Here is a 57,671-nt window from a genome sequence, read left to right as displayed (position 1 = left end):
TACATGATGTAGATGTGATTAAGGTTTTTGGTGGTTCAGCGTCGATTGCTCGGCAAATATACCGTGGGGCGCCTGCTGATATTTATATTTCCGCTAATGCTAAATGGGTCGATTACCTACTCGAACAAGGCGTCGCGTCATCTGATGACACTCACGTGATTGCGAAAAACCAATTGGTCGTTGTGGCAAACACTGATCAACAAAAGTCATCGCCACTTATGGTCTCTAGTTTTGAATCATGGCAAAAATCACTGGGTTCTGGTCGACTTGCTATTGGAATTCCGGAATCTGTTCCTGTCGGTGCTTACGCACAACAAGCATTGACTTCACAGGGAGTTTGGCAAAAACTAAAAACTAAAACGGCCCCTTTAAGTAATGTGAGACAAGTGCTGGCAATGGTCGAAAGGGGGGAAACACCGCTTGGTATTGTGTATAAAACCGATGCACTGTTGAGCTCAGACGTGAACGTCGTTGCTCGATTTGGTGACGACACCCATGATCCTATTGTCTATCCTTTGGTTAACGTTACCAAAACGAAGCAGGCTGAATCCTTTGTAGAATTTATCTTGTCTCGTAGTGGTCAAACTATCTTACAGTCTTATGGCTTTGATAGTGCAAATGATGATCGTGAATAAATGATAGTAGCGAATAAATGATGTTGACCGATTACGAAATACAAGCATTATGGTTGAGTCTAAAAGTAGCCGGGGTGGCTATTATTTGGTTGATACCATTAGGTATTGCTTTTGCTTGGCTGTTAAGTAAGAAAACGTTTTTTGGTAAAAGCTTTCTTGATAGTTTGATACATTTACCCTTAGTACTCCCACCCGTTGTTGTCGGATATTTGTTATTGGTATCAATGGGCCGTCAGGGTTTTATTGGTCAATTTCTCTATCAATGGACAGGCATCAGTTTCAGTTTTAGTTGGAAAGGAGCGGTATTGGCTTGTATTGTGGTCGCACTGCCCTTAATGGTCCGCTCAATACGGTTGTCGTTAGATAACATTGATTACAAGCTTGAACAAGCTGCTCGTACTCTTGGTGCGTCATCATTTCGTGTTTTCTATACCATTACTTTGCCGTTAATTATCCCTGGGGTGATAAGCGGAACCATGCTGGCATTTGCGCGTAGCCTTGGTGAATTTGGTGCAACGATAAGTTTTGTATCAAACATCCCAGGCGAAACTCAAACGCTTCCTCTCGCCATGTACAACTTTTTAGAAACACCAGGAGCCGAAATGGCAGCAATGAGGCTTTGTATCATTTCTGTCGTGATCTCTTTAGCCTCACTTTGGTTCTCTGACGGACTGAATCGGTGGACAAGTAAGCGCTTGGGGGTGTTAAGGTGAGTGCGATTAATATATCCGTTCAAAAGCGACTACCTGAACAAACTTTTGACTTTAGAACCACATTGCCGCCTAAGGGTATCTCGGCTGTTTTTGGTCGCTCAGGTGCGGGTAAAACAACGCTAATTAACTTACTGTGTGGTTTAACTAAGCCTGATACTGGCCGTATTCTCGTCAAGAATCGTGTTTTGTATTGCTCTGAAAGTGGTATTGATATCCCTGTAGAACAGCGAAAAATAGGGTATGTATTCCAAGACGCACGCTTGTTTCCTCACATGAGAGTGCAACGTAACTTATGTTACGGTGTCACTTATTTTGATCAAAACCATTTTGACGAAGTTGTGTCATTATTGTCTATCGAAGTGTTATTACAGCGGTATCCTTCGGAATTATCCGGTGGAGAAAAGCAGCGAGTGGCCATCGGAAGAGCACTGCTGAGTAAACCCGATTTGCTATTGATGGATGAACCTCTTGCGTCGCTAGATTTACCACGTAAACGTGAGTTAATGCCTTATCTCGAACGTTTGTCGACGAAAATCGATATTCCTATCATTTATGTGACACATAGCTTAAATGAGATCTTACGACTCGCTCAGCATCTCATCATTATTGATTCAGGGACCATTGTTGAGTCAGACACCATAGAGAAGGTATGGCGTTCGTCAGCGATGCAGGCTTGGCAGTCTTTTTCGGACAAAAGTGTATTGTTCAAAGGTCAAATATTGGAGCAGAACAGAAATTACGCTCTAACAAAAATTGCACTCAATGAACAATGTTACTTATGGGTTCAGCATACTGAAGGCGCAATCGGAGAACCTGTTCGTTTAAGAGTAAGAGCGAATGATGTCTCTATTGCATTGGATCGCCCATCAAAAACGTCCATAAGAAATATTCTGGCTTGCCAAATTCAGTCAATAAACCAAGGTTCTCACGGCTCCTCAACGCAAAGTGTCGAGGTCTTGCTGAGCTTAGGCAACGGTGCAGAATTGATCGCTGTTGTGACGCAGTGGGCGAAAGAAGAATTAAGCTTAAGTGTCGGGCAACGTGTGTATGCACAAATCAAAGGGGTGAGCGTCGCTCAGCGAGACGTCGCTCTAGAGCCACACTACTAAGTTAATGTTGTTGTATCTAGGTCTAGTGATTAACACAAACTGACAGAGATCTCTGCTTAAGTGATTAGCTGGGACACATTGGATAAAAAATCAGGTGAGCGGGTGTAAAAAAGGCGCTATGTCAGCGCCTTCATTATTTTAAACGTTATTTTTCAAAAACTTCTTTGAACTCACGTTTTAAGATTGGGTCACGACGTGCCTTCTTAATTTGTTTAACCATATCTTTAATACAGTTATGAAGAACCTTATCGATTAGATTTGCTCGGTAATCTTCTTTTTCTTCATCGCTCATATCTTTTGGAAGATCCATCGATGCAAACTCTTCCATCGTATTCACGCCTGCAAAACCTTGGCTTACAGAGATAAGGGCGTGAAATTGCTCGAAGTTATCAAGAATATTTTGAGCGCTTCCTGGTAGTGAGTCCCACGCTTCGCGCACTGCTTCTTCTGTGACTTCATGAATAGAGACAATCATGTTGTGCAGTGCTTCTGGTACGTCATCAAATTCGATGACTTTACGCAATTCAGGTGAGATGGTGGTTAGATCAACGGTTGTTACTTCGGTGTTTTCTGTGTCAGACATACGGCTATCTCTCTGAATAATGTTCGCCTATCCTAAAAAAGGTAGGATAAAAGTCAATGATAAACTGACTTTTAATAAAAATCCTAAATTTAATGCAGACTTTGTTCAGAAGTTGTCTATTTGATTTCAATTTATGGGCTTAGATGAATATTGTTCTATTATATGTTATACGTCTAAGATAAGTATAAAGTTTATTTTTTGCAGGGAAGACTATGATTCCGATGGATTCTTCAATGAGAATATTACTCGTTGATGACGCGCAGCTTGAAAGGATGCAACTTCAGATTCGTCTTAAGCAGTTGGGGCACGAAGTCGAAACGGCAGCGAGTGGCCAAGAAGCTCTCGATCGCTATCCGAACTTTGAGCCTGAATTAGTGCTTCTCGATATTTCTATGCCCGATATGGATGGATTTGAGGTTGCGGCCAAAATTCGTGAGCGTTACCTTGAGGATTGGATTCCCATCATCTTTTTGAGTAGTCATGATGAACCGGAAATGATCGCGAAAGCGATTCAAGCGGGGGGGGATGATTACTTGGTCAAACCAGTGAACAAAATTGTCCTCCAGTCCAAATTGATTGCGATGCAAAGAATCGCTCACATGCGTCGAGAGCTAAAGCAAGCTAGTGCCCAATTAAAAGAAGCCAACAAGGCGCTTCAACATCAAGCGAATGAAGATGGGTTAACGAAATTATTTAATCGTCGCTATATGGATGATACGCTTTCGGATCTCATTCAATGGCATGGACGGCACCAAATGCCATTTGCATTAATTTTGTTAGATGTCGATCACTTCAAAGCATACAACGATAATTATGGTCATACTCAAGGTGATCAATGCCTTATCGATTTAGCACAATTTTTGGACGTTATGTTCATACGAAGCGGAGAATATGTCGGGCGATATGGCGGTGAAGAGTTCGTCATATTTATTAGTAAATGTGACATTGCTGAGGCGGAAAAACATGCCGCGCGTGTTAACACCGGCGTATTTGATCTCAACCTTAAGCATGAACATTCTATAACAGCGGATAGAGTGACCCTGTCACTTGGTGTGATCAGTGTGATACCATCAGGAGGCGAGCCTATCAATGAATTGTACGAAAGCGCCGATAAATTGCTTTATCAGGCAAAGCGTAAAGGTCGAAATCAATATGTTTTACCTGAGGAGCGAGACTTACACGTTTCTATCCCATAAACTCTTGAGATAACTTGAACATTAACCTTGATCGACATTGTAAAGCGGTATCTATAATATAAGTACCAAGCATTGTGATACAACCACTCTATGAGGTTTTGAGTGCGCTATTTATTCCCAGTGATTTCGCTTTTGGCTGCCTCTTCTCCGGTTCATGCAGACCCTCGATATGCGAGTATTTTTGAAGACAGTTTTGCGGCTGCCATCATACTGACGGACAGCGACGCATTGACGTTGGGCTTTAAAGACTTCGATCCTAATGATTGGCTTAATTTAGATAACGATAATATTGGATCTCAGGACGCGCTCGATCTTAGAAAAAGTATTGGGGTTTCGTCTTTACCTTTCACTTTTGATATTGGTAATAATAATCTCATTGAACAAAGAGCGGTACTCCGGTTTTCTGCTCTTCGTGCTGAGGGTGATGTTGTCGATATCCCCAACGAAGCACCTGATGTTCATAAAGAAACAATTCTTGGTGTGTTCAGTGGCTATGAACAAGAAATACCGTTTGCAAAGCATTGGAGTTTTGAAACGGGTATCGGTGTCCATTTACAATACTATTTTAGTGATTACGACTTCAACTCGACGATCTCTCAGGAAAAACTAAAACCACTTATTGATGGTCAATTAGTGAATACCAGTGCGTGGGCAGCAACAGTCCAACCCAAAGTTGGTTTTGTCTATACCGCGCCACGGGAGTGGGGGCATGTTAAATACAATTCAACGTTCAATTACTTTTCAGGTGTTGGATGGGGACAAGCAAACGATGGTGATGTGGGTTCTCCGGAAGGTTGGTATTGGTCTAACGAAGCTAAGTTTTTTTACGATGTAGCGGATTGGGGGCGTTCAATTCAAACGCTCTACTCGAGTATTAGGCGCGTCGATGTAGGTGGCGACACTGTCGGTCCAGTTGGAGCGGACCATTATTACGAAGGTACTGTTGGGTGGTTGATGACACCACCATTTCACATTCAATTCGTTGATAATATCGGCATCGGTTTAAGTTTAAACTATGGTAGTGCGCTAAAAGGTGGAAGCTTGGTGCTGTTCTTTAACCAGGATTAAATGAAGCCACCTTTAGTGGTCAAATGACAAACCAGTGACATCTAGGGCTAAGACATTACATGAACTCTGTTTCGCCCTAATTCTTTGGCTTTATAGAGTGCGTTATCTGCTTTTTTCAAAGCCTCACCAGGTTTTTTCGTGTTTTTACTATCAGACGCGCCGATACTAACGGTGATATTCACTTTTGACGCATCGCTTCCTTTGCCTCTTTGTTGGGCTCCGGTCTTATGGTTTTTAGGGCGCTGCTTATTATCCCTAATCACCATTTGATAATGTTCAATGTCGTGACGAAGTTCTTCTAAAAAGGGCTTACTTTCCTTGACGGTTTTGCCTTTAAACAAAATAGTGAACTCTTCTCCACCGTAGCGATACACTTTCGCGTTCCCACCGGTTGCGGTCATTTTAGAAGCGACAAGCTTAAGTACATCGTCACCAGTATCATGGCCGTATGTATCGTTAAACTTTTTGAAGTGGTCAACGTCGAGCATCGCGATAGTAAATTTTCGCCCTAAATGTTTCATATCCATCTCTAAGGCGCGGCGGCCAGGAATATTCGTCAACCGATCATTGAATGCCATTTGATGACTGGCGGAAATCACATAGATAATGACTAAAATACCGGCAAGTGAAAATAGAGTGCTCGAAACAAATGGTAAGTGGAAAAATATAAATGTCGTACTAGTCAATAAAATGCAGGTGTAGACAACGGCATCAATTGGACGATTGTAGTTGAGAACGGAAATACCGGTCGTACCGGTAATAGCGATGCAATATAAAATTAACACGATAGGTAATCTTGAGATCTGCGGAAAGGCAAATAACAAGTTCTCTGCAAAGCCGTTAAACCCGCCTGTATAAAAGTGCGTTAATATTAACCAGGTCCACATTAAAAAACTAAGCACAATCGCGGTAAAAAGGTACATACCCTTGTTAAAAATACCGGTATCAGGAAACAAAAAAGTTAAGCAGCATGATACGGGCAATAAAAACGCGACCAACGACAACTCTAATAATGTTGTACCTGTCGAGATAGGGGTTTGTAATCGTATTTGAATAATAGCGTAGGCGACGAGCATGGCCATTGACACCATGGCGATACGCGATTGTTTGAAGCTGTGGCTCAAAGCAAATGCAGTCGCAAACAGGATATAAGGGAGGTTGGTAGAAAAACCAAAATTAGCTTGAGCAGCTTCGATAATATGGTTCATTCCAAATAGAACGCAAATAATTAATACGACAGGAATGAACAGTCGGAACAAGTTGGAACTAGCAACGGATGTCGACATTAATACTACGGCTCGAAACATATTAATTTACAGGAATATGACTTCTAGCATACGGTAATTTGATGATTTGCCAAGTGTTTTGTTACTGATAAATCCAAAAGTATGATGTTTGGCGTCGAATTGTCGAGCAGATAAAAGAGAGCGGCAATAGGGTTTTTGACGATAACAAAGCGATGAGACGAAAGCGATCCGATTTCTATAGGGAATAGGTTGACCCGCATGCTCATAATCGACAACATAGAGTCATCGCTTGTGAACTCAAAGGAACGTAGGAATGGGATTTTTTTCAAAGTTGTTTGGTGGTAAAAAAGACGTGGCAGTTAAAGAGGTTGAGCCCGTAGAGTATAAAGGATTCTTAATATATCAAGAAGCAATCTCTGAGGGAGGACAATATCGCATTGCCGGAAAAATCACCAAACTAATAGGTGAGGAAACTAAGGAACACCGCTTTATACGCTCGGATGTTTTAGGTAATGAATCTGACGCCAATGAACTGATGTTAAAGAAAGCTCAAATGTTCATTGATCAGATGGGTGACAATATTTTTTAGTGTATTTTGTAAAATACACTAAACACTCACAAAATCGTCGTGGTTTGGTTCTGGAAAGACCAGTGATAGTTTCTCGTATAAATTGATGCTGGTCATCCGATTTTAATGAAAATTGTCATAACATGACTTGTCTACCTGAATTCTTGCTGTAAATACTTAAAATGCAACAGGTATGACCTCTAGATACACTTCATAAATGTGGTTTTTTTACTGAAAAAGTTTGTTTTATTTCGATTACATTCCGTTATATGTAATGAATAATTGTCTTTTTCTTACAAAAGGCTTGATGTTATAAAGTTGGTTAGTTAAAAAAGAAGAATCATTCTGCCAATAGTTAAGGAATAGCTATGCAAATTGGTGTGCCAAAAGAAATTCTCGCGGGTGAAACGCGAGTCGCCGCAACGCCGAAGTCGGTTGAGCAGCTACTAAAATTGGGATTTGAAGTCTCAGTTGAAACTCAAGCAGGTTCCCTCGCAAGTTTCGATGACACTGCGTATATCGACGCAGGCGCTAAGATCGTAACGACAGAAGAAGTTTGGAATTCAGAGCTTATTTTTAAGGTCAATGCCCCAACCGATGAAGAGATTACTCTTTTAAATGATGGTGCGAGCTTAATCAGTTTTGTATGGCCAGCTCAAAACCCAGAGTTAATGGAAAAGCTATCGAGCAAGAACATTAACGTGATGGCGATGGATGCCGTTCCTCGTATCTCGCGTGCGCAAGCACTCGACGCACTAAGTTCAATGGCTAACATTGCGGGCTATCGCTCAGTGGTTGAAGCTGCGCACGAATTTGGTCGTTTCTTTACCGGTCAGATTACGGCAGCAGGCAAGGTACCGCCCGCTAAGGTTTTAGTTGCAGGTGCTGGCGTTGCTGGTCTTGCTGCAATCGGTGCTGCCGGAAGCCTTGGGGCTATTGTGCGTTCTTTTGATGTTCGCCCTGAAGTCAAAGAGCAAGTTGAGTCGATGGGGGCTGAATTTCTTGAAGTCGATTTCAAAGAAAACTCTGGCTCAGGTGATGGTTACGCTAAAGAAATGTCTGACGAGTTCAACATTAAAGCCGCTGAGCTTTATGCTGAACAAGCAAAAGACGTTGATATCATCATTACTACCGCATTAATCCCGGGGCGCCCAGCGCCGACATTGATCACCAAAGAAATGGTCGATTCAATGAAAGCCGGTAGCGTGATAGTTGACCTTGCCGCCGCGAATGGCGGTAACTGTGAATACAGTGTTGCTGACCAAGTTATCACGACACCTAATGGTGTGAAAGTGATTGGTTACACAGACATGGTGGGGCGTCTTCCGACTCAATCATCGCAGCTTTATGCAACCAACATTGTCAACTTAATCAAGCTATTGAGCAAAGAGAAAGATGGCAATATCAATATTGACTTCGATGACGTAGTGCTGCGTGGCGTCACTGTGGTTAAGGAAGGTGAAGTTACTTGGCCTGCGCCTCCGATTCAAGTTTCAGCGCAACCAGCAGCAGCAAAAGCGGCGCCGGTAAAACCCGCTGAGAAAATTGAAGAGCCGACATCACCGGTTAAAAAGTTGGTAGGTTTAGCGGCTGGTTTAGGCGCGTTTGCCTGGATTGCTTCCGTCGCACCTGCTGCATTTTTGTCACATTTTACGGTGTTTGTATTGGCATGTGTGGTTGGTTACTACGTGGTTTGGAATGTGTCACACGCACTGCATACGCCACTTATGTCCGTCACTAATGCGATCTCAGGCATTATCGTTGTTGGCGCTCTACTTCAAATTGGTCAGGGTAATAGTGCAGTGACCGTACTGTCATTTATTGCAGTATTGATTGCAAGCATCAACATATTTGGTGGTTTTACCGTCACCAAACGTATGCTTGAAATGTTCCGTAAAGACAAATAGGAGGCGACATGTCTGCAGGATTAGTACAAGCCGCTTATATTGTCGCGGCGTTATTTTTTATCATGAGTTTAGCTGGCCTGTCTAAGCAGGAGTCTGCTCGTTCAGGTAACTATTACGGCATTACTGGTATGGCAATCGCTCTTATCGCGACGATTTTCAGCCCAGACGCTCAAGGCTTTGTTTGGGTTATCATCGCGATGGTGATTGGTGGTTCAATCGGTGTTTTCTACGCTAAAAAGGTAGAAATGACAGAAATGCCTGAGCTGGTTGCAATTCTTCATAGCTTCGTAGGCCTTGCGGCGGTTTTAGTTGGTTACAACAGCTATTTAGCACCACCGGAAGCCATTTCAGCTATCCCGTCTGAAATTCACGCTGAGCATGTCATCCATTTAGTTGAAGTATTTTTAGGTGTGTTCATTGGTGCGGTCACGTTTACTGGCTCAATTGTTGCGTTCTGTAAGCTACGTGGTGTGATTTCTTCTTCACCATTGAGTATTCCGCATAAGCATAAATGGAATCTTGCGGCGATCGTGGTTTCAACACTACTCATGATTTACTTTGTGAAAGCAGATGGCAGCATGTTTGCGTTGATCTTGATGACGTTCATCGCATTTGCGTTTGGTTACCACCTTGTGGCATCCATTGGCGGTGCTGATATGCCAGTCGTTGTTTCAATGCTTAACTCATATTCAGGTTGGGCGGCAGCGGCAGCTGGCTTCATGCTTGCGAACGATCTCTTGATTGTTACTGGTGCATTAGTCGGCTCATCTGGTGCAATTCTGTCTTATATTATGTGTAAGGCAATGAATCGCTCGTTTATTAGTGTTATTGCCGGTGGCTTTGGTCAAACAGTGGTTATTTCTGAAGATCAGGAATACGGTGAACACCGTGAAACGACCGCGGAAGATGTGGCTGAAATGCTGAAAGACAGCAAGTCCGTTATTATTACTCCAGGGTACGGTATGGCGGTCGCGCAAGCACAATATCCGGTTCATGAAATCACAGAGAAACTTCGCGCTCAAGGTATCAATGTTCGCTTTGGTATCCACCCAGTCGCGGGGCGTTTACCTGGGCACATGAACGTGTTGCTTGCTGAGGCCAAAGTGCCATACGACATCGTACTCGAAATGGACGAACTCAATGACGACTTCGCTGAAACTGATACTGTTTTGGTTATAGGCGCTAATGATACGGTTAACCCAGCCGCGTTAGAAGATCCAAATAGTCCAATTGCGGGAATGCCAGTACTAGAAGTTTGGCATGCTAAGAATGTGATTGTATTTAAGCGTTCAATGAATACCGGTTATGCTGGGGTTCAAAATCCACTCTTCTTTAAAGAAAACACATCAATGTTATTTGGTGATGCTAAAGAAAGTGTCGATGCTATTTCGAAAGCACTCTAATTAGTCAATTAGATTCAGAAGCCAGCGCTAAGCTGGCTTTTTTTTGCGCTATTTACCGGAAAAGACAGTATTTACAGAATATTTACGTGCACTTGGCTTGCTTCTTACCGATAATATGTACAACTCTGTTGCAATCTCAATACTTAGAGACACGATCAGCCCTTGAATAAACTAAGTCATACATTATTTCTAGCAATCACTTTGTCGCTAAGCGGTTTTGCAAGCGCTGAATCCTTGCCTGAGCGCATCGATAAATTCGTCACCTTTTTCAATTATGAACAAGCTAGTGCGTCTTACGATATTCGAGTGATCCAAGCAGACTACCCAACACAATTGTTAACGCCGTTGTCAATGCTCCCTCAAACGAGTAAGTATCCATTAAAGTCAATACAACAACTTTATCGCTTAGCCGATCAATGTAGTGGAAAGCTACCGTTGAGCCCCTTGATTACGGAACCGTTAGTCTTTACCCGAGCAATGTGTGGTGGCAGAAAACTATCGACTAAATGGTTTGCTCGAAGTGGTTTAATCCATCCAGGAGGAGGGACTTACGCGGCGAGATACCTAACGAAATATCCTGAAAAGAAAGAAGAGTTAAAGAAGTTCATGCACATCAATGAGCGTGAGCTGTCGCCGCCTAAATCGTTGCTTGGCCGTTTGCAAGTGATGGATGAGCAAACGGTTATTTCGTTGATTCGCGGATCATCAATGTTTGTGGAAAATGACGAGCTTTGGTTACGCAGGGGAGATGTCTATTATCTATTCGAACCCAGTGTGTGGAAAGCGAACATTAAAGAAGCCGGGTTGAATTATAAGCTAGCATCACAAACGACGACGTGTTTTGTTCAACGAGGTAACCTATGTTGGGAGGTTGAAGACCATTCTGATGTATTAAGAATTAGTATGATCGTTTTGATCATTGCTAATATACTGTTAGTACTTGGCTGGGCAATCTATCGTTGGAATACGAAACGTGAAGAAATGCGAAGCCGCATGTTGGTGCTTCAAATACTCACTCACGAATTAAGAACGCCGATTGCCAGTTTATCACTTACGGTTGAAGGCTTTCGTCGAGAGTTTGAACGCTTGCCAGAAACTGTCTATGATGAGTTTAGGCGCTTATGCGAAGATACACGACGCCTTAGACAATTAGCAGAAGCGAGCAAAGATTATTTGCAGTCTGATAATAAACCACTTGCAACAGAGTGGTTACCGTCGGTAAAAGATTGGTTAAGTTTCAAAGCTGAAGAAGAGTTTGAAGTTGACGTCAATCTGACTATTAATGAAGACATCGCTGCTAAGATCAATATATATTGGTTAGGTACATGTATTGATAACCTACTTCGCAATGCCATTAAATATGGTGTGGCACCAGTAACGTTAAATGTAATTACTTCCTCAAATTCGTTACGAATTGAAGTAATCGATAATGGTCCTTTGTCGGCAAGCGATTGGCGCGAACTGAGAAAACCATTTGTAAGTAAGGCTGGGCTTGGACTTGGGCTTACGATTGTAGAATCTATGGTTGGACGCATGGGTGGGAAAATGTCCCTCGCCGGACCGCCAACAACATTTATATTGGAGATACCCTGTGAAACAGACACTGCTACTTGTTGAAGATGACAAGAATCTAGCTGACGGCCTTTTAGTAAGCTTAGAGTTAGCCGGGTATAACTGCTTGCATGCAGAACTTATCTCCCAAGTTGAACAATATTGGGCAGAAGCCGATTTAGTGATACTTGATCGTCAATTGCCTGATGGTGACTCGGTGCAACACTTGCCAGGTTGGAAGCAAATAAAAGACGTTCCCGTTATTCTAGTTACCGCGCTGGTAACCGTTAAAGATAAGGTGACGGGCCTTGATGCCGGTGCTAATGATTATCTGACAAAGCCATTTGCTGAAGCGGAGCTGTTTGCTCGCGTTCGTGCTCAGCTTCGTGCGCCAGAATCTGATATTGAAGAGACAAATAAAGTCGTTACAGAGAGTCTGATTATAGACAAACTAACACGCGAGGTTGATTACAAAGGCGAGCTAATTACCTTAACTCGTACAGAGTTTGACTTATTACAGTTTTTAGCAAGTAACCTCGGACGTGTCTTCACTCGAGATGAACTACTTGACCATGTTTGGGGATACAATCATTTTCCTACAACACGAACTGTGGATACACACGTATTGCAATTACGCCAAAAACTTCCAGGACTGGAAATAGAAACACTGCGTGGTGTTGGCTATAAAATGAAAGGCTAATGTCAAAACAATCACTGCTCCTTATTGCTTCATTACTCACGGCATCAACCCAGGTTGGTGCCGAGTGGTTTGAATCTAATACCCCGATATCTCAGGCTCACCGACACTTATTAACGAATGATCAAGAGTCGATGTTTCAGTCATTAGTTGAAATCTGGCAACAACAGCCGTCGAAAACGATCAAAAGTCATATCAATCGACTTTTCTTGCAATCCTTAGAAGTGGACTGCGGGAAAGGCTATGTATCCCAACCGTTGCCGGAATGGTTAAAGTCCGTCGTGGTCAAGCAACAGTCGATACAAAGCCCAGGCCGTGACACTTTTCAAGCCGACGTCGAAATAGAGTCAGATACCGAAATCGCCAATATCACTTTAAAAAAGTGGGTTGACCGTAATGTGTCGAGTGACAGCGAGTTTTACAATCAAAATATTGGTGACCCTGTCACTAAATCGAAGCATTTTGGAAAACGCTACAACCTCGCGTCGCCAATAGAAGTGGGTTTGTACCGGCTTGAAATAAAGAGAGCCGATGGTGAAGTATGGAGCCAGTGGTTAATCTTTACCGATCAAGCTCTGAAACAAACGGTGCGGTGGTCTGCAAAAGATGAATGGAAAATAGAAAAAAAGGCATTGCTTAACCCTTACTGCCCATTACCTAAGCTCGAAGTAGGGCTTTACGACTATATTGATGGCAAATACACGCAAGTATGGGCCAAAGAATACGAATCGGATTATCCATCCACGCTTGAAGCAAAAAATGTCGTACCCGATCGATATGTCCTCGCCATATCTATGACCCAGAGCCGTTGGCAGGGCCCCATCTTGTTTGAACGCTCACAAATTATTAGTAAGACGTTTGATGTGTCGGCTGATGATTAACCTCATAAAGTGACACATAATTACTAAAGTTAATTCAATTGTTGCCGTTAATGTACCCATAAAGGATTAACGGCACTTTTCAAATGAACACCAGAATTAAAACGCTTACCGCACTCACTATATTGTCTTCTTCTAGCGTCGTCGCATCATCACTAGCGATTGATGCTCGAGGTGATGCAATGGGTGGTGTTGGTGTTGTATCAGCATCCTATTTAACCGCACCCTTCTATAACCCCGCCTTAGTGGCGATTTATCGAAGAAATGATGATGCGGGTATGCTCGTCCCTAGTTTAGGCGTGAGTTATAACGATGAAGATCAAATGCTCGACAAAATTGACGACGTGATTAACTCACCGTCAGCCGCATCTCTTGATGCGCTTAATGGGACCCAGGCGAAAGTCGATTTTGGTGGTGCGGTTGCATTTGGCATCCCAAATAGATACTTAGCTGCCAATATTTTTGGTAAAGCGTATGTAGAAAATGTCGCGACACCAGATATTGATCAAACAGGGTCGAGTGATGCTGACAGAGCAAACAAATCGGCAGTGAAAACGGCTTCTGTAGCAATAACAGAGGTTGGAATATCACTTGCTAAATACCAGACACTCTTCGGTCAGCATTTTTCATTCGGCGTTTCGCCGAAACTTCAGCGTGTATACACCTATACTTCCGTTAGTTCGCTGAATGATTTTCAACTCAACAATATTCGTGAAAATTCACAAGGTGAGACTTCTCTAAACTTAGATGCCGGTGCTCTATGGTTCAATGGGCCATTTAGAGCTGGTATATCGGCAAAGAACATGTTGTCGAAAAATATTAAAACGCAAAGTGGCACTGTTAATGTCGGAGGACGAGATATTGATTATGGTTACGAATATCAATTATCGCCTTTATATACGGTCGGCGCTGGCTTTGTGGCTGATTACTTTCAATTCTCTGTCGACTATGACTTAAATGAAGAAAAGAAGTTCACCCAGTTCGATGACAATGTCCAAATGTTGCGCGCGGGAATTGAGATTGACCTCGTCAGACAAATTCAACTGAGGGGAGGGTACATGAAAAATATGGCTCGCGATTCAGAGGGTACCCTGACTGCAGGTATAGGCTTGAGTCCGTTAAACATACTTGAAATCGATATAGCTGCAAGTTACACATCGCCACAAGCTATGGGGGCTTCTATTAACTTTCTGACGACTTACTAGCGTCGATAGCGCTTGCCTCTAGAAAATTATCGTTTATAGTCCTCCTTTACGAATGATACCCTCATCGTCGGGAGGACTTTATGTTTGACGATTTACCAACACTGTCCCATCAAGAGCAACAAGCTGCCGTAGAGCGCATTCAAGAGTTAATGCAGCAAGGCATGAGCACTGGACAGGCAATTAAAATCATTGCCGATCAAATTAGAAAAGACAAAGCTGAGTCATCAGAAAACAAATCTTAAACTTTGTCTAATTCTCGAATCACGTAACGCCCTCATTAGAGGGCTTTTTTTTTGCCTTAGATAAGCGTTACGTCATACTTTCCCCCCAACGTACGGCGCAGTGTTTTATGCTGCCAGTGCAAGAGTGAATGTTTGAATGTGTAATTAAATTACACATTCAAAATCAACAAGAAATGGCGTAGCATAATATGCTGCGCCATTTCTTGACGGGGTCACAGCAGTAGTAAGTCTTTACTTGCTTGATGAAACAATCGCAAAAATTGGCCATGTAATAAGCCGTAAAAGTTATTAGAATCTCAATAAAATGGGTAGCTGAAGTGGGATAGAAAAACCGCGATTACTTTTCAACATTACTACGGTGATTAGCGCTGAAGACTAGAAGCAAGCTGAGAACATCGTGTGTGACCGTGTAACTTAATTTGCATCTAAAGCACTATAACTTAGATTATTGACCTGGTTAACGCGCTTCTTTCAATAGAATTCATCATAAAGTGTCACCTAAACTTACTCGCTGTGGTGCCGTTCAATTAACGTAACAGCGCCGTTGTCTGTTTCCGGTCTGCGTTTAGTTTTTTTCATTCGGGTGATGGGTTCGACGTGCTAGTTCATTACGTATCTCGCATTAACCGCCTGATGCCTGAAATTTTGCTGCGTCCGCTTTCCAAGACCAAGCCAAATCCTTAAGCTAAATGAAGCAAGATAATGATCGCTGGTTCTTCTTTAAGGTGTGAATGATGGCGAGCGTAGCGACTTATTCAAATAAAGCATGTCTTCCTATGGTAATAATCTCATTTTTTAAACCGCGTAACTTTCATCAAGCCTTTACTCTCTGTGATTACTACGCAAGATATAGTGTCACGTTTGGAGGGTGACAAACGTTTAGTAGTGACGGCATGAAACTTATATGATTCCCAGACTTATGTTGGCCAATCGCAGAGTGACGACAATATGCATAAAACCCTAACCGTTTTGGATAGCGTATTTTTGAAGTCGACCCTAAACCAGTTTGGTTAAAGTTAGATAAGGTTGGCGCTTACGAGTAACTTCTCAATTGCTGCGTAACAAACGAGCTAAAAACGAGATCACGAGCTGGAGACGAAGGCTCGAAAGGGCTCGGTTTGTCATAAGGCGTAACGCTAAAAATGTATTGACCGATAAAGCAGTGCTATACGCGTGCACAAGGTGTTATCGGTCTTACCAAGTACGGGTTCATCACAAAATAGGAGTGGACTGTATAAATAAACAGTGATGATGATGAGATAAGAGTGAATATAAAACCAGATGCACATTAAATGGGTGTAAACAAAACGATTCGAAAACATATCAGGTCTTAGCTTTGCTAATCTTGAGCGTATCAACCAACTCAACAATGACCGTAAAGTATCGAAGGGGTGTTGAATGGCACGTAAGAACCCAATAAAAGAGTATGTTCACCGTCATATGACCGATTGTAATCTCATAGTATTGTGTGACACCCGTATTTTATTTGAGGGACATCCAGCAAAGCATAAACGGTATGCGGGCAGGATCTGTGACTATAGACCACAAGTATGGACACGATACCATTCAATAAAGTTATCGAACCGAATATACTCACAAACTAACGCACTATAACTTATGTATTTATTACAATAATTCTTATCCATTCATTTACACGCTAACAAAACAACGGACACCATTAAATGATTAGTCTCTTAAACACTAAAAGCCTAGTAGACAAACACCGATTACCAGGCTGGTTATGATGATTCCAATTCCTTGGACTGAATTAACGGCTAGTCGGTGTAATCAGAACCGCGCCAACGCATGCCATTAGATAAACATCCCAAGCTTTTACTATACGAAGCTTTTTTTGAATTGGTCGCTACTGTGCCGTAAATCAATGCCGACCGGAAGTCCGTTAACGTGAAAAAACTCATCGTCTTGACGACCAGAATATAAGTCACGTGAGTAGAGCATTTTGAATGACTCATAAAACATGAAGTGCCAGAGAGGCGAAATTATTTGTTCGTCTAATTCGCGGCTGTTGCTGTTAGAGGTGTAATAAGCCGAACGCTGTAATGATGAAAGCAAGCTGTTCGGATTGTATGAAGAGTTAAAACGGATGTTATTATGTCTCAGCAGAATAAATTAATAACTGAGACAGTTTTAAGAGTGAATGCCTAAATGTTAAATTTGGATACCATACTACGCATTATGTATATTATGTTAAATAAGCTACTCGTATAACGTTGTAAATCCCTTGTTTCCGCTCCCTTTTCAGTTTTGTCGCTGTTGCGAGTCGATTATTTAACAATAACGCTATTTACCATAAAATAGCTAATAATCACTTTCTTAATAATATTAAGAAAGTGATTATTACATAAGAACCATATACGGTTCTTGGTAACCCACGATCGATTCTACTCGATGTTGCTTTGTTACCCGCCAGACAGTTTTACTGTGTATCCTTTCTTTTCTAGCGCCGCTTTGATTTTATCTCGGGCGTCGCCTTGAATTTCAATGGTTCCATCTTTTACTGAACCACCGCAACCGCATACTTTTTTAAGCTCAGCCGCCAACAGCTTCATAGGAGCATCGTCTAAGTCTAATCCGGTAATAACGGAAACACCTTTACCTTTGCGCCCCTTGGTTTGTTTTTGAATCCTAACAATGCCGTCGCCTTTTTCGCGTTGAGGTTCCGGTTTGTCTTCTTTGATGCGGCCAGTTTCTGTTGAATATACGAGTGTCATGTTATTTCTTTATTTGCTCTGCTTTTTTCTTTGCGATTAGGTAAGCTTCTATGTGTTTTTGAATTGCCAGCTTACCCCCTTTGATGAGTTTACCATTAAACATACAGTACCATGCGTTAATTTCGCCGGTGTCATTTTTGATGGTGTACCCTTGGAAAACTTCTTGTGAGCCAGGCTTATCTGCTCGTTGTGATGACGCGGCGAGTTGTGACGGGTCGATAATTGAAGCCGTATCACACCACCAATCGACACTCTTTTTTATTGCTGAAAGACTACCTTTCAACTCTCGATTTTTAATTGATACTTTCCAAACTTGGTTTTCTGTACCGACTGACTTAAGGGTGAATCCCCGATAACTTGCTAAAGCCATAAAGATGCATCTCTTTTTTATAATTGCTACACTTGATATTACCTTCGTATGGTATCAGTTATTTTTTACCAATCAATTGAGTTATAGTGCATTAAGATGAAAAAAGACATCCCCTTGATCACAGAAAAGCATCAAGTTAATAAATTTAAATCATTTTTGGTCGACTCTATAACAGCGGCACAATTTGATGAGTTAACCACTGGTTATTACTCAAAAAGTTCGCTACTTGCTCTTTCAAAAGATTGGCGTTTGTTCAACGAATTCTGTCGCTTAAACGGAGTTAGTAGCATCCCCGCTTCCGTCACAGCAGTACGTCGATTCCTAGACAAAGAAAGAACCTCACGAAAATACTCAACTTTAAAACGCTACACTGTCACTATTGGTGTCGTGCATACTGTACTTCAACTGAAAGACCCTACGAAAAACCGTGAAGTCGGTTTGTTATTGGGAGCGATTCGAACGGCTGGTGCCGATAAAGTAAAAACGACTAACGCATTTACAGAGATTCATCTAGCTCAACTAGATAAGCTATTAGCGAACTCGACTGAACCGAAAGACTTACGGGATTTAGCGATTTATTACGTTATGTTTGAATGTGCAATGAAACGAAGGGACTTGCGCAATCTCAACCTTGACCATATTGAACTCTTAAATCAGTCCATCAATATCTTAATCGAAAGTACACGTTACGTATTGAGCGGTGAAGCCAGTGCTGCACTTGGCGAATGGATGAAACATAATCCCTACACAACGCTTTTTACTTCGATAGACCGACACGGAAACATCAATAATGGCCTGTTGGATGATTCATCCATTTATCGGATACTTAGGCGCGCAAGTGAACTGCTTCACCTTCCCGATAATCTGCGTTTTTCATCACAATCTGGACGTGTCGGTGCGGTAAAAAAACTGTGGAGCGAAGGATACAAAGTTAGAGAAATACAAGAATTTGGTCGATGGGCCAGTCCTGCGATGCCATTGCAATACACCGGCAAGACTGAGCTATCTGACGTCGAAAAAAGTAAGTTTAAACCGTCTAAGGATTACGACTAACGTTATGAGCGCTCGATGCAATCAATGATGAAGTCTGCGAAATTTACACCGGAATGCTCAACCATTTTAGGAAACATCGATATTGGTGTCATCCCTGGAAAAGTATTCACTTCATTTAGATAGATTTCGTTATCTTCGGTGAGGAAAAAGTCGATTCTTGATAGATGACGTAGTTTCATCTGTTTAAATACCTTCTCCGAATACTGTTTAATTAGTACTTGTTGCTCGGCCGTTAGATTACTTGCTTCTACGCAGGTGGTCGAGTGACTCTTAGCGCTATATTTTTCGTCGTACGAGTAAAACGCACCATCAGGTGCAGTCACCTCGCCTGGCAAGGTAATGTGTAATTCACCTTGATACTCATAGGCTGCCACCTCAAGCTCACGCGGTTTGACGGCTTTTTCAATCACGACTTGATCAGAATAACCAAACGCAGCGTCTAAGCTGGATGACAACTCGCTTTTTTCTGTGACGTTGTAACATCCAACTGAGGACCCCTGCTTCGCAGCTTTCACGAAGACTTTTCCCCACTGTTCAAACGCATCATGAGCTTCGCGATGTGCCGCACTATCATTAGTGGTTAAAAATAAGTAAGGTGTGTTGGGAATAGAAAGTGTGTCATACCAAAGCTTAGAGGTGATTTTATTGAAACTATTGCCGCTAGCTTCAGGATTGCAACCAAAATAAGGAATCCCCGCAATCTCTAAAAGAGATTGAATATCACCAGTTTCTCCAGGAAAGCCATGAATACACGGAACAACATAATCAATCGTGAGATCGTGTTGGTCACTCACAAGTGCCTTCTTATTCACATCTAAAGAAACAAGATGTCCATCACTGCATTTCCATCCGTCTGAAGTAATTTCAACACGTATAACGTCAAAACGAGGATTGGTCTTTAGCTGCATTTCAAGGAAATCAGCGGATAAGAGTGACACTTCATGCTCGGTTGAGCCGCCACCACATAATAGAAGAATATTCATTTTTGACATCGTACATCTGTCCTTGGTTCGTTTGTCATGAATGATAAACCATAGCAACTTAATAATCTGTTCTAAAAGTGTTAAATAACCCGAATAGGTTGCTGTATGAGTATTTTACATACAAAAATGCATCCATATAGCATCACGTTAGCGAGCGTATCTGAATGCATTTTCTTTTAATCGAGATGGTTAGTTTAACTTACTCAATGTTGGGTAATCTGACTTCTTAATCTTATCGATACTTTTGACAAACGGTTTTAGTGCTTGGAACTCTTTTGGTAGTGTCGCAATTGCCGACTGTGCTTTACTTCGAGTTGCATAGTCACCGTAGAGAACAGAGTACCATTTGGTGCCATTTACAATCTTATAATTCTCCCAAACAGGCTGGCCGTTTTTAGGTAGCTTGTTGGAAAACAGCGCCACCTTTTCTTTTGTTCCAACCGCAGCCACTTGAATCGTGAAGCCATATCGGAAATCTTGATCGGCTTGCTTTTTGGAAGGCGGTACAATTTTAACTACATTTTTGTCAGCAGCGGTCGCTTTCGCCGGTTGCGCTTGTGTTTTAGTTACAACAGCTTGCGGCTCGGATTGCTGTTGTGGGGAGCTTTTAACTATTTCAGTTTTAGTCGTTTCTTTCGTTGCATTTGATGTTGAAGCAACCGCAACTGGCGTAACTGCTGTGGCCTCTACCGATGGCGTATAGTCTTCTTTATAGCTCTCGGATGTCACTTCACTTACATACTCACCTGATGAGCAGGCGGCTAATAATACGGTGATACTGACGATGATAGTTTTTTTCATAGCTTTACTGCCCAAATATCGATTTTTCTAAATCATGCCGACTGAAATTATTTGATTCAACGATTCCGCATGTCAGCTGTCCATTGCTGTGACATGTTACACATTATTCGAGACACAGCAATATGTTATCTCGAAATTTGAACAATCAAATTCCGGCGACGCTCGTGCTACGCTACTATGTAGCAATAAAAGGTAAGCACACGACTTAGGTAACACATCGACGACTAGATGATGCTGTTTTTAGGCGAATGCTTTCATTGTTCCCGTTACTGACATGCAAGGATGAACTATGTCACTCGATGTACTCTTTAAACCAAAATCAATTGCAGTAATCGGAGCATCTATTAAGCCGCAGCGTGCTGGCGGTGTGGTCATTAAAAATCTATTACTTGGTAGTTTTGAGGGTACGATTTTACCTGTTCACCCAAAGTATAAGTCGGTCAACGGTATTCTTTGCTATCGAAGCGTCAGCGAGTTGCCATTTGCTCCGGATATTGCGATTCTCTGCACCCAAGGCTCTCGCAATATAGAGCTATTCAACGAACTATCTATTATCGGGGTTAAAGCCGTTATTGTTATGGCTTCCGATATGACCCTCGTTGATCACACCAATCCAGATGCGCTCACGATCGAGCAACAATGCATTAATATTGCAAAGAATTCAGGCATGCGAGTACTGGGGTCAAATAGTCTCGGCCTGTTATTACCTTGGCAAAACTTCAATGCGTCGTTCTCACCGGTCAACTGTAAACGCGGCAAGCTTGCGTTTATTTCTCAGTCCTCCTCAGTTTGTACCACGATTTTGGATTGGGCTAACGATAAGAACATTGGCTTTTCTGCGTTTATTTCGCTTGGCAATGGCGCTGATATTGATTTCGACGACTTACTTGATTATTTAGCTCGCGATAGTAAAACAGAGTCTATCCTGCTGTATGTGGATTCAATTCGAGATGCAAGGCGCTTTATGTCTGCGGCACGTGCTACCTCACGTAATCGACGCATATTAGTATTAAAAGCCGGACGTTCTAAAACCGTCACAAAAGCCGATCAACCCCCCACTAAATTATCATTTGATATTGTTTATGATTCAGCAATTCAACGTGCCGGCATGTTACGAGTTAACAATACACACGAGTTGTTTGCAGCAGTAGAAACGCTAACACACTCCGTTCCGTTAAGGGGAGAACGATTAGCCATTATTACCAACGGTATGGGACCGGCGCTCATGGCACTTGATACCTTGTCCGACCGAGGTGGTAAACTCGCCGAACTGTCTAGTCAGACTATCGACAGTCTGACTGAAATCCTTCCTGCGACCTGGTCTCGATCCAACCCGATAGACCTTGTTGGCGACGCGACTGCACAGAGATATAAAGAAGCCATCAATCGAGTGCTTGATAGTAGCGATATTGACGCTATTTTGATTATGCATAGCCCTTCTGCCGTTTCCAACTCCAAAGAAACGGCACAAATTGTGATCGACACCATCAAACAACATACGAAAGCAAAGCGTTTTAACATCTTGACCAATTGGTCTGGCGAAGCAACCGCAAAACAAGCGAGGCTGTTATTTACTGACAATGGTATTCCCACCTATCGAACGCCAGAAAGTGCCGTCACTGCATTTATGCACCTTGTTGATTATAGGCGCAACCAATGGCAACTGATGGAAACCCCCACTACAACCGACTCGTACACATCATTGCAACTCACTCAAGCGCATGACTGGTTGTCCAAACATGCGACAATCGAACAAACTGAACAAGCTGAACAAGCTGAACACAATATTACTTGGCTGGAATCACATTTGTGTGAACAGCTTTTCACGTTATTTGAATTACCAGTTCTCAAAACATGGCTTGCACATGACCCAAGTGAAGCCATTCATTTAGCCGAACAGATTGGCTATCCAGTCGCATTAAAACTCCGCTCTCCTGATATTCAACATAAATCTGATATTCACGGGGTAATGCTCAATCTCCGTGACGTAAATGAGGTATCCAATGCCGCTCAGTCTATATTGGACAGAACAAAGCTGTCATACCCAGAAGCGCGGATTGAAGGGCTCACCGTCCAGAAAATGGCACGAGTGACCGGCGGGCAAGAAATAAGAATTAAAGCGATTACCGACCCAACATTCGGCCCGGTCATATTTATTGGACAAGGTGGTTCCGATTGGAACCTAAGTAAAGAGGCCGTAACCGCACTTCCACCATTGAACACGGCATTAGCGCGCTACTTAATCATCGGCGCTATCAATAATGGTACTTTGCGTTTCCATAAGTCGCCCAACCCTGTCAATTTGGCGAAGTTAGCTGAATTTATCGTTAAAGTATCGCAAATAATTGTGGCCTGTCCTGAGATCTATGAACTCGATATTCACCCGTTACTACTTAACGGTGATGACCTGACCATTCTTGATGCTTCCATTGCAATTAAACCATTTGACGGTGACCCTCAAGCGCGCTTAGCTATTCGCCCTTATCCAACGGAGATGGAAACATCGATCACCCTCAAGGATCAATCTCAAATATTAATTCGCCCTATCAAACCTGAAGACGAACCACTTCACGCCGACTTCATCAACAACGTTACCAAAGAAGACCTCTATAAGCGTTTTTTTTCTGATGTCGGCGAGTTCAACCATGAAGCTCTAGCGAACTTAACTCAAATAGATTATGACCGAGAAATGGCGTTTGTCGCGGTTGATATCGCACACGCTCCTGCAAGGATTATTGGTGTATCAAGGGTGCTAGTGAACCCAGATAATTCAGATGCTGAGTTCGCAATATTAATTCGCTCTGACCTGAAAGGTGTAGGGTTAGGACGTGTTTTAATGCAGAAAATTATTGATTACTGCCAAGCAAAAGGCACAGTAAAGATCTCGGGAATGACAATGCCAACCAATCGAGGGATGTTAACGCTGGCACAAAAATTAGGGTTTGAACTCGACGTTCAATTTGAAGATGGTGTGGCGGATATGGTGTTGAGATTGCAGTGATATAGCCAAGAATCGCGGCATAAAAGCAGGCGCAATCTTGTGGTCATATCAAGTTCCCCATAATTTTGTGACAACGTGACAAATTTATGGGGTTCTAACTAATTACGAAGAATTAACGTAATACCCAGTTCTTCGTTAAATGTTTGATACACCATGACTTAGCTTCTCCAATTTTATTGCGTTTCCACGCTAACACAATATTAATCTCGGCATGGTCCGTATCTTCAATCGGGAGAAGCTTGCCAGCTTTGATTAACGGTTCAGCCACTTGCTTAGGTAAGGTGCCGATGCCTAAACCACACACCAAAGCCTCCACTTTAGCTTCTAAATTTGAAACCGTCAGTCTTGGCTGCTTTTCCAAAATGTTGACACTTAATGCTGGCTGCTCTCTTGCCGTGTCGGCGATGGCGATCACCCGATACTTTTCTCGCGCGCTGCTGTCAAACGTGCCACTTCGTTTATGGACATAATGCTCCGCTGCCGCTACCCATACCATACTCATGGTGCCAAGCACTTGTGTTTTTACACCCTGCGGTGTCACCTCAGGCTGTGGACAAACAAGTAAGTCACTGCGCTCATCATTCAAGGACTCCCAGCAACCCGCAAGCACTTCTTCTTCAAGCTTGATTCTGGTTTTACTAACCGAGCCAAGCTTATCGACCAATTCAAAAAAGTTGGCCACAGGGATGATGCTGTCGTAGGCGATAGTCAAATCGAGTTCCCACCCGTTAGCAATCAGACGCGCTTCATGAACCATGGATTCCGTCACCTGTAGTATGGCCCGTCCTCTATCTAAAATCAGTTTGCCAGCCTCAGTGAGCACAGCCTTATGCCCAGAGCGGTCAAAAATCATAATATCCAAATCTTGTTCAAGCTTTTGGATTTGATAGCTCAGGGAGGACGTTGCCCTATCCAATTCGACAGCTGCTGCGGAAAATGACCCTCTACGATCAATCGCATCAAGAATATGTAGTGCTTCTAATGTGATGGAATTTTGCACCTAGCGTCCTTATTACTCGTACAGGTAAGTAACTAATACTAAACGCATTACAACAAAAAAGCGACTTCACAATGGAAGTCGCTTAAGGACTAATAATCTGACTAGAACGTGTATTGTGCGTTTAGTCGAACGGAACGACCTGGTTGATAAACCTGGGACCACGCCGTTTGGTAGTTTTCGTCAAAGGCATTGATAAGAGAAAGGTCCACTTTTAACCCTTCTAAATTACTGGTTGGTTCCCATGAAGCATAGAAATCAAACAATTGATACGAATCATATGGACCTTCTGTGTAACCATCTGGAACGCGGTTTTGGCCATTGACGAATGTCGCCCGTGTACCAATTTTCGTATCGATGTTCCAGAACCCATATTGTAGGTGTGCTACCCACTTATCTGCCGGGATGTTCGTGATCCATTCATCGGTATCGGTGTCTTTGCCACGTGTTTGTCCGTAAGACAGTCCTAACAACATTTGCTGCCAACGATAGTCCGCCGCTACTTCGTAGCCGGTTAACTCAGCATTGTCGATATTACTAGAGCTACTAGTACCAGCACAACCTACCATCGAGCCGCCAGTACAACTATCTGCTGCCGTCATATCTACATCTAGGTTAATGAAATCTTTTACTTTATTTTGAAATGCTGCGGCGGTAATAGAAAGCGCATCATCACCAATGACATTCTCAAAATCAAATTGCCCTTTTAGCTCCACGTTGTGCGACTTCTCAGGGTTCAGTTCTGGGTTTGGCACAAATACGTTACTTGGGCCGCCTGGATAATAAGCAAAGTGAGTACCACTCATGTAGAGCTCTGACGTATCTGGCGCTCGGAACGCCTCGTCGTAACGAATCGACCATGCCATCCATTGTTGAGCTTGCCACAAAAGACCTACAGATGGTGACCATGACGATTGGTTGTTATCATCGTAGCCCTTCGCTTTTGACGTAAATGAATCGTAACGTACGCCTACATCAGCCGTCAGGGTTTCAAATAGCGCGTAGTTAATATAGCCAAACGCACCGATGGCAGAGGTTTGTGCATCTTCAGGCAATTCAGGTCGACCAGATACAGATGTTGCTCGGCTCGCATCTAATTCATCTAAGTAACCATCTACACCAGTAAATAACTTCAATTTTCCAGATTCAGACTGGTTAGTAATGTTAAAGCCCGTCGTATTAAGCTGGGAGATGTCCTCACCTGCTACCGATGGATCAACTTCAGTAATTTTAGTGTCATTACGGTAAATTGACGCTTCTAAATTCACCCACGGATTCGCTGGGTTAAAGTTATAGTTAACGCCGTAAGATTGATCGGTAGTTTGACGACTGATCAGCAAGTCAGGGTCATTGAGTTGTCCACTTGAATCGCCAACAACAGGTGGTCGCCCATCCAAGTCCGCATACCGTAAATTAAACCCTAGTTTATGAGCTTGATTTATCTGCCAATTAAATTTTGCCAACCCTGTTTTGTTCGTCGCTTCAGTACCATATAACGTACTACCGTCACCTTGACTCATGTAACCACTGTCTTTGTAACTGCCTGCAATGATCCAATCAATATCATCATTTTTATTGGCTAGCGCGGCCGTATTCGTCCAAACGTCACCGTTATCTTGATAACCTACTTTTACTCGGCCGCCCAAACCATTTTCTTCAAGAATGTCGTCTGCGGTTAACGTATTTTGCACGACAACACCACCAATAGCGCCCGAGCCATACAAAGAACTAATTGGACCTTTAACTACCTCGACACTTCCTAAGAGTGACGGGTCAAGAAAGTAAGTCGGTCGATGTCCGTACTGCATATTTTGGCGATTGCCATCAATAACCTGCAATACTTTATTGCCACTTAAACCGCGAATATTAACCGACTGATTTCCCGGCACATTTGCACCAGCAACAGACACGTTTGGTTCGTATTTAATGGCTTCAGCTACGGAGTTAGGCTGAATTTCGTCCAGCTTTTCCATATCGACTTTCACGACCGACCGAGTTTTATCTTGATTAGTTTTGTCAGCCCTTGACGCAGAAACCACCACTTCATTAAGTTGCGTGACCTCTTCTGCTTGAGCGTTAGACGTGAGTGCTAGTACCACTGAGCTAGCCAAAATCGACAATTTTAGTTTCATAGTTCCTTCTTTATTTTTGTTCCAATAACTTGTGTGTATACATTATTGCAAACATAAATGAGAATTACTATCATTATCTTTATCAGCTTAATTTTAAGTTGTTGCCTTAAGTGCAATTTGTTGGCGAATACTGATTTTTATTGACTATCATTATCATCTCTAATGATAACACTCGTGAGTAGGTCGGTATTTTCTGCGCATCCCTCACTTAGCACTTCGTCGGGTCTATTGTTCTCGCTTTCTTTGATTCGATAAACAAAAAGAAGAGTCTGTAGTACTTCCTCGCCACGTGGCCTCTCGAAAGAAAGAAAGAAAGAAAGAAACGTAAAGATCAAAAAAAAGGACCGAAGTCCTTTTTTCTATATCAATCATATCAATGTTTATATACGCCTTACCTACGATGCCAATTTTGGCTTCATAACGTCAGGGATCGGCATGCGGCTATCTTTAAAGCTAAACCAAAGATAAGTCACTGCGATTAGATAAAACAGATACGACAATGAAAATATAAGCGGTGATGAGATCAATTCAAAAGATATCCCGATACCGACACCGACCACCGTGACAGTGAGCTTTGCCATTGTACCTAAAAGTAACAAACCCATCGCAAATTGTGGATATTTCGTGCTAGCAAACGCGATCAGGTAACATGCCCCTACTGCAAGCGCTGCAATTGAAAATCCAAGCATGTAAGAATGAATATGGTCGGCTGCTATATACCCTGCGCCAAAAGAAAATCCAAGTAACATACCGATTTTTGCAATGAACATAAATCACCTCATAAAGTCATAAAAATAGGAGCGAAACATCCATTTTCATTTTTGAAATCTCATTTTGTATATATTGTCATACGTATTAACGTCGAATACAAGCTCATTAATTAACCAATCCACCCTCTTAAAACCATGTATTATCGATGCTCACATAACCGTAACATTGCGAAATAACTCTTTCCTTAAGTTACAGTACGTTACGTATTATGCGTCACTTATCGTCATGCTATTTAACAAATTATACACATGAAAATAAAATCATATTCATTTGAAAAATTGTGATCACACTAGAGTCTGTAATGGATTTAACGGTTAAGATCCTTTTGTTTACATTTAATTTACATTGAGATTCTATTTTCAATTAATTAATAAAAATAGATACCAATCACACTTTTATTGGTTATAATCCGCGCTCTTTGCGATATCTATTGATAAATGCAAACTAAATTTGAAAATTTGTCTAACCCCCGAACATTGTTCGAATTATCAGAGAGCAAAAATGAGCAAGATTGATAAAGCCATGCGAATCCTTATTGCCGGATTCTGTATCAACCTTTGTCTTGGCATCCTGTATGCTTGGAGTGTCTTTAACAAAGCCCTAGTTAGCGAATGGGGCTGGAGTGCCGCTGACGCTTCATCACCTTATGCGATTGCGACTATTACGTTTTCTCTTTGTCTTCTGGTTGCCGGCATTCTTCAAGATCGTATGGGTCCAAGAAACATCCTGATCCTAGGAGCATCGCTAACCGGCATTGGCATGATTGCCTCTAGCTTTGCCGAATCTGTACTTGTTCTTAACATTACATTTGGTGTCGTTACTGGTGCTGGTATTGGCTTTGGCTACGCTTGTTTATCGCCTTCGGCAATGAAGTGGTTCCATCCTTCAAAGAAAGGTATGGTAAACGGACTAATCGCTGCAGGTTTTGGCCTTGCTGCAGTTTACCTGGCACCACTTACCTCAGCGTTGATCACTAACCTGGGCATCAGCTCTAGCTTTATGGTGTTGGGTGTAGGCATTTTACTTATTGCGGTACCATTAGCAGCAACGATTAACAATCCACCAGCTGGCTACGTCCCTGCTGAACCAAAAGTTAAACCAGGTCAAGCGCCTATCAAGGTTAAGCAAGCGGTCGATATCAGTTGGAAAGCGATGCTAAAAACCCCTCAGTTTTATGCATTATGGGTCATGTATGCTCTTGCATCAGCAACGGGTCTAATGATCATTGGTAACATTACTAATATCGCCAGTGTACAAGCGAACCTACCGAATGCCGTTTATCTTGCTTCAATCTTAGCGATATTCAACTCTGGTGGTCGAATTGGTGCTGGTATCCTGTCTGATAAGATTGGTGGCATTCGCACATTGATGCTTGCGTTTGTTCTTCAGGGCATCAACATGATCTTATTCGCTACATTTGATAGCGAATTAACGTTGATTATCGGTACTGCACTGGCTGCATTGGGTTACGGCACGTTGCTTGCTGTGTTCCCTTCTCTAACAGCAGAGTTCTACGGCCTTAAGAACTACGGAACTAATTATGGCGTACTTTATACGTCTTGGGGTATCGGTGGTGCTATCGGTGTTGCGGTTGTTGGGTATTCAATGAGTCACGGTGGTGGTTATAACCTCGCGTATACTATCTCTGCAGCCATGATGGGGGTTTGTATCCTACTTTCTTTCTTCACTAAACCTATTACTGAAGAAAAAGCAGCTGAACTCAAAGCGGCGTAAGCAACACTTCTTCCGTTCAAGAGTTTGAATCGTAAAGCCTGACCTAGTGTCAGGCTTTTTTTATTTAATGAACAATAAACTAGATATTTTCTCGATTATAAATAAAAATTAGTTTCATAATATCAAAGAATTGAAGCGTGTTATTTGCGCAGTGAGTAATCATTATGAAAATTAAGCAACTGATGGTTTATTCTTGCATCCTCATTTTTGCAGGGTGTGCGGCATATGCTGGATTAAACTACGACCATCTATTTGGGAAACCAGAAGTAAGACAGAGAACCGTTGCGCTAGACACAAAAAACGCAGATTTTTTCCGCAACGAAGTTAAACCTATTATTGATAACCGTTGTGTCGTCTGTCACGCGTGTTATGACGCCCCATGTCAGCTGAAAATGTCCTCTGTTGAGGGGATTGATCGTGGCTCCAGCAAAGAAATGGTTTATCAAGGCACACGACTGACCGCCGCTAAACCGAGCCGCCTATTTGAAGACGCTCAAACCACACAAGAATGGCGCGACCGCGGCTTTTTTCCAGTTCTCAATGAAAGAGAACAAACATTGGGCGGTAACTTAGATGCAGGACTTGTATCACGGATGATCACTCAAAAGGCTCGCCATCCTTTACCCCAAACCGATCAACTCGAAGGTTTTGATTTCTCAATATCTCGTACTCAAGTCTGTCCAACTATTGAAGAATACGATGCTTATGAGCAAGACAACCCGCTATGGGGGATGCCGTTTGGATTGCCTAATATCGACTACAAAGAATACGAAACCCTTATTGCTTGGCTGGGCAACGGTGCGTTAATGAATGCCCCGATTCCTTTATCTAATGCTGAACAAGCGATGGTCAATAAGTATGAAACACTGCTTAATGAGTCTTCCCTCAAAAACCAATTAACGGCGAGATACATTTACGAGCATCTATTCCTATCTCATCTTTATTTTTCTGAAATTGAGGGCAACCCACGTTTTTTCACGATTGTTCGCTCTAGTACGCCCCCAGGCACTGATGTTAAACGTATTGTCACCCGCCGACCTTATGATAACCCCAAAAGGGAACGAGTCTATTACCGACTCATACCAGAGCAAGGTACCATCGTTGATAAAACGCATATGCCGTTTAAGCTAAATGACAAAAAGTTAGACCAATGGTATGAATGGTTTATTGAACCAGACTACGTGGTTGATGAAATGCCGAGTTATGACATTCACGTCGCGGCGAATCCAATGACGGCATTTAAAAGTTTACCTGTTGATGCACGATTTAACTTCATGCTCGATAACGCACAAAATACCATTATGGCTTACATCAAGGGGCCAGTGTGTCGCGGACAGTTAGCGCTCAATGTTATCAATGACCGATTTTGGGTATTCTTCTTAGATCCAAAAGGAACGTCTATCCCTCAGGTGGTTCAATTCTATGACGAACAAACACCCAACCTAAAACTGCCTAGTGAGAAGGACAGCAATACCGTCCCTATCACCAACTGGGTTAAGTACTCTAAACAACAAGCCCGTTACTTAGAAGGCAAAGCCGACTTCATGAATCGTTGGTTTACTGGCGGTAAATACCTCACTACGGACCTGTTATGGAAGGGAAATGGCGAAAACCCCAACGTTGCACTGACCGTTTTTCGCCACTTTGATAGTGCATCGGTGGTGCAAGGTATGGTTGGGTCACCACCAAAAACAGCGTGGATACTCGACTACGCGCTATTAGAGCGAATTCATTACCTGTTGGTTGCCGGCTTTGACGTCTATGGTAACTTCGGTCACCAGCTGATCACACGGATGTTTATGGATTTCTTACGAATGGAAGGTGAGAGTAATTTCTTAGCATTGTTACCTAACACGATGAGACACAAAGAATTTAGTAGCTGGTACAAGGATCAAAGCCCGCAGTTTAGCGAATTTGTACAACGTAACGTACAACCATTTAGTCAGCCAACTCAAGTGCTTTATAAAACAACCGATTACAAGGCTGAATTGTTTGATCTCATTAAAAAAGAAATGGCACCCAACCTGAACGATCGCTATAACATTGTTCAAACTGGCCTATCGGAAAATAACGAAGCATTATTGCGAACCATCGACGACATCAAAGGAGTGGGCTTGGAAACGGTGCCTGAAATCATGATGTTGATGATAAAAACTAATGAGGGTACCGACCAACTCTTTACCATCATTCATAACAATGCTCACACTAATATATCGAGTCTATTTGATGAAAAAGACACTCGAGACTACGCCAACGACAGTTTAACCATCGTACGCGGTGTGGTTGGAAGCTACCCTGCCGCCTATTTCTCAATTACAGAGAATGACGTTGAAAAGTTTGTTGGCCAGTTTAGTAAAATCTCAGACGAAAACGACTACATAAAACTACTCGATAATTATGCGGTTAGGCGTACCTCCCCTGATTTTTGGAGCTTCAGTGATCGAGTCCATGAGTTTTATCAACGTACTCAACCTATCGAGTTTGGGCTTTTGGACTATAATCGGTTTGAGAATAGATAGAACTGTTTGGTACTAAATGTGTGCTCTTTTAACGCTTGGGAGGTGTATGATGAGCATTAGAGATAGCATTGATGCCATTGAACAGCAGATTTATATTGCTTGTTCTGAAGGTGATTACGACGCCGTGAATCAGTTAGAACACCAACTCGAACATCTGCAGGGTCTCCAAAACCGGGGACTCGAAGAAACGCCAAGTACGCGTTTGCAAGACGAAACAAAATGATGTTATCAAAAGGGCTCATATGAGCCCTTTTTACTGTTCAAATAACCCGATAACGTCACGCTATGAAGGACTTGGCAACATACCACGTCACAATCGAGCCAGTATTGCATTCAAAATGGTCATGGACTCAACTCTGACCCTCATGATTTGCTCCACTAACTGAATATAATCACCAATGGGGTCGTCAGACTTTTCAATCGCTAAGCAATGGTCAAACAACGACGTCAACCCGAGTGCACCCGCTGACCCTTTTAGCTTATGTGCCAGGTCTTTAACAGCTTTAGCATCCCCCAACTGAGCCGCGTTTTCCAACGCTGATAAGGTATCTTCGCTGGATGACATGAAAGCATCGACTATTTTAGTCATTCTCGCTACACCTAAAACACCGACATCTTGTTCCAAAATACGTTCATCGACAACCGTATGCGGGTGGCCAATGGTTATCGATGCATCGGTTATCGTTGTATGCGAGTCGGTCAAGGTTGTCTCTCCGTTCATCGAGCTCAATCTAGATGAGTTTGCATTTAAATCGCGCCCTTGCACATGAGTTTGAATAATCGTCTGTAGCGCTTCTCGGTCGATAGGCTTAGGAAGGTAACCTTCAAACCCTGCGTCCAAATAGCTATCCACCTCTTCACTAAAGACATGAGCAGACACGGCGATCATTGGTGTTGAATGGTGAATCTTAGGGCTTTGCTCTAACTGTTTTAAATCTTGCATCAAACTGACGCCATCAGTATCGGGCAAGTTGATGTCTAGCAACGCAATATCGAAGTCATTGTCTGTAAATAACTTAATCGCATCAGCACCATTTTCCGCACAACGCACATGATGCCCCATGTTAACCAAGAAGCCTTCAGCGACCATCAAGTTCACTGGGTTGTCCTCCACTAAAAGTACTCTAGCGCTCACAGCGACGGTACTATCAATTGGTTCGTATACATCTTGTTTTTCAAACTCACAGGTCTCAAGAGGAACGACAAACCAAAACCGACTTCCCTCGGCAAGATAAGAGTCAACATACATGCTCCCGCCCATAGCGAGGACCAGCTTTTGACTAATCGCAAGGCCGAGCCCTGTCCCCCCGGATACGTTGCGACTATTACTGGCTTGTGTGAAAGCATCGAATAGTGAAAGTTGATCATCTGGGCTAATGCCTACCCCCGTATCAGAGACTTCGAACACCAAGCAAGTCGCATCATCGGGATCTTTAGTGACATGGATACTGACCTCACCCTCATGAGTAAATTTGATGGCATTACCAACGAGGTTATTGATGACTTGGCTTAAGCGCGTTACATCACCGCAATAAACGGATTGAACATCCGTATCAATACTAAAGCTAAAGTCCAATTGTTTCTCAAGCGCTTTACCATGCATAAGCTGATAGCAATCACTGATCATACGAGTGAGATCAAATGGGTTATTTCGAATATCAAGGTGCCCCGCTTCAATCTTGGAGTAATCCAATACATCATTGAGTATTGCTAACAGGTTCTGGCCACTTCTGTTAATCACACCTAGATAGTGCTGTTGTTTCGAATCTAACGCCGTTTCTTCCATTAACGCCGCCGTGCCTAAGACACCATTCATTGGTGTACGAATCTCATGGCTCATCGTAGCAAGAAATGCAGTTTTCGCCCTGCTCGCTTGCTCTGCGTCGTTACGTGCCTGAGCATGGTTCTTTACTTCTCGATTTAAGCTCGAGTTAGTCGTTTGTAGTTCTAGCGTTCGATCGGCAATCGTTTGTTCCAGATGGGCCTTGTGCTCTTGTAACGCTTTTTTGGCGTTACTCTCTGCTTCAGCGGTGGTTTTTAGCGACTGTGCCGTATCTCTCGCCGTAACGATGGCTTGTCCCATATGAGCAAGTTCATCGTTACCTTTTACCGTGATATCCACATCTAACTGACCTTTTGCAATAGCCAACAGCGCTGAAGAATACTCAGCTAAACGTTTCACAACAGAGAGGTATACCACGCGCCATACAATCACAACAACAATCACAAAGCTTAAGATGGAAAGCAGTGTCAGTGTCCATTGAGCATAATTTAAGGTTGAAGAAAGCTGAGCAACCGCCGACGAGGTCGCGGCATTAGATTGGTCAACGAGCAAGGCCACGGTTTTATTCAATGACGTCAACTGATCTAATGTCTCTTGGTTCAGATCAACTGAACGTTGTTGCTGAAAGTTGGTTTGTTTAAGTAACGAAAATACGTCACTCCCATCGTCAAGCTGTTGAAGCAATTGTATCATTTGCTGTGATCTTGCGGGGTCTTCTACACCACGAACCCGTCGCTTCATGATCATGATATTCTGCTGATAGCTTACTCGCAGCTCTTCAATTCTATCCAACACAGAAACGGTTCGTGATTCCTCAATCTGGTTTAAGGTCTTAAATGCCAGCAAATGCAGCTCATGTAAACGCTCCGAAAGATCTAAATCAATCTCCACGAGGCTATCCAAAGCATCCAAAGCTTGCGCCTTTTTATTCGTTTCGAGCAGTGCGTAGATATGGGTAACGTTAGCGACAGCAATCGTACTCGTATTTAAAACTTGAGTTCGAGTTAGTTGTTCTAATTCTTGAGCGAGAATACGCAGCTGATCAACTTTTTGTTTGATCGCTTGATTGAGCTCAATCCTTTGTTCGACAGACAGACCAAGTTCAATAAGTGTATCTAAAATAGCTTGTACATCATGCTCTAACTGCCCTAATAAGGTCGCATCAAATGAATCTGAACCAAGTGTTTTGATGTGAGTAAGAAGAGATTCAAGTTGTGTAAACAGCTTCTTACCGGCTTGTTGATGTTGAGCTTTGGTATTTGCCGTAGATAGGGTTTGCACTGATGAAATAATTTTCGTACTGAGCTCCGACACTTCACGAGCTTCCAGCATAGACGGCATGGCCGTATCAACGACATTTCTTTCCGTTTTTGCCACTAACGAAAAACCTGACACACCAATTACGGTTGAAAACAGCACCAATAATGCCATGACAAAGAATGAGTAAAATAATTTACGCCCGATACTAGCTTTAGCAAGTAGCATTTATAACCCCGTGAAAATCCGCTGTTTTACACTGTGATAATACGCTATATTTTGCATGGTTCGATCTTCAGTTACCACCAAACGATGAGTCCATGTCAAAAAAAGCGAAAAACCTAGCCATCCTGCGTGTTATTCCGCTCTTATTGAGTGCAATTCCACTCTTATATAGTGTATCTGCGAACAGTGCAGAGGAGAAAATTTGCACTATTTACCCGCATTTAAAGGATTCATATTGGTTATCCGTCAATTATGGCATGGTTAACGAAGCGCAAGCGTTGAACATCGAGCTCAAGGTCTTGGAGTCCGGTGGTTATCCAAATATTGACAAACAACGTCAGCAACTCAAATCATGTAAAGATTGGGGGGCTGATGCCATTATTTTAGGCACAGTGTCACCGACAGCATTCGAACACGACCTATCACAGTACACTGGTAGCATCCCTGTTTTTGCGACCGTCAACCACCTCATTGTTGACGAAAATCAATCACAATACGTGAAAGGTGTCGTAGGAGTAGACTGGTATTGGATGGGCTATAAAGCCGGTAAATTTCTTGCATCGAAACATCCTAAAGGCAGCGGTCGCGTTGAGTTGGCACTTTTACCAGGCCCCCGCTCAAGCGGAGGTACTAAACCAGTGATTGTAGGGTTTCGTGAAGCAATCAAGGATACGGATATATTGGTCACAGATACACTCTGGGCAGATAATGACAAGGAGTTACAACGTAACCTTGTACAGCAAGTTATTGAAACCAGACCTAACTTGAAGTATCTCGTCGGCAGCGCCGTTGCCATAGAAGCGGCTATAAGTGAAGTACGCACGGCGAATCTCCAAGATCAAATCGACCTACTTTCTATTTACCTCAGCCATGGCGTATATCGCGGGTTGTTACGAGATAAAGTTCAATTCGCACCTACTGATAAAATGGTTGAACAAGGTCGTTTGTCAGTGCAACAAGCAACGTTTTATTTAAGAAGTGAGCCTTACGGTTATGATCTGGCACCAGACATTGAAACCCTCACACCCGCTCACCTTAACCCAAATGCTATCGGTGAGTCTCTGTCTCCAACAGGATACCGACCTATTTTTGACGTCCAACCCCATTAATCATCACACTTGTTATTCTACACAATTGATTGAAGATTCAAGGACGTTTAACATCGACGTTAATTGTTAATCGATTTCATTATTAAGGACTTGGCATTCTAGCGAGGCAATAACGGATATTGTCTCTCATAGAATGCTAATAATCAGGAAATAATCCATGCAGAAAAAAATACGTACTATGCCCGCTCACAAACACATTGCGCTTGTTGCTCATGACCATCACAAGCCAGAGCTACTGCGTTGGGTTTTAGAAAATAAGGATAAGCTACAAAGCCACTTCCTGTATGCAACAGGAACCACAGGCAATATGTTAAGCAAGGATACTGGTCTAGCGATTAAAAGTATGATTAGTGGCCCTATGGGCGGCGACCAACAAATTGGAGCGCTTATATCTGAAGGTAAATTAGACATGCTTATTTTCTTCTGGGATCCACTCAATGCGGTGCCTCATGACCCAGATGTGAAAGCACTACTAAGAATTGCCAGTGTTTGGAATATTCCTGTCGCAACCAACCGTGCAACAGCCAACTTTCTGTTTGAGTCTGATTTATTGGGCAAAGAAGTGGATATCGAAATCCCAGATTATGAAGCTTACTTAGCAGAACGTGTTTAACTGCCTCATAGAATACAATTAATTAACGTCTTTGTGACTGGTACTTTTGTGACTGGCAGTGGTCCGCAAAGCACTCGTCGCTATAAGTAAAAAAGGAGTCCAACTGGGCTCCTTTTTTGTTTGCATTCGCTATGTTGATAATCAATTGTTTTAAGCGTGAAGATAACCTGTCGCCATAAGGTAAATTGATATCACCGCCATTATGACCAGTGCGATCTCAAAAACCTTGTCCTGCACGGCATACACCCGCTCTCCTGATTGAATTCTATCAGCATGGGTATAACGGAAAAAAGGGATGCCAATCGCGTATAAAATCGTCGCCATCAGCAAATACTCTACACCCGCCGCCGTGATCAACCAAACACAAAACGCCGCAGACAACGCCGCGATGATCGCCACGCGCTTGGAGTTTTTATGCCGACCAGAGTGATCATTTATAGCAATCTTAAGTAAGTATAAGCTACTCAGCAGGTAGCACGGTAGAACCATCACAGAAGCGATATTAATTGCGGCAAGATAAACGTTTTCAAACAGTACTACCATCAATACCAGTACTTGCATGAAGCTCGTCGACATATTGAGCGAAGCCGAAGGTGCTCCATTGTCGTTCGTTTTGCTCAAAAAACGTGGGAACTCGCCTACTCTCCCGGCTTCAAATGGCACCTCAGCCACCAGCATCGTCCAAGCCACTAGAGCGCCAAAAACGGAAACCAACACACAAATATTCACTAACAGCCTACCCCATGGCCCAACAGCGTGCGCCAACAATGAAGCAGCAGACGGATTGGATAATTGTGCTAGTTCCGCTTGCGGCAGTATTCCATAGGCTAGCACAGAGATAAGTGTGTACATGGTAATCGCAACTAAAAAGCCAATGAGTGTTGCTTTACCAACATCCGACTTTTTCTTTGCTTTGCCAGATAACACGACCGCACCCTCAATACCAACGAAACACCATAAGGTGACCATCATGGTACTTTGTATTTGAGAAAACACCGTGCCAAGATTGTTTTCCTCACCCCAAACATCTACTACCATACGATCAGAATCAAACGTCGCGAACAGGATGCAAATGATGAGTGTCAATCCCATCAACTTACCGATTGTGGAAATGACATTAATAAGAGAAGAAGCTTGAACGCCTCGCAATGCGATAAAATTCATTAACAACAAAAGACTTGAGCAAAGTACAACGGTTTCAACACCATGCTCCAGCAAGACTGGGAAAAATAAACCCAATGAGTCATTAATCATCACAGAGAGCGCTACGTTCCCCATGCAACTCATGATCCAATAACCCCACGCTGATTGGAATCCGACAAACTCTCCAAACCCGGCTTTGGCGTAAGAAAAAATCCCAGAGTTGAGGTCCGGTCTACGTTCAGATAGTTGCTTAAACGTTGTGACTAACAGCAGCATACCAACACCAGTGATCACCCACGCCAATACGACCGCACCCAAGGATGCACTTTCTGCCATATTCTGAGGAATGCTGAATATTCCACTTCCGATCATTGACCCAAATACGATGGCAATGAGTCCAATCAAACCCACAGAGTTCTTTTTCATTCTTAATTCTCAATAAAAAAAGCAGCCGCCCCGAAGTGAAGCGTCTGCTTTATGTTCTTATGGATTATTATATGCATTAGTCATGCATATTCAACACATAACTATGATGACCACACCAAGTTATGAAGTTTAATCTCGATTTGGTTAATATTGTTAGCACATTAATTCAATAACGTTTCAATTACTCATTAACGTTAGCCTGTTGAGGTATATCGCCGCCCGTAATTAACGGAGTCGTAACGACACCACGTGTTAATTAACGTTGCCCAAGTGATTCAAGAGTGCACGATTCACTTCATTGGCTCGTTCGTATTGCATCGCATGACCGGCACCATCCATTTTAATGAATGTCGTATTATGTCCTAACAATTTCTGAACGCGAGGCGCATCTTCAATCCCAATTACCTTATCGCTACTACCCCAAATTAACAGTTTTGCAATCGGTGTTTTACCAACGGCCTCAAAATCCGGCGTAGGGTCTTGAGTAATCAAATACCGTCCGGTGCTTATAATCGCTCGCCTAAACCCTTTATATTGCATCTGGATACAGAATGTCCGTTGCCAATTAGGAAAGCGAGTGGGATCGGTAAGATCGTTAAGCTGATTTTTTGGTAAATTAGGAACGAAGAACGAATACCCTAGCCATTTCCCTAAAAATGGGACAGTCAAAGGTCCAATATCAATGGGTTGGTTGAACGGTGCGATGTACGCAACACTTAAAACAGTGCTCGGGTATGTTGCTATATAATGGGATGTAATGGCTCCGCCCATTGAGAGCCCTACAATATGAAACGAGGCGCTACCAATCAGCTCACTTGTGAGCTCACGAATTTGTTCCACGAACAATACTTTGTCATACTTAACAGATGGTCGAGAGGAATAACCCCGTCCATATAAGTCAAACGTAAGAACGCGATAACCCCGAGTAACAAGGGCTTCTACGTTATTGTCCCACATATAAGATGGGGCAGAAAAGCCATGTACTAGCACAACGACGTGACCTTCAGGGACACCGATTAGTTGATAGTGAACCGAGCCATGCTTCAACTCGATAAACTGTCCAGGTGCTTGAACCCTATTAACAGCATTTAAAGGAGACTTTTCTTTGTTACGTAACCAAGGCAGTAAGAGAATAATTACAACAACAAACAACCCTACACTCAACATTAATACGTCACTATTCAACACACTACTCCCCACATTACGATTACCCTCAATCTTGAACATCGATAGTGTAAACACTTTTATGTGTGGGCGAGCTTAGAGCGTTGTGTCTTCTTTTGAGTACCCTAATACAATGGTGATGGATGTATTGGCAATTGAAATACAACGTCGCTTCAAAACACTGGAATTAAAAAACGCCCCAAGGAAGAGGCGTTTTTTGACAAAATGATGAGCGATATATCGTCACTATTTTCTTTCTACATGAGGTTTTGCATCTCATGCAACAGCTTTTCTCGACGCACGGGTTTAGGTACATAAGCATCCATACCAGCATCGAAACACTTCTGAATATCGTCATCAACGACACTTGCGGTTAAGGCGATAATAGGCGTAGGTCTGATGCCCTGTTGCTTTTCAAAGCTGCGTATATCTTTTGTGGCCGTAAACCCATCTTTGACGGGCATCATGCAGTCCATCAATATGACATCAAAATGAGGGTCACTTTGATAGGCTTCAAGCGCTTGTTGACCATCGTTTGCAATCACATAAGCATAGCCAGCTTTTTGCAGGTGTAATGACGCAACTTTCTGGTTAACCATGTTATCTTCAACCAATAAAACACGAATTGCGCTCTCAACGGCATCAGCCTTAAGAGGCTCGCTCTTCACCATCGAATCATCAACCAAAGAGGCGTTGGCTTTTAAGTTGTCGATATTATCTTGCTTAACTTCAACAGCACTTATCAGTTTCTGCTTGAGGATCTCAGCTTTAAAGGGCTTAGGAACGTAATCATCCATGCCCGCATCAAAACATTTTTGAATATCATCATCAACCACACTGGCAGTGAGCGCGATGATTGGTGTCTTGGGGAGCTTACCTTTATTTTCATGATCTCTAATAACTTTCGTTGCATTAAAACCATCCATCACAGGCATCATACAATCCATTAAAACGGCGCTGTAATTTTTACCCGATTTGTAATGCTCTACCGCTTCAAGTCCATTGTTAGCCACATCATACTCATAACCCAACTTTTTCAGATGCAAACTGGCCACTTTTTGATTAACCAAATTATCTTCGACTAACAGCACAAATATTTTTTGTTCTGTTTGGTTTATTGGTGTAATGATCGACAGCCCCTGCTCCAATACCTTACAACAAGATTCGATCGATTTTAAAAGACGATTACCAAGGAGCGGATAGGTGATTAATGAGCTGATATTTCTTCCGAAATCTCTATTTACACCTTCGAACTGTCGTATCATACAAAGTGCTGAGCTACCAGAGTTTAGCTCAGGGAAGTAACGTTCATCCTGTTCAGATGACACACCGCCACCTTCTACATATATGACGATATTCTTCTTGTCAGACATCCCGCGTTTCGCACTCTGAATATCGGGATAAACATGGGCAAGCTCTAAATTGTAGAACGACAGGTCACGCTTAATTCGTTCCTCATATACGCTATCCTGACACACCATAATCAACTCGTCATATTCTAACTCGTGACGGTGTTGATACTGTTTTTCGTCGATAGGTAGGTCGAGTTCAAAGTAAAAACAACTGCCTTCTCCTTTGACTGAATCCAGTTCAATATGTCCACCCATGAGCTCAATCAATTGAGTACTGATTGCCAGTCCTAACCCCGTCCCACCGAACTGTCTTGTCGTTGAGTCATCTTCTTGCGCAAATGCTTCAAATATATTGGCTTGGCGCTCTTCATCGATGCCAATCCCAGAATCTCTCACATCAAACCGCAATGAAGCTATATTGTCTTTCTCGCCAAGGTGATAAACACCGATAGTCACACTACCTTCGCTCGTAAATTTAACGGCGTTAGACATAAAATTCATTAACACTTGGCGCATGCGGTGATCATCCGCAAGAACTCGAAATGGCACACTGCAATCGATATCAACATTGAGTTTAATGCCCTTTTCTTTCACTTTTGGGGCCACTATCGATGCAATATCGTAAATCGTTTCTCGTATGGAAGTTGAGTGAGGGTTTATCTGCAACATACCCGATTCTATTTTCGAAAAATCCAGTATGTCGTTAATCAAGCTTAATAATAGGTGTGACGACGTTTCAATCGTATCAACGTAGTCTTTTTGTGTTGCAGTCAGTTCAGTATCCGACAGTACTTCTGAGATACCGATGACGCCATTCAGCGGTGTTCGTATCTCATGAGACATGTTAGCCAAGAAGCTACTTTTCGCTTTACTTGCCTGAATTGCATCTTCTTTCGCTCGTTCTGCATCTTCTTTGGCTTCAAGTAATCGTTTTTGGCTTTCTTGTCGTTCCAAGGTTAAACGCTCTACTTCTAAAGCGAAACGGCTTAACTCATCATTTCCTCGTACACGGTCGCTAAGAGGCACCTGCTCATCTTGATCACCACGCTCAAGATACTTCAATACCATATTTAAGTTTTTAATCACACGATGAGCGAGACTTATACCCGTTACAATAACGAGCGCGGTTAATAACCCAATGCCAGCGAAAAATGCGGCACGCGTCTGCTCAAAAGTCGCGACTAATCCACGAATTTCTTCACGTAACTGGACTTCAATTGAGTCAGCAACTGATTGTAAAAGGTTAAGCCTTAATGCCAATGCACTAAGACCGGTACTCACTTCGTTTTGGGGCAACGCTACAGAAGGATCGGAGGCCAATAACAACGAGCGAAATTGACTCCCTTGCTCAAAAGCACTATTGGAAAATGTATTGAGAAGTAAGGTGACTTGTTTTTCATCAGCGTTAATAGCCACAAACCGCTCAACAAACAGTTGCTGACTTTGCGTTAAGCTACGAATTTCCTCTTTGATAGCTTCAACGTTACCTTGATTGGCTTCTGCGTTAATAAGTTGCAAAATTTGCCATATTTCTTCATCCGCCCAGAACATCAACCATTCTAGCTGTGCTAACGCGGTCATGTGTCCATCTACGGCTGAAATAGTGCCTCTATAAGGGGCTTTTTCAAGGAACAGTAAAATTTGCTTATAAGTATCAACCTGCCATTCCACAACTTCATTTTTTTCTTCGGCATCGACGACATCAACTAACGACGAAATGCTTTCTTGATAGTCTGAAACTAACCCTTGTAGGTGTTCGAGGTTTTCACCTGTAAATAATGACTTAGACAGCGAATTGAGTTGTTCGACTTGTAAAGTCGTTTCCGCAGGTTCATTAGATAAGCGCGCTGCGTTCGCATTAGATTGAAGATCTGAGAGCACTTGAGAGAAAAGAACCAACCCTTCAACTTTTTCTAAATCAGAGAGTTGGTGGTTCAAGGTGTTAACTTGCCTAGAAGCCAAATAAAGAATTAACAACACTGGCAGAATTACTAGGGCGGATATTTTATGCTTTACCGATAAGCTATTCCAATAGTTTAACATCACCATTCCATTGCCAAACAAAAGTTTAATTAATACTAAGTCTAGAACAGGATTGGTGACCTTCTACTCAATTGACAAATTTTTTGTATATATATGAGCTTAGAGGTGTTTAGATTAAAATCTATGTTGTGATTTGACCGCAAATTTCACTCTCAGGATCCAAATATGCATTCAGCCTTTTTAGCTGTCTGTCAAACGTTGATAAATACTTAACAAGCACATCATGTCCGCAACCCGGTGTGGTCGCATCAACAATCTCATTTAAGACTTGGATCGCCGTCTGTAATTCTTGATCGTAAGGATGTGTTGAATACAGCCTCAACTGCTGTAACGCGGCCTTTGCAATCGACAATGGCTTTTCCCTAATACTCCACTCTCGCTTCGAGAATACCTGTGACTTAATGCCTTCTAAATACACTCGATACGTGGTCAGTTCATCTAATGCTAAGAACATTTGTCCTTGTCGCGTTTTGTGAGGATATGGAACCGCGATATGGTCATTGATGTCATACGAAAGCGAAATACACACGCCTTGCGATTCACAGCGCATTTTTAACAAGCGCAATAAGCCCTGAGCATCGAGATATTTCTGTATTTCGACTAAACGTCTGAGATGGTAGTCATTAGATAACAACCGCACGGGAATGTGCCCGCCACGTGCGATTAATTGACTTTCAATAAGAACGCGCGATAACTGTTCAATATTTTCAACTGTGTTTGTTGACTTCTCTTCCAGCAACACGGCCCCAACACGAACCGGCTGAGTATCCGCCATTAAAGAAACAAAAGCAGCATGCATAGCACTGGCCTCAGAAACTGATTGATTGCGAGTTACGCCACCACAGAACGCAACAATAGTCCTAGAACAATCATGCGTCGAAACATAGTTCACCAGTGCTGTTACACGCGACATTCCCTCATCGGTCAATTGGTCTCGATTAAGGCGCTTGCCAAGAACCAACACCAACTCTTTAAATGCCATTTTATTCACTGCTCGTTACTTCACTAAACAATTTCCCAACTGTGTGTCATTTCGACGCCAGCCCCTAGCATGAGACACACAGAGCAGTACTTCTCCAACGAGTCTTTTGTTACCTGAGCAACAATAGCCGGGTCTAGATCCTCGCCACTGACCTCAAAATGGATGTTAACCTTAGTAAAAATTTTTGGTGCTGTATCACGACGTTCCGTTGTCAGTTTTGCGACACATGATGTTGCCGCTTGGTTAGCACTTTGCAGCCCATCCACGACATCGACAGAGCTACAACCACCCGCAGCCATTAAAACCATTTCCATCGGGCTTGGGGCGGTTTTGCCTCCACTTCCGTCCATGACAATCGAGTGGCCGGATTGAGATTCACCTAAAAATTTAAATCCGTCGATCCATTTCACTTCTGCTTGCATATAAACCTCTAAATACTATCTGATTCGTTGTTGCCTGAATTAAGCGACGATGAGACCAAAAGCCCGACCATGCAAAGATAAACGTTCCTATCAATACAACTGATTTAAACGTTTATTGCAAGGAGGCATCTGACAACACTACGCCATTACTGCGCGCTTACAATGACAAGATAATAACCTGTGGTGAGATTTTTTGAAATTTTTATCCACGCTACCGTGTCTTATGAGATGAATCACACGATGTTTAAGCGATTGAGGTCCTTATGAAAACACTTCCCAAAATATTATTCGCTGCGTTGTTAGCAACGCCTCTGCTATTTCTAATGACCAGTCAGCCTGGCAATGCAGATTCAAGTAATCCAAGCAACGCATCTAATACAGAGGTGGCGACACTTGCAGGAGGCTGTTTTTGGTGTACAGAATCCGATCTAGAAAAGCTCCCAGGAGTGTTAACGGTAGTTTCCGGATATGCTGGTGGCGATGTAGCAAACCCGACCTATAGACAAGTGTCTAGTGGCAAATCGGGGCACATTGAAGTAATCCAAGTGACTTACGATTCGGATGCTGTTTCATATGAAGAAGTCTTAGACCAATTCTTTAGACACATCGATCCGACCGACAGTAAGGGATCTTTTGTTGACAGAGGGCCACAATATCGCCCTGCTATTTTCTTTCACAATGACGAACAACTTAAAATCGCCGAATCTTTCATGGCAGACATCGAATCATTGGGCATTTATAAAAAACCGCTTGCGACCGAATTGATTGCTTACACTAAGTTCTGGCCAGCAGAAGAGTATCACCAAGATTATTACAAAAAGAGTAGCCTGAAGTACAAGTACTACCGCTACAACTCTGGACGTGACCAATACCTTGACGAAATATTTGGTGATGACCGTACTGATATGCCAGTGACACTTCGTATGCTTATTGACGAAAACAATGGCAACGCTAAGCAATACACAAAACCAACAGATGACGTGATTAAGAAAACATTAACCGCTATTCAGTATGATGTGACCCAAGAAGATGGGACCGAACGTCCTTTTGATAATGAATACTGGGATAACAAACAGGAAGGTATTTATGTTGATGTTGTCACAGGAGAACCCCTATTTTCTTCGACGGACAAATACAAATCGGGTACAGGTTGGCCTAGTTTTACCAAACCAATCAACGACAAATACGTGGTGACTACCACCGACTTTAAACTTATTTACCCAAGGACTGAAGTACGCAGCCGTGTTGGTGATTCTCATCTAGGGCATGTCTTTAAAGATGGTCCAAAGCCGACTGGATTACGGTATTGCATGAACTCGGCAGCAATGAAGTTCATTCCAAAAGCGAAACTAGCGCAAATGGGTTACGACGAATTCTTACCACTATTTAAGTAAACCGTCGCGCCTGGGTAACCTGTGAGGGTAATGAACAATAAGCCCTCTGTATCACTACCTGCTTATGATAGGAATAAGATAAACAAAAACCTAAGCGATACTTGAACAATCGAGTGTCGCTTTTTTTATTCATTTACCTACGTTGTAAGTATTACCCATGTATCTACAACGAACTCCGTGCTTAACAGGTCAACGTTTTAATTAACAAAAAATCCATGCGAATGTCTATCACATATAGTATAAGTCCTGTAATTTCTTATAATTACATCTATAACGTTATCTAATAGTGCGACGTTAACGGTATCTCGCTCAAGGACCCACATAACTTATGAACAGTTCTATGGACGCATTTCAGCAGTACATCCAATCTTTCGGATACGACTGGATGAGTAATGTTTTATTGATAACGGCGGCAAGTTTCATCGCCTGGGTAGCATGGCGTATCATTTATCGCCGTTTAGAATCCCTCGCCCAGCGCACGAACTTAGAGTGGGACGACCTTCTGATACGTGCAGTCCAAACCCCTATTAGCATTCTGATATGGCTTTGGCCTGCCACCATATCGATAGGGTTGATCATTGCAACTTATTCCAACGCCGATACAAAATGGATCGGAAAGGTCGATTTACTGCTGGTCATAGCAACCTTTATTTGGGTATCGCTCCGCTTAATTCAAAATGTCGAAGTACACGTTTTAGCTCAAAAGAAACGAGATGAAACGACGGTACAAGCCATTGCCAAAGTTGCTCGGTTGCTGTTCATTACGCTCGGTGTACTCACCGTTATGCAATCGCTAGGGTTAAGTCTCTCTGGGTTGCTTACGTTCGGTGGCGTTGGTGGTTTAATCGTTGGTTTGGCAGCAAAAGATCTCTTATCCAACTTTTTTGGCGGTATGATGATTTACTTCGACCGCCCGTTCAAAGTCGGTGATTGGATCCGTTCTCCAGATCGAAACATCGAAGGTACGGTTGAGCGTATTGGGTGGCGCATGACCATCATTCGTACGTTTGACAAACGCCCGCTTTATGTTCCTAACTCAGTATTCAGTAACATTGTAGTAGAGAACCCATCACGAATGCTAAACCGACGCATTTATGAAACAGTGGGGCTACGTTATGACGATAGCGATAAGGTAAGTGCTATCGTGACTGACGTTAAGTCTATGCTAGAGAATCACAAAGATATCGACAGTAAACAAACATTGATGGTGAACTTCGACACCTTTGGACCGTCTTCCCTGAACTTTTTCATCTATGCCTTCACCAAGACAGTTAACTGGGCAAGATTTCACGAAGTAAAACAAGACGTACTACTCCAAGTCATGGCCATCATCCAAAAACACGATGCTGATATCGCCTACCCAACACAAACGTTGAAGATAGACTCAGGCCCTTTAATGACAGAGCCTGTCTCAATTGAAGCACAGCATATCACTCACCAATAGCCTGATTTATTAGGTTATTTTTCCATTACTAAATCTTTCAATTAATGCCTAGACTTAGCGCCATTAATTGAAAGATTCTCTGACTTACACAACACTAATAATAAGCATAGCAACCATCCGTGCTCGCGATCCCCCGTCTCGTATGCATTATCCTTTGAGTTGCATCGCTTGGTATTTTTCAGACTTAGTGCGACCTTTATGTTGCTTCATTGTCACCTCAACGGAACGACCGCCGTTAGTCACAGTGTAACGAATAACGTGTCTTAGATGATTATCGCTGCGGTTAATCTCACGAGCTTCTAATTGAACCGTTTTAGATCCTCGGTTTAAATCACATCGATAATCCCAATCACTATTGGCTTTCTTCAAAGACAGTAATACACGCGTCCCCTTACCTGCTTGGCTGTTTATAACGCGCGGGCTCTTGTCGAGCGCTAGCGCCAGTCCTGCTTTACACAGTTCTTCGTTGGAAAAACCCGCGGCTTGCGCTTGGGATATTGAGACTATCCCGATTAATACAATTATTGGCGTTGTCATTGTTTTTAACACGTTCATTTTACGTCCTACCTAGTTATAAACTCATGAAATTAAAACACGCCGTACGGTTAACTGCAAATAAAAAAGCCTTTGACGTGAAATCAAAGGCTTCATGTTTTCTATTTTAATTACGCATTGCGACGGGCAACAACAGCGTCCGCGAGCTGGCGTAGTACAACCTCAGTATCTTCCCAACCTATACAAGCGTCCGTAATGGATTGACCGTAAGTTGGAGCAACACCATCGACTAAATCTTGACGGCCCTCAACCAGGTGTGACTCAATCATAACCCCAAAGATAGCGTCTTCACCGTTTGCTAACTGCGAGGAGATATCCTCGGAAACGACTTTTTGACGTGAGAATTGCTTTGAGCTGTTAGCATGGCTGAAATCAATCATAACTTTCGTCGGCAAGCCAGATGCGTTTAGCTCTTCTTTTATTGCAGACACGTGCTGCGCACTGTAGTTAGGCTCTTTACCACCACGTAAAATAATGTGGCAATCTGGGTTACCCGCAGTTTCAACAATAGCTGAATGGCCGTATTTCGTCACAGATAAGAAATGGTGAGATGAACCCGCAGAACGAATTGCATCGGTTGCAATCTTAATGTTGCCGTCTGTACCATTTTTAAATCCTACTGGGCATGAAAGTCCCGAAGCCAATTCCCTGTGTACTTGAGATTCAGTAGTACGAGCACCAATCGCTCCCCAGCTGATAAGGTCCGCGACATACTGCGGTGTAATCATATCTAGGAATTCACTTGCGGTTGGCATACCCATATCAGTCAGGTCCAATAAAAGTTTACGACCCATACGTAGACCATCATTAATTTTAAATGTGTCATTCATATGAGGGTCATTGATTAGCCCTTTCCAACCAACGGTAGTACGCGGTTTTTCAAAGTAAACTCTCATTACAATTTCAAGGCGATCACCCAGTTCGTCTCGCAGTGTCTTAAGACGCTTGCCATATTCGACAGCAGCCTCTGTATCATGAATCGAGCATGGACCCACGATAACCAATAATCGGTCGTCTTCGCCTGTTAAAATATTATGAATAGCTTGGCGTGCATTAAACGTTGTTGAAGAAGCAACATCACTCGCAGGAAACTTCTCAAAAACTGCAACTGGTGGCAATAGTTCTTTTACTTTATTAATTCTTACGTCATCAGTTTGAAACATCGCTTACTTCTTCCTATTCGTAGTATCTATACTGCATATATATTCGGTCATTTTTCCTTTTTCAGACCGACTTCATGCTCTTTCCATGTAACTTATCGTCTTAAAACGCTTTGTGCAATCATTAATTATCTTTAAAGGCAATATTTCTGCATATTAAATAATTTACACGCAGTGTAAACAAAAAATTACAGCTCATAACCTTATGAATTAAAACAAAACATTCACTTTAATTCTGCATACATTACCTTATTCATATAAAGGTAAGTTGTCTACTTCAATCAATTTTACGTGCTTATTGCGTGACCAATTTCAAATTTACCTTCACTGTCAATGAATTGTTCGCGGCGATAATATCGGTGTTAACCTATTTTTTCATATGGTGAGTTCATCGTGTCATGTTACGCTCAACCCACTCTATGAATGAAAATAAAGTGTCGATGTTACCAAGTACTTCACTACCAGCAACGTATTATGTAGACAACTTTTTTAAGTTGCTGACACATGTCGAATCTTATTATATGGATTTACTCAACGGTGATGAGGTTCATTGGCTACAGCGGTTTAAAAGCTTAACTAAAAACAGTCAATGTCTTTTGGTTCGCATGTTAACGCGTAAAGGCGAATGGTTTCGAAGTGACAAGCTTTACTATGATGAGATTGGTGAGCCAAGTAAATGGCTGCAAGAGTTGGCGGGCTGCGGTTTTGTAGCCATTAACCAAACGATGCAAGCCGACATTCTAGCTCAAGAGTTACTGACTAAGCCAGAACTGATTCGAACCTACCCGTTCATCAGCCCGCGGTTAAAAAAGTCAGAGCAAATACTCGCCCTTTCTCAATATGATATTAGTGCTAAGCCATCACTTAACTTTGACGTCATTCAGCTTTTGGATGCCAATCACTACCGTCTAATGTGCCAATTGTTTTTCGGCAATGGGCGTCAAGACCTCAGTCAATTTGTTTTGGCTGACCTCGGCCTACAAAACTTTGAAGATTACGTACTTACCTCCTCTATTCGGTATTTTAAGTGCCGCGACGACGTTGATACCGCCCTCCTACTGAGTAAACTTTACGATCATTACTATCAATCTAAACTGAATCCTGTCGAGACGTTACATCAGCTGATCGCTCTATTGCCGGATGTTAAGACTCATCATGATTTAGAACGGCGTAGACAAAAGCTCATCAACCTCATCGCTCGTGATTTCGAACGCCACTCTCACGCCTTCGATGCGCTAGCACTCTACGACAAAACAACGCAACCGCCTTCTCGCGAACGTAGAGTACGTTTACACCTTGCACTTAACACGCCAGAAAAGAGCTGGCCAATTATAACGTCTATGCTGAATTCACCTCTTGATATTGAAGAGTATGAGGTTGCATTAAGGCTTAAGCCTAAGATTCAAAAGGCGCTTTCATTACCACAAGATAAACGCGTCATTATGTGCCCACCGACTCGGCATCTCGAGATGGACCTAACAAAGGCAAGCGTTGAGCTAGCGGTAAAGCAATATATGGAGTCAGAGGGCTGGGAGGTGTTTTACCTCGAAAATCATTTTTTGAACACTTTGTTTGGGCTGTGTTTTTGGGACATCATTTTTAGTCCAGTCGATGGCGTATTTATCAACGCTTATCAACAACAACCACTCGATCTTTATCAGCCTGACTTTTCATCACGTCGTCGCCGCTTACTTGATGAAAGACTTAACGTTATCGAATGCTCAGGGGTTACTCCGTTCCTGTGTCTTGCAGATTCTAAACGTGGGATAAGCAACCCATTCGTTTATTGGCCTTACGTAGACGAGCGTTGGCTTAAACTTGTCGAACAAGCAATCGATGGTCGACTGCTTCGTCAACTGTTCACGGTAATGCTGAAAGATCTTAAAAAATTCAGAACTGGCATGCCCGATCTCATCGCATTTAAAGATGGGCAATTCATGTGGTGTGAAGTGAAAGGACCGGGAGATAAGTTACAAGGTAACCAAAAACGTTGGATGCAGGAATACGAACAATTAGGCGTCGCTTATCAAGTTTGCTACGTCACTCACATGGAATAGGCCGTGCATTGATTAACGAAAACCTCATACGAAATGAACTAGATAATAAAAAAGCCAGTGACATCACTGGCTTTAAAAACTCTAAATCGAACATTAGAAGTGGAGGTGTATAACCGATACGGCAATACAAGCAGGTCGTCGAACCCCTTCTATCTCAACGCGAATTTCACGCTCAATTTCCAAGCCTTTTCTGATTGGAGTTACCTTTAGCAAGGTACTCTTCGCACGTAGGTTGCTCTCGGCTTTTACGGGATAAGGGAATCTCACTTGATTCAGACCAATATTCACCATCATTTTTGCTGTTGGAAACATTGGCTTATTCGCATCAACACTGTCCGTCAGTGCTGGTAATAGCGAAAGCGTAAGAAAGCCGTGAGCAATCGTAGTTTTGAATGGCGATTCAGCCGCTGCACGCTCAGGATCCGTATGAATCCATTGGTTATCCTCAGTGACTAAGCCAAATTGATTAATGCGCTCTTGCCCTACATTCAACCAGTCGCCTTCATGAATAACCGTTCCAATTTGGTCTTGTAGCTCTAAATACAATTTTTGTGCATCAGGCTTTAATACTATTTCCGGAGTAAGATCGGATGCATCAGGTTCATTTACCGCTGGCTTATGGTAGTCTCTAACCCAAGCAAGAAAATTGCGGTTTTGTGTTTTATCAACGAACTCTGACCAATACTCACGAAGCGCAGGCGACATCCATTGCATAAGCTCAGACTGATGCTTGATAGAATCAGCGCTTTGTTTAAACAATTTTACCACTTTCATATTGACCTCAGATTACAGTCTTTCAAAACTAACTGTAATATTTTGAACCAGTTCACAACTCTGTGCAAACTCTTTTGAGCTAACACGCGTATTCTGAACAGTGTTTTATATTTAAAATTCAATAAGTTAGCTAAAAAAACAATATTTTATTAGTTTGTGACCGATTTCATATAGCATCGATTTGAAAGCACTATCGTGTGTTTCAGTTCTTAAAATGGCAGATTTGGTTATTCAAAGTACAAAGTGATTATGATTTAAGCAAACAGTTCGTTCTGGTCACATTTACGCTTTACAGTACTTAATCATATGAATATTATAAGCGCCAACAACGGAGAGATGGCTGAGTGGTCGAAAGCACCGGTCTTGAAAACCGGCAAGGGTTAATAGCCCTTCTAGGGTTCAAATCCCTATCTCTCCGCCATATTAAAAGATTAAACCGCTGTTTTTACAGCGGTTTTTTCGTATCTATAGCCTCGAAAATCATCTTGCACATACAAGTGGCACAGATGTACTTATTGAGACTTCCAAATAGCGTTTACTACACGCGTATCGTAACCCCTCTTTCACCGCGTGACATAGGCTACCGCAAACCATTCAAATCCTCGCTTCTGCCGCGTGAACGAAAGATTTCTTACCTGAGAAAGATCGACCAGGTTCTACTACCTCACACGCTTTTTGATAAAGCTAAAGCATTGAGTTTTACCGAGTTTGAAGCAGAGCTTACCGATGCCATTAATCAATTGCATCAATGTTATCGAACCCAACTAGAAAGCACGCCCAATACGCTAATACTTAGTGGGACGACCGCAATAAAGACTGCACCTTTACCCCAAAATGGGCTGGAGATTTGAGGTGTCAGATTATCTGCAAATCTTACCTACGTTTTAACCCCGCCTTAACCCTGCTACGATTAAAATAATAGTTACTGATACACACCTCTCAACCATTAAAGGTGCCTTACATGCCAAAAGTATTGAAAACATCACTATTAGTTGGAATAACTCTCTCATTGATTAATCCTTCTTACGCTCAATACGAAACGCCAGTATTACCCGATACTGGTCAAACAGTTCAGTATGATACTGAAGGAGCGCCTTTAACTGCGTCTGAGAGTAGTCTCTTTACTGGTCAAGACGCTTCCGTAGAAAGTAATCCAATGAGGTATCAAGATAATGGTGATGGAACAGTTACAGACTTAAATACAGGTTTGATGTGGCAGAAAGCTCATGATACGACAAAAAGAAACTTAGCAGACTCAACCGCTGTTGTTGAGGGTATGAACTTAGGTGGGTATGAGGATTGGCGACTACCTACGATTAAAGAACTCTATTCTCTAGCCCATTTTGACGGTGAATTAATGAAACCAGAAAGTGGTAAAGATAGCAGTCCATACATTGATACGGAGTATTTTGACTTTGAATACGATGAACGTATTCCATTTGCAGGCGCATTCTGGTCAAGTACGCTTTATATTAAAGGGAAGGTACAAAACTTCACTGCTCACGGTGGCCTACAAGGTGGCTTCGGATTTAACTTTGCTGATGGTCATATAAAATCATACGAAACAGGTAACTTCTTTGATGGCACTGCCATTCAAAAGTCAGATAATATGTTTGTACCTGGAAACTATGTTCGAGCTGTACGCAATACGACGACGCTATATGAGATGGAGTATGTTGATAATCAAGATGGAACCATTACAGATAAATCGACAAGGTTGATGTGGGCGAAGAGTGATAGTGGTAAGCGTATGAACTGGGTTGAGTCCTTGGAATTCGCCCAAAATTCTACTCTTGCTGGATATAATGATTGGCGACTACCAAATGCGAAAGAACTTCAATCCTTGGTTGATTATGAGAAGAAGACATTACCTGCTATCAATACAACGTATTTTGAGGTGACGCCAACTCAATTTAAATCACAACAAGACTCATACTATTTCTGGACGAGTACCACCCAAGGCGACTTTAAACATACTGCAGCATATATCGCTTTTGGTCAGGCATGGAGTAAGAAAAACGCAGACTCTACCGAATACTTTGATTGGCATGGAGCAGGTGCGCAACGCAGCGATCCAAAGGTTGGTTCACCATCAGACTATGAGCTCGCTTCTGAAATGGCAACAGACTATATCTCAATTGATAACTGGGTTCGCTTGGTTAGAGATGACAAGTAATCAAGGGGCTCTATTCAACTAGTACCTTTAGAATAAGCGCTTACAGCCAATAACTTTCGGCATCAAATTTATGATGCCGTTTTATTTATAGAAAACTCTTCACAATGGTAGAAAGCCGCTTTAACTATAGAAAAGAAAGTGAATTGATACCTTGATTAGGCCAACTTCTAACGACTATCCATTCGCATTCTTTAAACTTTGTTTTGTCCAATAATGTGTCAGCGGCTCAAATTGCATGGAGATTGGCGACCACCTACATGCCTGGAACATCAGTGCCCAAAACGAAAACTCTACGGATCGCAACAAAGCAAACTATGAATTGGTGAAGGCCATAACAACACCTGCCTACCCATTTAAAGGGACAACTGCATAATGTTCCGCCAATGAATCTAACACGAAACTAAGCAGCGTAAAGTAGTAGGTTAAAGTTTGTGAGGCACGAACGAATGCCAGCTGCTTCACAAGCATTTGAGCGCCTTTTATACAATTGATAACTTATAAATATGATCGTTATGTATTTCAGTTTCCATTATGAAGTCACACTTGCTTTGCAATATAAACCCTTGTTTTTCATAAAATGATTTAGCTTTTAGATTGCCCGAATAGACTGATAATTTTAATTCTTTGAATCCACTGACTCTTGCGTAATTTAGCACTGTTTTATATAACTCTAATGCAACGCCTTTACCTTGAAAACTAGGTAAAATATAAAGTTTGGAAAGCATTGCTAAGTTTTCTGTCATCGTTTCCATAACCGCTAAACCAATGGGTTCTTTTTCTTCAAACGTCACCCAAACTTGGTGATTCTTTGAACTAAGAAGCTGCTCAAAATTATATGCCGAAAGGTGCTTTGAGATATAAACAGACTGCAAGTCACGATTAGAATCTTCGGGACATGCAAGATGAAATGTCGATTTCACTATATGTGCCAGTCCATTTATATGTAATGGTTCAGCTAAAGATATATTCATAATACTATTCCAAAGTAGAAGTGCCCAAGTGAGAGTGGTCTTGAACATGGCGAGATGTCCGTCATGCAATGTAATCCAGTACTCAAGGCGACCTACACACGACTAATTGAGGGGAAAAGCCCCCATTGCGTGTGTGAGGAAGATACCTGTATGAGGAAGATAGTGATGATACTAAATGCGATACTACGAGATGGCGCAATACGGGATAAACACATCGCTAAAAGCTAGTTATTGACGCCATACTCGTTTGTTAGCTATTTAATCGGCTACAGTGATTTAATTATCCACTGTTGGTAATCACTTTTACTGTCATCACACAGTTGTAAAGATACGGGCCTCATTACATGCACAGGTGTGCCACCACGCCCTTCTTTTTTATTTTCACCATCAACGGTAACACATAAATTTGGCGCCCCGTTTAGTGAAAGCTGACCATTATCTTTTAGTTCAAACTGCTGAGTTACCGAAGAGTTACATTCTTCCAATTGAAGCGAAGCATTTTGTTCTAGTGATGATGCTGACATACATACATCGAAGTAACTTATTCGAAACACGCCTTTCGAGATAAGTGATAAATCGAAGCCTTGGTCCTCTAGAATTTCACCTGTGTAGTTATAGCAAGTATGGGCCTGCAACCCCCTTTCAATTGGCGCTAGAGCGCCTTTACCACCAGCGATGTCTAAACAATAACCTCGGGATTCATCCAAACTCGCGGCCAACATGACCTCTGCAATATTTTCAGTTTCAGCCGATTGAACAACCGTGGAGGTTGTTGATAAAAACGCCACAGCTAAGATAAAGAATGGCTTCATATTTTTCCCCTGTTAATTATTTATTTGAGAAAATTATAGTTCATAAGGTTCGATGATGGGTTACGTTGATAGTGATGTATTAAGGTGTGAGGTACGCTTGCCATACGGTGAGCAACGCGAAACAGGCAAGCGTAAGGGATCACTCTTAAACGCTTTGATGTGCGTCGATCTTACGACCTAACATTCGGCTCACTGTACCATCTTTATCTATAATTTGATGTTTAAGAGCACCTACAATATGAAGTGCTAATACGGCAATAAGTACATTAGCAGCTATACCGTGAATATTACCCCCTAACCCACTTAGCCATTCGACCTTAGCACCAGCACTAATAAGCTCTAATCCGAACAAATCTATTGCTCTACCGCTGCCTATACTCATCATCACACCTGAAATAGGCATCAACAATGTACCCAATAGCAATACATGATGGACGCCTGTTGCTAATACTTTTTGAATATTAGTTAATTTTGCAACACTAGATATTGAGCCTTCTTTCAGACGCCAAAATAGTCGTAAAATAGCAACAACCAAAACAATAACGCCTAAAGATTTATGAATTCCCAATAGTTCAAATTTTTCAGGTGCTCTAGGTAAACCTTCGACATAAAGACCAAGAGCCATTACGCCGATAAATAGAAGCCCTGTAACCCAGTGAAATACGATAGTTGGTATAGATAGTTTATTCTTCATAACGTTAAAACCATGCAATTAGTATGTGAATGAGTATAACTACCATTCACATGCTAAAGAATGTCATGTGGCGTAAAGATATGTAAAGACATGTAAAAACTTGAATATAATGACAAAGTTCTAGGAGCACAACGCTTACTAAGCGGCGGTATTGGCTCCCCTCAGTGCATTTAACTTCAAACCAACACCGCCAAGCGTTACGCGTGCAGCTGAGCAATTTGTTACCTTTACTTTTTGATGCAGTCTAAAAACGCTTGATCTGCAAATGCTTGTTCAATGTTTAGTTTCATTATCTCGTTTAAAGTGCCGAAAGCGTTCGCAAATTTTGCGGTGTTCTTTTCAATTCGGTGTTTTTTTTCGTAACAAGTACTGTGCCCTTTTGAATTGACTCGATAATTGACGACGAGTGTCCAATCAATGCTGTAACCAAGATCATCAATTAAAAACTCTTGAATTTCACCAGAGAGTTCATTTTCTGACTTCCCAACACTTATCCCTACAAACCTTGATTCAGTAAAAACAGCGCTCTCAAAATATTCATCGACATTCTTCTCAAAAACAATGTCACCAATCGCTGTATTTCGGATCTGGTTGGGTTTAACATCTGGATTAATTTCGCCTGGTAAATATTTAAAATCTCCGACATTCAAATTCCCTTCAACAGACATAGTACTGCTGGGGGTGTAATTAAGCGTTAATGGCGCTGAAGAACATCCGGAAAGTACGACTACAGCAATAACTGCTCCAATTTTTTTATATAACATTTTTCATCCTTGTAATTATGTTGCAATAAGGTGTGACATAAAGCTAACGCTTGATTAAGTGGTAGTGACGCTACACCGAAACAGATTTGAGCACCGTAAACACATAAGCCCAAATAGATACAAAAGCTGCCACGCATTGCGAGTTTCTCTTAAGTAACTTGTATGGATAATAAGCATTCCAATCGGGTAAGGTGAGACCCAGACTTTAGCTGCAACTAAAGTTCTTCTATTTGGTAGTTCGATTGAGCAATGGCTC

General features: G+C 42.3%; 47 protein-coding genes and 1 tRNA gene (1 of these 48 running past the window's edge). 26 read left to right on the top strand and 22 right to left on the bottom strand.

What is annotated here, in order from left to right:
* The 3 genes in view from modA to modC are tightly spaced (at most 20 nt apart) and all read left to right on the top strand, a layout consistent with a single transcriptional unit that may run on beyond the window.
* On the top strand, positions 1–635 hold the 3' portion of the coding sequence (gene modA / locus ACE1OE_RS11520) for a molybdate ABC transporter substrate-binding protein (RefSeq protein WP_449211137.1). 127 nt of this gene lie to the left of the window's left edge; the window shows 635 of its 762 coding nt (coding positions 128–762); the start codon falls outside the window, past its left edge; its stop codon occupies positions 633–635.
* 20 nt (positions 636–655) lie between these two features.
* Positions 656–1,348, top strand: a complete 693-nt coding sequence (gene modB, locus ACE1OE_RS11515; RefSeq protein WP_102468641.1) for a molybdate ABC transporter permease subunit — start codon at positions 656–658, stop codon at positions 1,346–1,348.
* A complete protein-coding gene (gene modC, locus ACE1OE_RS11510) occupies positions 1,345–2,457 on the top strand; it encodes a molybdenum ABC transporter ATP-binding protein ModC (protein WP_449211136.1) in 1,113 nt (370 codons plus the stop codon). The genes modB and modC overlap by 4 nt, the downstream gene beginning before the upstream one ends.
* Positions 2,458–2,602: 145 nt before the next feature.
* Here the strand turns inward: modC and ACE1OE_RS11505 are convergent, their stop codons facing one another.
* Positions 2,603–3,040, bottom strand: coding sequence for a DUF3069 domain-containing protein (locus ACE1OE_RS11505; protein ID WP_102468567.1), 438 nt, complete (start codon positions 3,038–3,040; stop codon positions 2,603–2,605).
* Between the two features lie 233 nt (positions 3,041–3,273).
* Here ACE1OE_RS11505 and ACE1OE_RS11500 point away from each other — a divergent pair, with 233 nt between their 5' ends.
* Together ACE1OE_RS11500 and ACE1OE_RS11495 are read left to right on the top strand one after the other, a co-directional pair.
* Complete coding sequence (locus tag ACE1OE_RS11500) at positions 3,274–4,236, top strand: GGDEF domain-containing protein (protein WP_449211135.1); 963 nt, start codon at positions 3,274–3,276, stop codon at positions 4,234–4,236.
* 102 nt (positions 4,237–4,338) lie between these two features.
* Positions 4,339–5,304: a Solitary outer membrane autotransporter beta-barrel domain gene (locus ACE1OE_RS11495; RefSeq protein ID WP_449211134.1), complete on the top strand. Its 966-nt coding sequence runs from the start codon at positions 4,339–4,341 to the stop codon at positions 5,302–5,304.
* A 47-nt stretch (positions 5,305–5,351) separates the two neighbouring features.
* Here the strand turns inward: ACE1OE_RS11495 and ACE1OE_RS11490 are convergent, their stop codons facing one another.
* Entirely contained in the window at positions 5,352–6,590 is a 1,239-nt protein-coding gene (locus ACE1OE_RS11490) for a GGDEF domain-containing protein (protein ID WP_449211254.1), read from the bottom strand.
* Between the two features lie 274 nt (positions 6,591–6,864).
* Between ACE1OE_RS11490 and ACE1OE_RS11485 the strand changes: the two genes are divergently transcribed.
* The 8 genes from ACE1OE_RS11485 (at position 6,865) to ACE1OE_RS11450 (ending at position 15,002) form a co-directional block, all read left to right on the top strand.
* Positions 6,865–7,140, top strand: a complete 276-nt coding sequence (locus ACE1OE_RS11485) for an HlyU family transcriptional regulator (protein WP_102468570.1) — start codon at positions 6,865–6,867, stop codon at positions 7,138–7,140.
* A 347-nt stretch (positions 7,141–7,487) separates the two neighbouring features.
* Complete coding sequence (pntA, locus tag ACE1OE_RS11480; RefSeq protein WP_102468571.1) at positions 7,488–9,026, top strand: Re/Si-specific NAD(P)(+) transhydrogenase subunit alpha; 1,539 nt, start codon at positions 7,488–7,490, stop codon at positions 9,024–9,026.
* 8 nt (positions 9,027–9,034) lie between these two features.
* Complete coding sequence (gene pntB, locus ACE1OE_RS11475; RefSeq protein WP_449211133.1) at positions 9,035–10,429, top strand: Re/Si-specific NAD(P)(+) transhydrogenase subunit beta; 1,395 nt, start codon at positions 9,035–9,037, stop codon at positions 10,427–10,429.
* A gap of 162 nt (positions 10,430–10,591) precedes the next feature.
* Positions 10,592–12,046: a sensor histidine kinase VxrA gene (gene vxrA / locus ACE1OE_RS11470; protein ID WP_449211132.1), complete on the top strand. Its 1,455-nt coding sequence runs from the start codon at positions 10,592–10,594 to the stop codon at positions 12,044–12,046.
* Positions 12,021–12,680, top strand: a complete 660-nt coding sequence (gene vxrB, locus ACE1OE_RS11465; RefSeq protein ID WP_102468574.1) for a response regulator transcription factor VxrB — start codon at positions 12,021–12,023, stop codon at positions 12,678–12,680. The genes vxrA and vxrB overlap by 26 nt, the downstream gene beginning before the upstream one ends.
* A complete protein-coding gene (locus ACE1OE_RS11460) occupies positions 12,680–13,558 on the top strand; it encodes a DUF2861 family protein (protein WP_449211131.1) in 879 nt (292 codons plus the stop codon). Before vxrB ends, ACE1OE_RS11460 begins: the two co-directional genes overlap by 1 nt.
* Positions 13,559–13,641: 83 nt before the next feature.
* A complete protein-coding gene (locus ACE1OE_RS11455) occupies positions 13,642–14,760 on the top strand; it encodes a conjugal transfer protein TraF (RefSeq protein WP_372059608.1) in 1,119 nt (372 codons plus the stop codon).
* A gap of 80 nt (positions 14,761–14,840) precedes the next feature.
* Positions 14,841–15,002 carry a YoaH family protein gene (locus ACE1OE_RS11450; RefSeq protein WP_102468577.1) on the top strand — a complete coding sequence of 54 codons (162 nt, stop codon included), beginning with the start codon at positions 14,841–14,843 and terminating at the stop codon, positions 15,000–15,002.
* A 2,420-nt stretch (positions 15,003–17,422) separates the two neighbouring features.
* Here ACE1OE_RS11450 and yciH read toward each other — a convergent pair.
* Together yciH and ACE1OE_RS11440 are read right to left on the bottom strand one after the other, a co-directional pair.
* Positions 17,423–17,734 carry a stress response translation initiation inhibitor YciH gene (gene yciH, locus ACE1OE_RS11445; protein ID WP_102468578.1) on the bottom strand — a complete coding sequence of 104 codons (312 nt, stop codon included), beginning with the start codon at positions 17,732–17,734 and terminating at the stop codon, positions 17,423–17,425.
* 1 nt (position 17,735) lies between these two features.
* The gene (locus ACE1OE_RS11440) at positions 17,736–18,104 is read right to left on the bottom strand and encodes a DUF3319 domain-containing protein (protein ID WP_372059607.1); all 369 of its coding nucleotides are present in this window, start codon (positions 18,102–18,104) and stop codon (positions 17,736–17,738) included.
* A 96-nt stretch (positions 18,105–18,200) separates the two neighbouring features.
* Here ACE1OE_RS11440 and ACE1OE_RS11435 point away from each other — a divergent pair, with 96 nt between their 5' ends.
* The gene (locus tag ACE1OE_RS11435) at positions 18,201–19,157 is read left to right on the top strand and encodes a tyrosine-type recombinase/integrase (RefSeq protein ID WP_449211130.1); all 957 of its coding nucleotides are present in this window, start codon (positions 18,201–18,203) and stop codon (positions 19,155–19,157) included.
* Positions 19,158–19,159: 2 nt separating this feature from the next.
* Here ACE1OE_RS11435 and ACE1OE_RS11430 read toward each other — a convergent pair whose 3' ends face one another.
* Both ACE1OE_RS11430 and ACE1OE_RS11425 read right to left on the bottom strand, forming a co-directional pair.
* Positions 19,160–20,149, bottom strand: a complete 990-nt coding sequence (locus ACE1OE_RS11430; RefSeq protein ID WP_449211129.1) for a D-alanine--D-alanine ligase — start codon at positions 20,147–20,149, stop codon at positions 19,160–19,162.
* Between the two features lie 180 nt (positions 20,150–20,329).
* Positions 20,330–20,941 carry an SPOR domain-containing protein gene (locus ACE1OE_RS11425; RefSeq protein WP_449211128.1) on the bottom strand — a complete coding sequence of 204 codons (612 nt, stop codon included), beginning with the start codon at positions 20,939–20,941 and terminating at the stop codon, positions 20,330–20,332.
* A gap of 289 nt (positions 20,942–21,230) precedes the next feature.
* Between ACE1OE_RS11425 and ACE1OE_RS11420 the strand changes: the two genes are divergently transcribed.
* Complete coding sequence (locus tag ACE1OE_RS11420; RefSeq protein ID WP_449211127.1) at positions 21,231–23,942, top strand: bifunctional acetate--CoA ligase family protein/GNAT family N-acetyltransferase; 2,712 nt, start codon at positions 21,231–21,233, stop codon at positions 23,940–23,942.
* Between the two features lie 112 nt (positions 23,943–24,054).
* On the opposite strand, the gene ACE1OE_RS11415 is transcribed toward ACE1OE_RS11420, so the two are convergent.
* The 3 genes from ACE1OE_RS11415 to ACE1OE_RS11405 form a co-directional block, all read right to left on the bottom strand.
* Positions 24,055–24,942 (bottom strand): LysR family transcriptional regulator, encoded by an 888-nt coding sequence (locus ACE1OE_RS11415; RefSeq protein WP_449211126.1) that lies wholly within the window; start codon positions 24,940–24,942, stop codon positions 24,055–24,057.
* A gap of 101 nt (positions 24,943–25,043) precedes the next feature.
* The gene (locus ACE1OE_RS11410; RefSeq protein ID WP_449211125.1) at positions 25,044–27,071 is read right to left on the bottom strand and encodes a TonB-dependent hemoglobin/transferrin/lactoferrin family receptor; all 2,028 of its coding nucleotides are present in this window, start codon (positions 27,069–27,071) and stop codon (positions 25,044–25,046) included.
* Between the two features lie 395 nt (positions 27,072–27,466).
* On the bottom strand, positions 27,467–27,841 hold the full coding sequence (locus ACE1OE_RS11405) for an NADH:ubiquinone oxidoreductase (RefSeq protein ID WP_102468586.1): 375 nt from the start codon (positions 27,839–27,841) through the stop codon (positions 27,467–27,469).
* A 502-nt stretch (positions 27,842–28,343) separates the two neighbouring features.
* Here ACE1OE_RS11405 and ACE1OE_RS11400 point away from each other — a divergent pair.
* The 3 genes from ACE1OE_RS11400 to ACE1OE_RS11390 all read left to right on the top strand — a co-directional run bounded on the left by ACE1OE_RS11400 (position 28,344) and on the right by ACE1OE_RS11390 (position 32,318).
* Positions 28,344–29,576, top strand: coding sequence for an L-lactate MFS transporter (locus ACE1OE_RS11400; RefSeq protein ID WP_449211124.1), 1,233 nt, complete (start codon positions 28,344–28,346; stop codon positions 29,574–29,576).
* A 164-nt stretch (positions 29,577–29,740) separates the two neighbouring features.
* Entirely contained in the window at positions 29,741–32,095 is a 2,355-nt protein-coding gene (locus ACE1OE_RS11395; RefSeq protein ID WP_449211123.1) for a fatty acid cis/trans isomerase, read from the top strand.
* A 46-nt stretch (positions 32,096–32,141) separates the two neighbouring features.
* Complete coding sequence (locus tag ACE1OE_RS11390) at positions 32,142–32,318, top strand: hypothetical protein (RefSeq protein WP_157933700.1); 177 nt, start codon at positions 32,142–32,144, stop codon at positions 32,316–32,318.
* Positions 32,319–32,405: 87 nt separating this feature from the next.
* On the opposite strand, the gene torS is transcribed toward ACE1OE_RS11390, so the two are convergent.
* Positions 32,406–35,363 (bottom strand): TMAO reductase system sensor histidine kinase/response regulator TorS, encoded by a 2,958-nt coding sequence (torS, locus tag ACE1OE_RS11385; RefSeq protein ID WP_449211122.1) that lies wholly within the window; start codon positions 35,361–35,363, stop codon positions 32,406–32,408.
* A gap of 92 nt (positions 35,364–35,455) precedes the next feature.
* Here torS and torT point away from each other — a divergent pair, with 92 nt between their 5' ends.
* Together torT and ACE1OE_RS11375 are read left to right on the top strand one after the other, a co-directional pair.
* The gene (gene torT / locus ACE1OE_RS11380; RefSeq protein ID WP_449211121.1) at positions 35,456–36,469 is read left to right on the top strand and encodes a TMAO reductase system periplasmic protein TorT; all 1,014 of its coding nucleotides are present in this window, start codon (positions 35,456–35,458) and stop codon (positions 36,467–36,469) included.
* A 157-nt stretch (positions 36,470–36,626) separates the two neighbouring features.
* Positions 36,627–37,082, top strand: a complete 456-nt coding sequence (locus ACE1OE_RS11375) for a methylglyoxal synthase (protein WP_372059597.1) — start codon at positions 36,627–36,629, stop codon at positions 37,080–37,082.
* Positions 37,083–37,232: 150 nt separating this feature from the next.
* On the opposite strand, the gene ACE1OE_RS11370 is transcribed toward ACE1OE_RS11375, so the two are convergent.
* The 5 genes from ACE1OE_RS11370 to ACE1OE_RS11350 form a co-directional block, all read right to left on the bottom strand.
* The gene (locus ACE1OE_RS11370) at positions 37,233–38,651 is read right to left on the bottom strand and encodes a basic amino acid/polyamine antiporter (RefSeq protein WP_449211120.1); all 1,419 of its coding nucleotides are present in this window, start codon (positions 38,649–38,651) and stop codon (positions 37,233–37,235) included.
* Between the two features lie 252 nt (positions 38,652–38,903).
* Positions 38,904–39,839: an alpha/beta fold hydrolase gene (locus ACE1OE_RS11365; protein WP_449211119.1), complete on the bottom strand. Its 936-nt coding sequence runs from the start codon at positions 39,837–39,839 to the stop codon at positions 38,904–38,906.
* A gap of 233 nt (positions 39,840–40,072) precedes the next feature.
* A complete protein-coding gene (locus ACE1OE_RS11360) occupies positions 40,073–43,213 on the bottom strand; it encodes a response regulator (RefSeq protein WP_449211253.1) in 3,141 nt (1,046 codons plus the stop codon).
* A gap of 118 nt (positions 43,214–43,331) precedes the next feature.
* Positions 43,332–44,192 carry a YdcF family protein gene (locus ACE1OE_RS11355; protein ID WP_449211118.1) on the bottom strand — a complete coding sequence of 287 codons (861 nt, stop codon included), beginning with the start codon at positions 44,190–44,192 and terminating at the stop codon, positions 43,332–43,334.
* Between the two features lie 23 nt (positions 44,193–44,215).
* On the bottom strand, positions 44,216–44,614 hold the full coding sequence (locus tag ACE1OE_RS11350; RefSeq protein ID WP_449211117.1) for an OsmC family protein: 399 nt from the start codon (positions 44,612–44,614) through the stop codon (positions 44,216–44,218).
* Between the two features lie 263 nt (positions 44,615–44,877).
* Here ACE1OE_RS11350 and msrB point away from each other — a divergent pair, with 263 nt between their 5' ends.
* Positions 44,878–46,008 (top strand): peptide-methionine (R)-S-oxide reductase MsrB, encoded by a 1,131-nt coding sequence (gene msrB / locus ACE1OE_RS11345; RefSeq protein ID WP_449211116.1) that lies wholly within the window; start codon positions 44,878–44,880, stop codon positions 46,006–46,008.
* Positions 46,009–46,336: 328 nt separating this feature from the next.
* On the top strand, positions 46,337–47,452 hold the full coding sequence (locus ACE1OE_RS11340; protein ID WP_449211115.1) for a mechanosensitive ion channel family protein: 1,116 nt from the start codon (positions 46,337–46,339) through the stop codon (positions 47,450–47,452).
* Positions 47,453–47,599: 147 nt separating this feature from the next.
* Here the strand turns inward: ACE1OE_RS11340 and ACE1OE_RS11335 are convergent, their stop codons facing one another.
* Positions 47,600–48,007 carry a hypothetical protein gene (locus ACE1OE_RS11335; protein WP_449211114.1) on the bottom strand — a complete coding sequence of 136 codons (408 nt, stop codon included), beginning with the start codon at positions 48,005–48,007 and terminating at the stop codon, positions 47,600–47,602.
* A gap of 110 nt (positions 48,008–48,117) precedes the next feature.
* A complete protein-coding gene (aroG, locus tag ACE1OE_RS11330; RefSeq protein WP_102468599.1) occupies positions 48,118–49,170 on the bottom strand; it encodes a 3-deoxy-7-phosphoheptulonate synthase AroG in 1,053 nt (350 codons plus the stop codon).
* A gap of 437 nt (positions 49,171–49,607) precedes the next feature.
* Between aroG and ACE1OE_RS11325 the strand changes: the two genes are divergently transcribed.
* Positions 49,608–51,224 (top strand): VRR-NUC domain-containing protein, encoded by a 1,617-nt coding sequence (locus ACE1OE_RS11325; protein ID WP_449211252.1) that lies wholly within the window; start codon positions 49,608–49,610, stop codon positions 51,222–51,224.
* Between the two features lie 93 nt (positions 51,225–51,317).
* Here the strand turns inward: ACE1OE_RS11325 and ACE1OE_RS11320 are convergent, their stop codons facing one another.
* Positions 51,318–51,998: a MaoC family dehydratase gene (locus ACE1OE_RS11320; protein ID WP_449211113.1), complete on the bottom strand. Its 681-nt coding sequence runs from the start codon at positions 51,996–51,998 to the stop codon at positions 51,318–51,320.
* A gap of 330 nt (positions 51,999–52,328) precedes the next feature.
* On the opposite strand from ACE1OE_RS11320, the gene ACE1OE_RS11315 reads away from it, so the two are divergent.
* The 3 genes from ACE1OE_RS11315 to ACE1OE_RS11305 all read left to right on the top strand — a co-directional run bounded on the left by ACE1OE_RS11315 (position 52,329) and on the right by ACE1OE_RS11305 (position 54,174).
* Positions 52,329–52,419 (top strand) — tRNA-Ser (locus ACE1OE_RS11315).
* An 85-nt stretch (positions 52,420–52,504) separates the two neighbouring features.
* On the top strand, positions 52,505–52,849 hold the full coding sequence (locus ACE1OE_RS11310) for a hypothetical protein (protein WP_449211112.1): 345 nt from the start codon (positions 52,505–52,507) through the stop codon (positions 52,847–52,849).
* A gap of 110 nt (positions 52,850–52,959) precedes the next feature.
* Positions 52,960–54,174 carry an Lcl C-terminal domain-containing protein gene (locus ACE1OE_RS11305; protein WP_449211111.1) on the top strand — a complete coding sequence of 405 codons (1,215 nt, stop codon included), beginning with the start codon at positions 52,960–52,962 and terminating at the stop codon, positions 54,172–54,174.
* A 479-nt stretch (positions 54,175–54,653) separates the two neighbouring features.
* Here ACE1OE_RS11305 and ACE1OE_RS11300 read toward each other — a convergent pair whose 3' ends face one another.
* The 4 genes from ACE1OE_RS11300 to ACE1OE_RS11285 all read right to left on the bottom strand — a co-directional run bounded on the left by ACE1OE_RS11300 (position 54,654) and on the right by ACE1OE_RS11285 (position 57,415).
* Positions 54,654–55,145 (bottom strand): GNAT family N-acetyltransferase, encoded by a 492-nt coding sequence (locus ACE1OE_RS11300; protein ID WP_449211110.1) that lies wholly within the window; start codon positions 55,143–55,145, stop codon positions 54,654–54,656.
* A gap of 266 nt (positions 55,146–55,411) precedes the next feature.
* A complete protein-coding gene (locus ACE1OE_RS11295) occupies positions 55,412–55,957 on the bottom strand; it encodes an RICIN domain-containing protein (protein WP_449211109.1) in 546 nt (181 codons plus the stop codon).
* A gap of 145 nt (positions 55,958–56,102) precedes the next feature.
* Complete coding sequence (locus tag ACE1OE_RS11290) at positions 56,103–56,651, bottom strand: cytochrome b (protein WP_449211108.1); 549 nt, start codon at positions 56,649–56,651, stop codon at positions 56,103–56,105.
* Between the two features lie 227 nt (positions 56,652–56,878).
* Positions 56,879–57,415, bottom strand: a complete 537-nt coding sequence (locus ACE1OE_RS11285; RefSeq protein WP_449211107.1) for a hypothetical protein — start codon at positions 57,413–57,415, stop codon at positions 56,879–56,881.
* Between the last annotated feature and the right edge of the window lie 256 nt (positions 57,416–57,671).

It is taken from the genome of Vibrio sp. E150_011, assembly GCF_053544015.1.
The sequence above is the reverse complement of the archived record's forward strand: the minus strand, read 5'-3'. Positions and strand labels throughout refer to the sequence as shown.

Bases quoted from the DNA above. Each gene is read 5' to 3' on its own strand.
- ACE1OE_RS11410 (WP_449211125.1), bottom strand. From the start codon at position 27,071: ATGAAACTAAAATTGTCGATTTTGGCTAGCTCAGTGGTACTAGCACTC.
- ACE1OE_RS11425 (WP_449211128.1), bottom strand. From the start codon at position 20,941: ATGAAAAAAACTATCATCGTCAGTATCACCGTATTATTAGCCGCCTGC.
- aroG (WP_102468599.1), bottom strand. From the start codon at position 49,170: ATGTTTCAAACTGATGACGTAAGAATTAATAAAGTAAAAGAACTATTG.
- ACE1OE_RS11310 (WP_449211112.1), top strand. From the start codon at position 52,505: ATGTACTTATTGAGACTTCCAAATAGCGTTTACTACACGCGTATCGTA.
- ACE1OE_RS11450 (WP_102468577.1), top strand. From the start codon at position 14,841: ATGTTTGACGATTTACCAACACTGTCCCATCAAGAGCAACAAGCTGCC.
- pntB (WP_449211133.1), top strand. From the start codon at position 9,035: ATGTCTGCAGGATTAGTACAAGCCGCTTATATTGTCGCGGCGTTATTT.
- yciH (WP_102468578.1), bottom strand. From the start codon at position 17,734: ATGACACTCGTATATTCAACAGAAACTGGCCGCATCAAAGAAGACAAA.
- ACE1OE_RS11355 (WP_449211118.1), bottom strand. From the start codon at position 44,192: ATGGCATTTAAAGAGTTGGTGTTGGTTCTTGGCAAGCGCCTTAATCGA.
- ACE1OE_RS11305 (WP_449211111.1), top strand. From the start codon at position 52,960: ATGCCAAAAGTATTGAAAACATCACTATTAGTTGGAATAACTCTCTCA.
- ACE1OE_RS11285 (WP_449211107.1), bottom strand. From the start codon at position 57,415: ATGTTATATAAAAAAATTGGAGCAGTTATTGCTGTAGTCGTACTTTCC.
- ACE1OE_RS11500 (WP_449211135.1), top strand. From the start codon at position 3,274: ATGAGAATATTACTCGTTGATGACGCGCAGCTTGAAAGGATGCAACTT.
- ACE1OE_RS11320 (WP_449211113.1), bottom strand. From the start codon at position 51,998: ATGAAAGTGGTAAAATTGTTTAAACAAAGCGCTGATTCTATCAAGCAT.
- torS (WP_449211122.1), bottom strand. From the start codon at position 35,363: ATGCTACTTGCTAAAGCTAGTATCGGGCGTAAATTATTTTACTCATTC.
- ACE1OE_RS11340 (WP_449211115.1), top strand. From the start codon at position 46,337: ATGAACAGTTCTATGGACGCATTTCAGCAGTACATCCAATCTTTCGGA.
- ACE1OE_RS11295 (WP_449211109.1), bottom strand. From the start codon at position 55,957: ATGAAGCCATTCTTTATCTTAGCTGTGGCGTTTTTATCAACAACCTCC.
- ACE1OE_RS11325 (WP_449211252.1), top strand. From the start codon at position 49,608: ATGTTACCAAGTACTTCACTACCAGCAACGTATTATGTAGACAACTTT.
- ACE1OE_RS11505 (WP_102468567.1), bottom strand. From the start codon at position 3,040: ATGTCTGACACAGAAAACACCGAAGTAACAACCGTTGATCTAACCACC.
- ACE1OE_RS11370 (WP_449211120.1), bottom strand. From the start codon at position 38,651: ATGAAAAAGAACTCTGTGGGTTTGATTGGACTCATTGCCATCGTATTT.
- ACE1OE_RS11455 (WP_372059608.1), top strand. From the start codon at position 13,642: ATGAACACCAGAATTAAAACGCTTACCGCACTCACTATATTGTCTTCT.
- torT (WP_449211121.1), top strand. From the start codon at position 35,456: ATGTCAAAAAAAGCGAAAAACCTAGCCATCCTGCGTGTTATTCCGCTC.
- ACE1OE_RS11335 (WP_449211114.1), bottom strand. From the start codon at position 48,007: ATGAACGTGTTAAAAACAATGACAACGCCAATAATTGTATTAATCGGG.
- ACE1OE_RS11290 (WP_449211108.1), bottom strand. From the start codon at position 56,651: ATGAAGAATAAACTATCTATACCAACTATCGTATTTCACTGGGTTACA.
- ACE1OE_RS11435 (WP_449211130.1), top strand. From the start codon at position 18,201: ATGAAAAAAGACATCCCCTTGATCACAGAAAAGCATCAAGTTAATAAA.
- ACE1OE_RS11390 (WP_157933700.1), top strand. From the start codon at position 32,142: ATGATGAGCATTAGAGATAGCATTGATGCCATTGAACAGCAGATTTAT.
- ACE1OE_RS11395 (WP_449211123.1), top strand. From the start codon at position 29,741: ATGAAAATTAAGCAACTGATGGTTTATTCTTGCATCCTCATTTTTGCA.
- ACE1OE_RS11490 (WP_449211254.1), bottom strand. From the start codon at position 6,590: ATGTCGACATCCGTTGCTAGTTCCAACTTGTTCCGACTGTTCATTCCT.
- ACE1OE_RS11300 (WP_449211110.1), bottom strand. From the start codon at position 55,145: ATGAATATATCTTTAGCTGAACCATTACATATAAATGGACTGGCACAT.
- ACE1OE_RS11400 (WP_449211124.1), top strand. From the start codon at position 28,344: ATGAGCAAGATTGATAAAGCCATGCGAATCCTTATTGCCGGATTCTGT.
- ACE1OE_RS11375 (WP_372059597.1), top strand. From the start codon at position 36,627: ATGCAGAAAAAAATACGTACTATGCCCGCTCACAAACACATTGCGCTT.
- ACE1OE_RS11460 (WP_449211131.1), top strand. From the start codon at position 12,680: ATGTCAAAACAATCACTGCTCCTTATTGCTTCATTACTCACGGCATCA.
- ACE1OE_RS11485 (WP_102468570.1), top strand. From the start codon at position 6,865: ATGGGATTTTTTTCAAAGTTGTTTGGTGGTAAAAAAGACGTGGCAGTT.
- msrB (WP_449211116.1), top strand. From the start codon at position 44,878: ATGAAAACACTTCCCAAAATATTATTCGCTGCGTTGTTAGCAACGCCT.
- ACE1OE_RS11430 (WP_449211129.1), bottom strand. From the start codon at position 20,149: ATGTCAAAAATGAATATTCTTCTATTATGTGGTGGCGGCTCAACCGAG.
- ACE1OE_RS11420 (WP_449211127.1), top strand. From the start codon at position 21,231: ATGTCACTCGATGTACTCTTTAAACCAAAATCAATTGCAGTAATCGGA.
- ACE1OE_RS11440 (WP_372059607.1), bottom strand. From the start codon at position 18,104: ATGGCTTTAGCAAGTTATCGGGGATTCACCCTTAAGTCAGTCGGTACA.
- ACE1OE_RS11350 (WP_449211117.1), bottom strand. From the start codon at position 44,614: ATGCAAGCAGAAGTGAAATGGATCGACGGATTTAAATTTTTAGGTGAA.
- pntA (WP_102468571.1), top strand. From the start codon at position 7,488: ATGCAAATTGGTGTGCCAAAAGAAATTCTCGCGGGTGAAACGCGAGTC.
- ACE1OE_RS11405 (WP_102468586.1), bottom strand. From the start codon at position 27,841: ATGTTCATTGCAAAAATCGGTATGTTACTTGGATTTTCTTTTGGCGCA.
- modB (WP_102468641.1), top strand. From the start codon at position 656: ATGTTGACCGATTACGAAATACAAGCATTATGGTTGAGTCTAAAAGTA.